The sequence below is a fragment of the Mesorhizobium sp. BR1-1-6 genome (genome assembly GCF_020165355.1).
GTDB lineage: Bacteria > Pseudomonadota > Alphaproteobacteria > Rhizobiales > Rhizobiaceae > Mesorhizobium.
This window is the reverse complement of sequence record NZ_JAIUHZ010000005.1, coordinates 1-56,143: the sequence shown is the minus strand read 5'-3', so window position 1 is coordinate 56,143 and position 56,143 is coordinate 1. Positions and strand designations below refer to the sequence as shown.

Sequence of the window (56,143 nt, the reverse complement as noted above, 5' to 3'; positions counted from 1 at the left end):
TCCGATGGAGACACCGGCGGCGCGTGCGACATCCGCTATGGTCGGGCGCTTGCGTTGCAATGGCTGGCTCCAATTGAAGCGTTTCAAACGGTATCAACGGAAATGCCGCCCCTCAACGGAATTATCTTCTAAAAGACGGGGAATTTGCAGGGAAATTTGGAAACCTGTGACGAGATGACCTGAATTTCGGGCCATTCGTTCCAGAATTGAACGATTTTCAAATTCTTGAGCCGAAAGACCGCGCCGGCGATTGCCTGCTTTCGTTCGGGTGGCTTCGCCGAGCCGATGATCTAGATCAGCAGCAACCCCTTCATACTGGAATAGCCCTTGCGACCGATGATGATGTGGTCATGCACGGAAATGCCCAGCCGCTTGGCAGCGTCGATGATCTCCTTGGTCATCTCGATATCGGCACGCGATGGCGTCGGATCGCCCGACGGGTGGTTGTGCACCAGGATGATTGCCGTCGCCGACAGTTCGAGCGCGCGCTTGACCACCTCACGCGGATAGACGGGCGTGTGGTCAACGGTGCCGGTCTGCTGCACCTCGTCGGCAATCAGCGTGTTCTTCTTGTCGAGGAACAGGACGCGGAACTGCTCGCGCGCCTCGAAGGCCATGGCTGACCGGCAATAGTCGAGAAGCTGCTGCCAAGAGGAGAGGATTTCGCGGCCATGGACCTCGCTGCGCGCCATGCGCTGGGCCGTCGCCGCAATGACCTTCAGGTCGAGCGCTACCACCGGGCCCACGCCCTTGACCTCCTGGAGGAGGCCGACGGGCGCGCCAAGCACCTCGGCCAGGGTACCGAAGCGGGAGAGCAGCGCCTTGGCGACCGGCTTGGTGTCGGCGCGCGGGATCAGGCGGAAGAGCAGGAGTTCCAGAAGCTCATAGTCGGGCAGGGCGTCGGGACCTGCCGAGGCGAAGCGTTCGCGCAAACGGTCGCGATGGCCGAGATAATGCGGCTTCTCCTCGATCCCCTTGGTCTTCGCGGCAGGCCCGGCTGTCCCAGGAGAGTGCATGGTCGCGGAAAGCTGCGCAGGCTTTTCTGCAAAGAAACTGCGCTCGTCGTCGTCACCTGACATCTCGTCTGCCCCCCAGCTCCCCGACCGCGAGCGCCGGGAGAACGAAACATTAGGCCGGCAGGCCGGGGCGGTCGAGCTTTTTGGGGGAGAGCGTGAAGATCTCGCAGCCGGTGTCAGTCACGCCGATCGTGTGTTCGTATTGCGCCGACAGCGAGCGGTCGCGTGTCACCGCGGTCCAGCCGTCCGACAGAATTTTCACATGCGGCCGGCCGAGGTTGATCATCGGCTCGACGGTGAAGATCATGCCGGGCCGCATCTCGACGCCCTCATTGGCGCTGCCATAATGCAGGATGTTGGGCGCGTCGTGGAACAACTGGCCGACGCCGTGGCCGCAGAAGTCGCGCACCACCGAGCAGCGCTCGCCCTCGGCATAGCTCTGGATGGCCGCGCCAATGACGCCGGTGCGGGCGCCAGGCCTGATCGCGGCAATGCCGCGCATCAGGCATTCGTGGGTGACTTCGAGCAGGCGTTCCGCCGCGCGTTTTATGGTGCCGACGGGGTACATGCGCGAGGAATCGCCGTGCCAGCCGTCGAGGATGTAGGTGACGTCGATGTTGACGATGTCGCCATCCTTCAGCGGCTTGTTGTCGGGGATGCCATGGCAGACGACATGATTGATCGAGGTGCAGGAAGACTTGGTGTAGCCGCGGTAGTTGAGCGTCGCCGGCAGCGCGCCATGATCCATGCCGAACTCGAAAACGAAACGATCTATGGTGTCGGTGGTGACGCCGGGCGCAACCATCGGCACCAGTTCGTCGAGGCAGCGCGCCGTGAGGTCGCATGCCTTGCGCATGCCGGCAAAACCTTCCTCGCCATAGAGGCGGATCTGGCCGGTGTTTCTGAGCGGTGCCGTGGCGGCGTCGAGATAAGTGACCATTGGTGTCCGTCTTGCCGGTGTGGCTCTGCAAGGGAGCCGGCGTGAAAATCTCCCCAGATTTGGCACTTGAGGGCAAAAGGTTCAAGGAAGAACTGCCCGGACACCACCAAGCGGCAGGGATATTCGGCGCGCCCCGATGTCCTTGACGCCCTTGTTCCTTCCCTTTCAGTCGACCGTGCGGTAGGGCGAGGGAGGTTTTTGGAGATTTCATGAGCGTCGAGCACGCCAGATTGCCTGAAGCGCCGTTGAAGGCGGCCTGCTCATTGCTGATGAGCCTTGTGCTGCTGGCGATGCTGTCGCTTGGCCGGGCGGAGGTGCCCGTCTTTGCCGGAGCAGCCTCCGGTGTCGCCAGCGCCGGCGTGGAGCGGTCCGGCGAAGCGGCGGCGCTGCTGCGCATCACCGGCAAGGCGCAGGCGCTGGAAGTTCGTTCCGGCCGGCCGGCCCTGGTTAAGTTCGCCGGCGGCCATCCGGCCCTGCCGGCTCGGGACACCGTCTTTTCCTGGTTTGTTTCGGTTCCGCCGGCAGAGGTCGTCGCCGCCGACGGGGACGCCCGCACACCGTGGGCGACTGCCAATCAGCCGCGCGCGCCGCCATCGGTCCCGGCCTGAGCGGTTTCAACCGCTCCTTCACTCTAACCACTTCCTGTTCGCGCCTCGATCCGCGCGGCGGCTTCGGTCGCGCAGCGGTGCGTAGCGCGTCATTTCCGGATTGTTTCCATGCAAAGTATCAAGACACTCAAGAGCCTTTCGCGCGCGGCCTGCGCCGCCATTTTCCTTTCCGTCCAGGCGCTCATCTGTATCGGAAGCGTCTACTGGGCGCTGACGGAGACGCTCGGCCTTTCGGCGACAGGGGCACTTGTCCTTGGCGGGATTTTCGCTGTGCCGTCTGCTCTCGTGCTGCTTACGGCGGTGCGCATGGCCTTCGATGCGGAGACCGATCCCGCCAACCAGTAGCCGGGCCGCCAAGGCGCCCGCGTTCGACAAGGCCGGGCGCCTTGGCGCTTGCTTGCGGCGGCTGCGGCAAAACGTCCATGACCGCGGAGACGCCACATTCCTGCGGTAGCGACCGGCCAGAGCAACTTTTTACGACGGATGGCGTTGCCGCTGGTGACGACAGTTCGGGAGGTGGCGGATGGACAGACTGCAATTTGAGGTGCCGGTGCGTATCGCGCCCGGACCCGGCCTGCCTGTCGAGGAGATCTACAGCGTCGAACAGGCTCTTGATTTTCTCCAGGCCTGGCCGCTGCGCCGGCAAGGCCCGATTTACCAGAAGGCCTTCAACGCCTGCTTCGGCGCCACCGTGGACGTGGTCAAGACCGAGGATGCCTGCCGGGCGTTCATGGCGTTCTGCCGGGTGACCGGACTGATGGCCCGGGACATGATGGCGCCGCGCAAGCGCGGTGGCCAGGCGAGAGGGCTGCAAGCCTGAGGTACGCTGCGCTCTTCGTTCTCCTGGCCGAACGAAGCATCGATGCCGATGCCATTAAGCTTCCGTTTCCACTTTCGCGGCTACGCCATGCTTGTTCGGCAATGGTTGATTCGTTGCGTCAGTCTCGTGGTTCGGAAGATGTCCCCAGAAAAAATCCGTGCATTCCCGATCGACCGTCAGGCATTCCTGGTTCGGGAGGTGGCTGCCAGGCTCGACAGTTTGCATGGCGACAGCGCCACCTCGTTCTGGAGGGCCAAGGCGACGGAGTTGTTCGATCTCGTCGTCAGGTCAGGCAGGGACAGGGCGGCGGCCAGCGACGAGGTGCGCAGGTTCTTCTTCGCCGTGCAAAAAGAGATATCGGCCGGCGCGGCCACTGAGCCGATGCCAATTCTTTCCGCCTGAAGTGCTCCGCAAGGCGTCCCACAGCCGGTCCATGCCACCGCTAGCGGAACAGATATTTTGAAACTTCGGGGTTGCCGCGTCGCCACATGACGTTGTCAAGGAAGTAGTGGTGCACGTTGATGAAGATCAGCACTATGAAGAAGAACAGCGACGAACCCAGGACTTCCTTGTCGTAAGGGATCAAGGCAGTCAGTGCCGCCGGGATCAGCCAGAAACCGAGACCGCCGAGGACCCCGCCGGCGACGACGAACCCCAGGACTCGCGTCCTGTAGATCGGACCAAGAACGGACAGGATTCTGGAGTCCGGAACCTTTTGTGCATCGGGACCGTCACGCTCGACATTGCTTTGATAGCGCCAGACCACGGCCAGGTACTGCAGCGAATGGAGAGCCGGCACCACGAGCAGCCACAGCGGGTTTATTCTCACGACCAGGATCCAAAGATATAGGGACGCGATATAAGCGACGACGCCGTTATACGGCAGGCTGCCGCCATTTTTACTCCAGCGATTGATCAGCATCACGACGGTGGCGGCCGTGGAAGCGGCCGCGGCCGACAGCGCAATCGTGTTGAGCCACGCAGGCGTGGCAAACGTATAATATTCCAAGCCGTAATATTTTGCTTGGCTGACCGCCGTGTTCGTCTGAAGCCATGCGAACAGCCATACGGCATAGCTGTTGACCAGCAAGATTTTCTTGTCCGGATTGGTGAAGAACCTGCGCTTCAACACGGCGTCCACCATCAACATGCCGTAGCCTTGCTTGACGTAGTGCCAGCCCACGAAAAAGAACATCGCGTTGGCTGCGTTTCCGAGCAGCCGGGCGTTCGCCGTTATCGAGCCGTAAGCAAAAAACCCGACCATGAGCAGGGGAACGACAATGCCGGCGAAAATGTAGCGGATCTGGAGGCCCCTGTCGTATCCCTCGCCGCGCACCTTGCTTCCAAAATTGCGATAGAAGAGTTGGTAAGAGTGGGCGAAATGCGGATAGTTTATCAAGTAGGCCAGGAAAAACATCGCCGCCGCAACAAGGCTGTCGTATTTGGTAGGCAAGAAGAACAGGGCCGGCAAAATCAGGAATGCGCTGCCGCCAAGCATGAGGAAGTCGGCCAGCGGGCCAAAGAGATATCTTTGTGGCGGCGTCGCCGCAGGAGCTCGAGCATCCGCCGAAAGGTGAACTGCCATATTAGCATCCCCCTGGGAAAGCCGATTTAACCATCGAGCCTTGCCCTCGACAAGGTCGAGGCGGCGGAATGGTCAACACGTAAAATGACGTTTCGGAAGGGGGTGTTACCCTGTCCGGCGCAATAGCTCTTGACGCCGAAAGGAGCGGAGGGGACATCGAGTGAAGCTGGTACGCCCAAGGGGAATCGAACCCCTGTTACCGCCGTGAAAGGGCGGTGTCCTGACCGCTAGACGATGGGCGCGCTCAGATGAAAGCGGCTTATACTGGCGTTGTGCGCAACCGGCAACCCGTCAGGTGCCGGCTTGGACAACTTTTTTCCCGCCTGCCGAAGCGAGTGATTCACGCAGCGCCAGCGGCAATTTTTCTGGCGGCCGTCACCAGCCGCCGCGTGGATTTCCGGGCACTTTTCAGACGATTGCGGAAGCGGCCCGATGAAATGCATGTCGCTCAACAGTGACATCGGTTTGTTCACCAGACATCGTGTTTCGTAAAGCGCTTGTATTTGCCGCCATTCACCGGGGATCCGTTTCTGGTTATGTATACCGTCTCCGCGCGATCATAGACGAAGAGCTTCTTGCCCTGCGGGGAATAGGCAACCGTCTGTTTGACCAAAGGTCCATCTCGTTCAACAACGAACTTGATAACGAAACGCCCGTTCGCATTCAGGTGCGACACCGCCAGTCGGCCCTCGGCATCGTACGCGTTCTCCCAGACAAGCTGGTCTCCGCTTTTGAGTTTCGCCTCTTCGTGTGCCAGATGGCCGTGGTCGTATTTTCCGAAATTTGTCACCGTGTCGCACGTGTCGACAATGCATGTAGACCTGCGGGACAGGGTATTCCCGAACTCGTCATATTCGTACTTCGTTGTCTCGAATTTCAGGTCACCGTCATACTTGTCGTGCACCGGATAAAGGCCCGTTTTCGGATCGTAGTGATAGTCATACCAAAACCTCGGATAGTACCAGTATGCTCGGGCAAGGGCTCCGCTGTCATCGAACCATTCACGTGCATGCCATAGTGATGCGCCGCTTTTCACCTCCGTAATGTTCAGATCGACGAAGTCATCGCGATAGCTGAAGAGGCCGACCTTTTCGGCTACGCCATCTGCATTCAGGACCTCGATTCTTGCGGGCCGCATCTTTGCATTGCGCGCAATCACGCTGGTATCGAGCACATTTCCGTCCGGACCTTTCGCGACTTGCCGCGCCACATGGTTCGACTGACCGTCGTATTCCACGGCCGTCAGACCGGTCTTCTTGCCAAACTCGTAGCGGGTAAAGATCGAGGGCCTCCCAGCCGCATCGCATTCCACGTCGTACCAGGAGGCAGCGTCACCCTTTGCCTCGAGCATTTGTCGATCCACCTTCGGGCCGAGCAGAGGATCGTACAGGAACGTGACCAATTGCACGAAGACATATGAGCCGCCGCAATTCTCTGTGGTCGAAGGTGCGGTGTCCGTCCCTATCTGGCCGCCGGTGACGCGCGACGTCGCCGCATGTTGGGCCTTTCGCCAAATCCAGCCCTGGTTTTCATAGTGGATCACGACATCGCAGCTGTCGCTGGACATGAATTTGGCGTTCGGAGGGGAACCACAATGCGGGTCGCCCGCATAGATTGTCGCTGAAATCGAACTCAGTTTTTTGTCCTCGCCGATGTCGAAGGTGTCGTCGTACAGATGCTCGTGGAAGATTTCCTTCCAACCGCCGTTCCCTTCGACCATGACCACCACATCGCACCCGCGATTGCTGCAATTCGCGCCCGGGTAATGGCCGGAGCATAAGGTTTCATTCTCGATGAGAAGGGCTGGCGAGCCGTCGACAAGCGAAATCGGTCGGACGCCCGACATCTTGTTGGCAGGGATGCCGCTCGCGTCATAGTCCTTGCAGCTGTTGCGGATATCCTCGACGTAGGTTTTGACCGCGGCGGGCAGGTGGTCATATTGCGGACCACTGTCTGTTGTGGTCGGTGATGCAGCGGCCGCAACCTTCACTTCTGCCGGTTTTTCGGGCGCAGCAGCTCGCGCGGTCTTGTCCCAGCTCTTATCGTCGAGCGACAAGGCCACACGGAAACCCATGACGTTGAAGCGTTCATCGGATCCTTCATCCCGGTTCCACATGCCGTCATCGGTATCGTCGGTGTATCCGAACAGCAACCGCTCTGACCCACGCATGGAGAACTGCGTCAACTCATAGTCGCCGCTGCGCGCCGCGAAGAGAACGCAGTCGGGCTCCGTCCAAGGCGAACCGTCAGCGGGCGCCCCTTGGTAGCTCTTGTGAAAGCAGTCCTCGACGGCTTCCTGGGCATTACCGCCCATGTCGTAAAGACCCCATGAGTTGGGCTTGTAGGAACCGACCTCGGCGGTCCAGTCAGGATGTATTTTCTCCGAACAGGAGGCAGCCATGCCTGCCTGATAGCCGGACTTGCGGTCTGCGAAGTTCGCGTAATCGCATGTCTGCTTGAAGTCATCGCCCCAATAATTGAACGAATCCGTTCCCGCCCGATAAGCGTATTCCCACTCCGCTTCTGTCGGCAGCCGGTAGTGTTTGTTCGCCTTCATGGAGAGCCAGTCGAGATAGTCTTTCATGTCGTTGCGGGAAACGCATACGGCCGGTTGTCGTCCTGTCACGGGTAATCCCGGCTGCGCGTAGGAGCCGTCGCTGATATAGATGGCGTATGGCGCGGATTCAGTCTTGTCGCCGCCGGGGACGGGTGTGCCGCTATATTTTGAATTTGTTCGGGCCGCTTTCGATCGTACGTATACCGCACTTGCCGCCGACCCCAGCACCGGTTTCCTTCACATAAGCGTCAAACTCATCAACGGTGACCTCGAAGCGACCGATGGCGAACGGATAGCCGATCGTTACCTCATGTTGAGGCGTCGCCCATTGCACATATCTGAGCCGCTTCATCTCCTTCTGGCTTGCGCCCATCATGAAGCTGCCCGGAGGCAGCGGGACCATTTCAGGGCAATGTTCGCAATCGCGAAATGGCGTTCCGGCCCGGGCGTCCGATGAAGCGGCAGCAGCCTGGGCGTCGAGCTCATAGCAGTTATCGACAGGCGCGAGGCCGCTCTGAACGGCCGTGTCCTTGTCTGGAAATCCGATTTCCGTGCAGCGTTGCTGAGCGAAGGATGGCGATATCGAACCCATGTCCGCCACCAACGCAAGCACAAGCACAGCAATCGCCGCGACGACCTTGTGCATTCCAATCCCCGAGCATGATTAACAAATCCTGAGTGGAAAGCTCCCCCTCAAGGATATCACTGTCAACCTGAAGAAAAGAGGTAAGCGGGAACGTGGGAAACCCGGCTTCTTGCTGCTGGGATCAAAAACTACCGCGCCATAATTAAGCCAAGTCTCAAGAAGGAGATGACTAAGCCTTAAGAACAGATTGCATGTGCCCGTGCCAAACCCAGAACTCACCTCGCTCTTTGCGAAGGAGAGCAATCGCGGAGGTTTGGACCACGGTATTAGCGCGTCCAGCCGAACCGGCCCTGGTCAGCCTTCGCCACCGCTGCGCCGGCGGCAGCGCCAGTTCCAGTCGCGCTCGGGGCCGACGTCGACGTGGACCGATTCGGTGTGGCAGTAGGTGCCGACGCCGCCGCGGCCGGGCATCGTCCTGACGTAGCTCGCCAGCTCCCATTTCGAGACGCCCGGCACCTGGATGTCGGCGGCGGCGCAATACATGTGCAGCGAATTCTTGGCGCCGTTGGCACGGCGGTTGCGGGCGGGGTCGCGATAGCCGGAGGTGACGACCATCTTGCGGCCGTAGTGGCCTTCGATCGTTTTGAGCACGCGCACCAGCGAGGGCTTGAGGCACGCCACGTCGACACTCTCGTTCTGCTTCAAGAGCCCGTTGGGCGCCAGGCGCGCCATGCCGGCGGCGGAAGCTACCTGGTAGAGGCCGCCCGAACCTTCATCCTCGTTGAGGTCGACGTCGCTTTCGTCGTCGAGGCCGGATTTGCGCTTGATCTCGAACAGCGCCGTCTGGCGGACGCCCGGCAGGGCATCGCTGCCGGTGATGTGACCTGAGTCGTCGCCGAGCGAAGCCAGCTGCACCGGTTTCGCCGTGGAATCGGCCGAGGCCAGTGTAATGATCGGCTTTGCCGCCGCCGGGGCGGGCTTGGCCTGCACAGCCGGCTGTTCGCCTGCGCGCGTGTTGACCAGTGGAGCGGGCTTCGCCGAAGCCGGCGTGGCGCCAAACATCGAGGCCAGGAAACCCCTTTTCTTCGGCGCCTCCGCTTGCTGCGCCTCGCCAGCGGTCACATAGACCGGATTGTTCATCGCCGGTGTGGCGGCCTGCTTCGGCGCCGTCACGGCCGCGTCGGCGGCGGCGATCTTCTGCGCCGCCGCATCGGTCTGCTGCGCCGTCTGCGGCTGCTGCTCCAGCGATTGCGGCGTGTTTCCGGCAATCGTTTCAGCTTCAGCCGGCGCGGTGAGCGGGAAGGCCGCCTGCGGCTTGGTAATCGGCACGTAGGCGACCGTCTCGGGCAGCGCTGTGTCGCCTTCCGCCATCACGGTGGTCTGCGTGGTCGCCGTCTGCGACGACGAATCGCCGGCCACGATCGGCTTGTTTGTCGAGGCTGCGTTGATGTCCGACGCGGAGGCATTGTAGCCGGGCATGCCAACCGACATTGTGGGGTCGCCGGCCGAGGTGCAGGAGGCCAGGAGCACGGAGCAGAGCGCCGCCGCAATGGTGCGGCGTTCTCCCTTCGCGAGGCTCCACCCTGCTGATTTCAAAGTCAAATTCCCCCTCGATATCCGATCGGTATATCCTTGGCGCGGCGTCCGAACGGCTGCGTCGAGGTGCCCCTTGTCTCCGATCCGGAAACGAGACCTGTGTCAAATCAGCAGCCTGGAAGTATTTTTGCGGCAATTGCCGAATTTAGGCGGCAAGATGGTTGACGACACCATTTCGCCCGCTTTTACGGGTCCGTCAACTCACCAGACATTACAGTCGGTTACACACGCACCTTGACATAGGTGCCGGGGGCATCACCAAAAGTTTTCATATGCTTGCCTGCTTTGCGGGCAGGCACGCGATTGTTGTCCTTAGCCTCTATCCAGCTCTGCCAGTGCGGCCACCAGGAGCCAGGATGGTCGGTGGCCCTTGCGATCCACTCGCCGAAGTCGCCCTCCGGCTTGCCGCCGGTCCAGTACTGGTACTTGCCCGATGCGGGCGGGTTGACGACGCCGGCGATATGACCGGAGCCCGCCATCACGTATTCGACCTCGCCACCGAAATATTTCGAGCCGAGGAAGACGGACAGCGCGGGAGCGATGTGGTCTTCCCTAGAGGCGAGGTTGTAGACGGGAATCTTGATGTCGGCGAGCGAAACGGTGCGTCCGGCAAGTTCCATCCTGCCGCGCGAGAGGTTGTTCTCGAGATAGCAGTTGCGCAAATAGAAGGAGTGGTTGGCCGCCGCCATGCGTGTCGAATCGGCATTCCAGTAAAGCAGGTCGAATGGCAGGGGATCCTTGCCGCGCATGTAGTTGTTGACGACATAGGGCCAGATCAGGTCGCCCGAGCGCAGCATGTTGAAGGCGGTCGCCATCTTGGTGCCGTCGAGATAGCCCTTTTCGTTCATCGCCTTTTCCACCGCCGCGACCTGTTCCTCGTCGACGAACACCTTGAGGTCGCCGGCATAGGTGAAATCGACCTGGGTGGTGAAGAAGGTCGCCGATTTGATGCGATCGTCACCCTCCTGCGCCAGCAGGGCAAGTGCCGCCGCCAGCAACGTGCCGCCGACGCAGTAGCCGATAGCGTTGACCTCTTTCTCGCCTGTGGCCTTCTCGATAGTGTCGAGGCCGTATTGCAGCCCCTCTCTTGTATAAGCCTCCCAGTTCTTCATGCCGTGGCGTTCATCAGGGTTGATCCAGGAGATGACGAACACGGTGTGGCCCTGTTCGATCGCCCAGCGGATGAAGGATTTCTGCGGGTTGAGGTCGAGTATGTAGAACTTGTTGATCCAGGGCGGGCAGATCAGCAGCGGCCGTTTCAGCACCGTCTCGGTGGCGGGATCGTATTGAATGATCTCGGCGACGTCGCTGCGGCCGACCACCTTGCCGGGGGTGGTGGCGATGTTGCGGCCGATCTCGAAGGGCGAGTAGTCGGCCTGACGCAGCTTCAGGTCGCCCTTGCCGGCGGCGATGTCCTCGGCCAGCATCTTCATGCCGCGCACAAGATTTTCGCCGTTCGAGGCGATGGTTTCGCGAAACAGTTCCGGATTGGTCAGGATGAAATTCGACGGCGAGATGGCGTTGGACACCTGCTTGACGTAGAAGCTCGCCTTGTGGCGGGTGTGGTCATCCAGGCCTTCGGCGTGCTCGACAAGATCAGCCGCCCAGCGCGAGGTGACGAGATAGGCCTGTTTCAAGAAATCGAAGAAGGCGTTGCGGCCCCATTCCGGATCCTGGAAACGCTTGTCGCCGCGCTCCGGCTTGACCGCGTCCTCGGTTCGCTCGGCATCGGGGCTGACGCGCTGGATGGCGTTCGCCCAAACCGTCATATAGCCGGCGAACAGCCGCGTCTGCGCTTCGAGCGCGCGTTGTGGGTCGGCAAGCCAGTATTCGCTGAGCTTGGAGAAGGTCTTCACCATGTCGACGACCGGTTCGGCGACATGGTCGCGCACTTCGCCCTTCTCGCGCGGCTCGGCCCAGGCGGAAGCCGCCTTGCCGGCCTGCTCGATCATGCGCGCCATGTTCAGGGCGAAGCGTTCCGGGTCCTTCACCAGATATTGCTCGACCATCGAAGGTCCGCCATCTTCCGCTTTGCCCGAATCGGGTGTTTTGGACATGGTGCGCGGGGTTCCTCCCGAAGCGTTTTCTTGACATATTACCATGGGACATCCGACTGGGTCCAACCTCGCTCTACCCCGGCTGCCAAGGAAACAATATGACGATTAACATTGGCGAGACTGTTTTTTTCGGCGCCGGTCGTTTTTGCCGCATCGGTGCGGCAATTGCCCTGCTGTGCCTTGGGGCCTGCTCGAGCACCAATACCAGCGGCCCGGTGCCCATCGCCACATCAGCGGGACCGAAGGATACCGGCACCTTTCCGAACCTGAACATCCCGCCGAAAGTAGCGGCCAAACAGTTCACCGATGCCGAGAGGAATGCCAGGCTCGCGGAATTGAAGGGGGACGAAAGCGCGCAGGCAGCCAATGGCGGCGCCCCCAACGTCACCAATCAGGCGGCGCTGACGGACCTGGCCAGCAAGCATGGCGCGCAGACGCTGAAGCAGATCGAAGGCAAATGCGACCCCACCCTCGACCCTACCTGCAAATAAGTATATAGCGCGCGCCCAAGGCACTTGCCGACACGGCGCGCCTTGCCAAACGCCAAGTGATGTCTGGAACTGCCATGGAAGAGTTTCACAAGGTCCGCCGGCTTCCGCCCTATGTCTTCGAGCAGGTCAACCGGCTCAAGGCCAGCGCCCGCTCGCGCGGCGCCGACATCATCGACCTCGGCATGGGCAATCCGGACCTGCCGACGCCCAAGGCAATCGTCGACAAGTTGTGCGAAGTGGTGCGCGATCCGCGCACCCATCGCTATTCCTCCTCGCGCGGCATTCCGGGCCTGCGCCGCGCCCAGGCCGCTTACTATCAGCGCCGCTTCGGCGTGAAGCTTGATCCCGATACGCAAGTGGTGGCAACGCTGGGTTCGAAAGAGGGCTTCGCCAACATGGCGCAGGCGATCACCGCCCCTGGCGACGTGATCCTGTGCCCGAATCCAACCTACCCGATCCATGCTTTCGGCTTCATCATGTCGGGCGGCGTCATCCGGTCGCTGCAGGTGGAACCCGATGACGGTTTCATCCCGGCGGTCGAGCGCGGCATCCGCCATTCGATTCCGAAGCCGCTGGCGCTGATCCTCAACTACCCGTCGAACCCGACGGCGCTGGTCGCCTCGCTCGATTTTTACAAGGACGTGGTGGCGTTCGCGAAGAAGAACGACATCATCATCCTGTCGGACCTTGCCTATTCGGAGATCTATTTCGACGGCAATCCGCCGCCTTCGGTGCTGCAGGTGCCGGGCGCGATCGACGTTTGCGTCGAGTTCACCTCCATGTCGAAGACCTTCTCCATGCCCGGCTGGCGCATGGGCTTTGCGGTTGGCAACGAGCGGCTTATCTCGGCGCTGACCCGGGTGAAATCCTATCTCGATTACGGTGCGTTCACCCCGATCCAGGTGGCGGCCGCACACGCCCTCAACGGCGATGGCGCCGACATCGCCGAAGTGCGCGACATCTACCACAAGCGGCGCGACGTGATGGTAGATGCCTTCGGCCGCGCGGGCTGGACCATTCCGGCTCCGGCTGCGTCCATGTTCGCCTGGGCGCCGATTCCCGAGCCGTTCCGCCATCTCGGCTCGCTCGAATTCTCCAAGCTGCTCATCGAACATGCCGACGTTGCGGTGGCGCCAGGCGTCGGCTTCGGCGAACACGGCGATGATTTCGTGCGTGTCGCGCTGGTCGAGAACGAGCACCGGATCCGGCAGGCGGCGCGCAACATCAAGCGCTTCCTGGCGACCAGTGCCAAGCAACCCAACAATGTCGTGCCGCTTTCCGCCCATCGGTAAGCTTTCCGCACACAATTTCGTTTGATCTTTCGGGGGACATCGCCGGCCATGGCTGAAGCTCTGCGTGTTGGAATTGCCGGCCTCGGCACGGTCGGCGCCTCGGTGGCGCGCGTGCTGCGCGACAAGGCGGCGGAGCTGACACGGCAGTGTGGGCGCGACATCGTCGTGTCGGCGGTTTCGGCGCGTGATCCCAAGCTCGACCGCGGCGTCGATCTCAATGCCGCGAAATGGTTCGACGATCCGGTCAAGATGGCGCAGGCCGCCGAGATCGACGTTTTCGTCGAGCTGATCGGCGGCGACGAGGGGCCGGCGTTCGCGGCGGTCAGGGCGGCGCTCGAAGCCGGCCGCCATGTCGTTACCGCGAACAAGGCGCTGCTGGCCAAACATGGTGTCGTACTGGCCGAGATCGCCGAGAAGAAGGGCGTGCTGCTCAACTACGAGGCCGCGGTGGCGGGCGGCATTCCGGTTATCAAGACGATGCGCGAGGCGATGGCCGGCAACTCGGTCACCCGCGTCTTCGGTATTCTCAACGGTACCTGCAACTATGTCCTGACCCGGATGGAGGCCGAAGGCATCTCGTTCGACGCCTGCCTCAAGGACGCGCAGCGGCTGGGCTATGCCGAGGCCGACCCGACCTTCGACATCGAAGGCCATGACACCGCGCACAAACTGTCGATCCTGACCAGCCTGGCCTTCGGCACCAAGATCGCCGCCAACGACATCTACATGGAAGGCATCTCGAACATCACCCAGGCCGATATCCGTGCGGCCGGCGATCTCGGCTACCGGATCAAGCTACTTGGCGTTGCCCAGCGCACCGAGAGCGGCATCGAGCAGCGCGTGCATCCGACCATGGTGCCGACGGCCTCGGTGATCGCGCAGGTCCACGGCGTCATCAATGCGGTGGCGATCGAGACCGACATCCTCGGCGAACTGCTGCTCTCCGGCCCCGGCGCCGGCGGCAATGCCACCGCCTCGGCCGTCATCGGCGACATCGCCGATATCGCAAAGAGCCGTCCCGGCTTCCAGCACGGCCCGGTATTCGGCAGGCCGGCGAGGGAATTGAAGCCTTACAAGAAGGCGCAGATGCGCAGCCATGCCGGCGGCTACTTCATCCGGCTGACCGTGCATGACCGCATCGGCGTGTTCGCGGCCATCGCCAAGCGCATGGCCGACAACGATATCTCGCTGGAATCGATCGTCCAGCACGCGATCAGCGGCGAAGCGGCGGCGCAAAAGACGGTGATCCTCGTCACCCACGAGACCACCGAAGCTGCGGTGCGCAAGGCCGTGGACGGTATCACCAAGGATGGTCACCTGACCGACAAGCCGCAGGTCATCCGGATCGAACGGGCAGGATAGATATTTCCTTCCGTCGCCTACCACGGGATTGCTGCGACGATACTGTTGCGGCCGATGCCGCTGCTTGGCTCGCCGGAACCAATCCCGGCCAGCGCCGTTCTCCCGAGGTGCAAACCGAGGGAATGCCAATGGCCGAAACATCGAAATCCGACACCCCCCAGATCGACGACATCCAAAAGACGCTCGAAAAGCAGATCGCCGATCTGCGCAAGGAGATCACCAGGATCAACAAGAGCCTTTCGGAGCGAGGTGCGGAATTGGTTGACGAGGCCTCGGCTCAGGCATCCGATGTCTACGACAGCGCGGCGAGCCGTGCGTCGCGAACGGCTCAGCAGTTGCGCAGCCAGGCGCAGGCGGTCTCGGAGGTCGCGCGGGAAAATCCGGGCACGACGACGGCTGTGGTCGGCGTCATCGGGCTGCTGGGTTTTCTGGCCGGCCTCGCCGTTGGCCAATCGATGAATGACACCCAGCGCCGCTGGTATTGATCCGGTAACGACCGAACCGGGTTTGCCGGCTTACCTGTCCATCGAGCAATTTCCAGGGGAGCACCATGGCTTCTTCCGTCCTGATCGGTATTCTGATCACGTTCCTCGTGATCATTCTGGTGCTTTATCTCATTCAGCGATTGCCGCTGGATGCCAGGATGCGGCAGATCGCGCAGATCATCGTCATCATCATCGGCATCGTTTCGCTATTGAAATATCTGGCCGTGTTTTAGATCTCGATACCTACTTTGAAAGCGGCCCAAGTTCGCCGGAATCGTGCTATCCATAGTTTAATCGATTGATATTGCAGGCTTTTCGAGAAAACCTTCGAGAGGTCTTGCCGTTGTCATGCTCGTTTGACACAAGAGGCGCGCCTCCGGCGGGAGGTGGCATGCGAACGAGGATCGACCTGATGAACGTGGCCCACAACATTATCGCCGGACTTGACCGGATACTCACCATGGAACTGGTGCGCGTCACCGAACGCGCCGCCGTCGCGGCCGCCAGGCTGCGCGGACGCGGTGACGAAAAGGCCGCCGACCAGGTCGCGGTGGACGCCATGCGCCAGGAGCTCAATCGCCTCGCCATCAAGGGCACGGTGGTGATCGGCGAAGGCGAGCGGGACGAGGCGCCGATGCTCTATATCGGAGAGGAGGTCGGCACCGGCAAAGGCCCGGCGGTCGACATTGCGCTCGACCCGCTGGAAGGCACCACGATCTGCGCGAAGAACCTGCCCAACGCGCTGGCCGTGATCGCCATCGCCGAGAAGGGCAGCCTGCTGTTCGCGCCCGACGTCTACATGGACAAGATCGCCATCGGCCCGGGCTATGCCGAGGGCGTCATCGACATCGATGCCTCGCCGGCCGAAAACATAGCCAGCCTGGCAAAGGCCAAGGGCGTCGCGGTGTCCGACGTTACCGCTTGCATCCTCGACCGTCCGCGCCATGGCAAGCTGATCGACGCCGTGCGCGCCACCGGGGCGGCAATCCGGCTGATCGGCGATGGCGACGTCGCCGGTGTCATCCACACCACCGATCCCGAGGAAACCGGCATCGACATCTATCTCGGCATTGGCGGCGCGCCGGAGGGCGTGCTGGCCGCGGCGGCGCTGCGCTGCACGGGTGGCCAGATGCAGGGCCGCTTGATCCTCGATACGCCCGAAAAGGTCGCCCGCGCCGGCAAGATGGGTATTGCCGACCCGAAGCGGGTCTACCGGGCCGAGGACATGGCGCGCGGCGATGTGTTGTTCGCGGCCACCGGCGTCACCGACGGCAACATGCTGGCAGGGGTCAAGTTCGGCCGCAACTACATCACAACGCACACGATCGTGCTGCGCTCGTCGTCGCGCACCGTGCGCGAGATCAAGGCCCGGCATCAGGACCTGGAAAAGTTTTGATGCATTCCTGACTGGCCGTCGCATATTGTGGGCAATGATCATCCGCAAACGTCGCCTCGCATGACGGGCGAGAGACGCCTTTTTCTCGATGTCCGACAGTCGGCCACCGGTGTTTCCTGGGAACATCGGCTGACCGAGCGGCAGGACATGGTCGCGCTTGCCATCGCACAGGGGCACGGCGTGCCCGATATCGTCGCGCGCGTGCTTGCCGGACGTGGCGTGACGGCGGAACAGGCGGAGCGCTTTCTCGACCCGACGATCCGCGACCTGCTGCCGGACCCGGCTTCGCTGACTGACATGGACAAGGCGGCCATTCGAATAGCCGCCGCGGTGATGGCCCGGGAGAAGGTGGCGATCTTCGGCGACTACGATGTCGATGGCGCCGCCTCGTCGGCCTTGCTCAAACGCTTCCTCGCGCATTTCTCGATATCGTCGGAAATCTACATTCCCGATCGTATCTTCGAGGGTTACGGTCCCAATCCCGAAGCCATGCGCGAGCTCGTCTCGCGCGGCGCGACGCTGATCGTCACCGTCGATTGCGGCACCAACAGCGCGGCTTCCATCGACGCGGCCAATGCCGCCGGTGCCGATGTCGTGGTGCTCGACCATCACCAGGTCGGCGGCGCCTTGCCGGCGGCACACGCGGTGGTCAACCCCAACCGCGACGACGACCTTTCCGGGCAGGGCCATCTCTGCGCCGCCGGAGTGGTTTTTCTCGCGCTGGTGCAGACGGCCAAGGTCCTGCGCGGCCGGCTGGCCGACGCCACGCCGCCGGACCTGCTCTCGCTGCTCGATCTCGTGGCGCTGGCCACGGTCTGCGATGTAGTGCCGCTCACCGGCGTCAACCGTGCCTTCGTCGTCAAGGGCTTGCAAGTGGCGCGCCAGCAGAAGAACGAGGGAATGTCTGCGCTGGCGCGGGTCTCGCGCGTCGGCGAGCCGCTCAGCACCTTCCATCTGGCCTACCTGATCGGACCGCGCATAAACGCCGGCGGGCGCATCGGCGACGCCGCCCTCGGCAGCCGGCTGCTTGCGACCGACGATCCGGTCGAGGCCCGCACCATCGCCGAGACGCTCGATCGGCTCAACCAGGAGCGGCAGCTGATGGAACACGAGATGCTGGCCGCGGCGCGTGCCGAGGCCGATGCCGAGCTTGCCGGCGGCAGCGGGCCGGCCATCGTCGTTACCGCTAGCACCAACTGGCATCCCGGCATCGTCGGCCTGCTTGCCTCCAGGCTCAAGGACCATGCCCGACGGCCGGCCTTCGCCATCGCCTTCAACGCCACCGGCACCGGCACCGGTTCAGGTCGCTCGGTGTCGGGCTTCGATCTCGGCCGGCTGGTGCGCGAAGCCGCAGATGCCGGGCTGATCGTCAAGGGCGGCGGCCATGGCATGGCAGCCGGCATTACCGTCGAGCGCACGCGGCTCGGCGAGCTCAGGGCATTTTTCGAGGAGCGCGCAGCAGCCGACGTGTTCCGATTGCAAGACGAGGAAAGCCTGGCGATCGACGGCGCGCTTGCCGCCGAGGGTGCGACGCTGGCCTTGCTGGATGCGCTGGAAAAGGCCGGCCCGTTCGGTGCAGGGCATGTCGCGCCTGTTTTCGCGCTGCCTCGCCATCGGCTGGCCGACGCCCGGCTGGTCGGCACCAACCACATCCGCGCCGACCTCCAGTCGGGCAGTGGCGGTCGCATCCAGGCGATCGCCTTTCGTGCCGTCGACACCGTGCTCGGCGACTTCCTGTTCAAGAACCGCGGTAAGACGATCCACGTCGCCGGCTCATTGTCGGGCAATTACTGGAACGGCAATCGCAGCGTGCAGTTCCGCATCGTCGACGCGGCACGCGCCTGATGCGTCTTTGATCAGGCGAGAACCGTCTGAAGCCGGGTCAGTTCGCCGATCTGTGCCATCGTTGCCCTATAGCCGATCTGGATCGCCTCATCGGCGCGGTGGAATTCGGTCAGACCGATGTGGCTGAGCTTGGGCTGCAGCGACATGTCCGGCGGATCGCCGGCAAGCCTGGCGCGCGAGATTCGGTCTTGGATGATGTTGAAGGCCTCGACCATGACGCCGGTGATGCCAAGCCGCGTCTGATGCGCCCGGTGCTCCGGGTCGAATTGGCCACTGCGCGGTGCATCGTTCTCGACGACCAGTTCGCCGGCGCTATGCTTGATGACGGCGGCACGGCCGAACAGGTCGTAATGAAGGTTGACCGCGACAACCAGCGGCTGCTCATAGGCACGGCAGACCGACACCGGCACCGGATTGACCAAAGCTCCGTCGACCAGCACGCGACCATTGCAAGTCACCGGCTCGAACACGCCGGGCAAGGCATAGGAAGCGCGCATGGCTGTTATCAGCGAACCGTTCGACAGCCAAATCTCATGGCCGGTGCGGATTTCGGAAGCGACCGCGACGAACGGCTTGGACAAATCCTCAAAGCGAATGCCGGCCACATGCTCACGCAGGCGAGCATCCAGCTTCATGCCGCCGAACAGACCGCTGCCGCGCAGGTTTAGATCGAGCAGGCCGAAGATGCGCCGCCTGGTTAGGCTGCGGGCGAACTCTTCCAACTCGTCCAGTTTTCCGGCGAGGTAACAGCCGCCGACCAGCGCGCCGATCGAGGTGCCGGCAATCATCGAAACCTCGATGCCGGCTTCATCGAGCGCGCGCAGCACGCCGATATGCGCCCAGCCTCTTGCGCAACCGCCGCCCAGTGCAAGCGAGATGCCAGTTTTCTTTGGTGATGTTGTTTCGGACGCGCCGCCGGACGAAGCGGGACCATTCGCCTCTCGTACGTCCGCTCTGTTACGCAATGACGCCCACTCGAGCATCATGATCTCCCTTGTCCCACAGCTAATATATAGGCGGGCCGTATCGAAATGGTGAATCTATGTGGTTGGCTGCGGGCAAAAGGTTCAAGCTGGTCATTCACGGGAGCTTCCGATACGTTTTTTCCGCATCGAACAAGGGCTCGCTGCCATCGTCGGCAAGCATCGCCTTGCCGTCGATCAGCCCCACCGTCCGATAGAAGCAGGAACGCCGGCCTGTGTGACAAGTTGCGTCGTGGCCTAGCACTTTGACGCGCAACCATATGGCGTCCTGGTCACAATCCGTGAGCACCTCGATGACATGCTGGAGATTGCCTGACGTTTCGCCCTTCTTCCACAGCGCATTGCGCGAACGCGACCAGTAGTGGGCGATACCTGTTTCAAGCGTCAACGCCAGAGCCTGCGCATTCATGTGCGCGACCATCAAAAGCACGCCGTCTGCCGCATCGGTGACGACGACGGTGACCAGGCCGGCGGCATCGAAGCGCGGTGAAAACACCGCGCCTTCTTCCAGCGCTTTCTTGTCTGAGGGAGCCTTCGGAAATTCCAGTGCCGACATCGCCGGGCTATCTTCCTGTTTGACCATAATTATCCGAAAACCGGTAGCCACTTTCGGAATCATGGTTCGGCGATGCCGGGCGAGGCGGCTTACACCCCACCGCCACGCACCATGGTGACGAAACGAACCTGTTCTTCGGGAGTATCCTTGAACACGCCGGTGAAGGTCGAGGTCAGCGTGGTGGAGCCCTGCTTGCGGATGCCGCGCATGGCCATGCACATGTGCTCGGCCTCGATCATCACGGCAACGCCGCGCGGATTGAGCACATCCTGAATGACGCCGGCGATCTGCGCGGTCATGGCTTCCTGGGTCTGCAGGCGATGGGCGAAGATATCGACCACGCGCGCGATCTTGGACAGGCCGACGACCTTGCCGTCCGGCAGATAGCCGACATGGGCTTTGCCGATGATCGGCACCATGTGATGTTCGCAATGCGAATGGAACTGGATGGCCTTGACGATGACAAGGTCGTCGTAACCAGCCACTTCCTCGAAGGTGCGGCCAAGCTCTTCGGCCGGGCACATGTCATAGCCGCCGAACATTTCCCGATAGGCCTTGGCCACCCGCTTGGGCGTGTCGACCAGCCCTTCGCGATCGGGGTTGTCGCCGGTCCAGCGCAAAAGCGTGCGTACCGCAGCCTCGACCTCGGCCTCGCTCGGCCGGTCGGTGACGGGCTTTTCCATGTAGGCCGACTGGGGCATGAACTTCTTGATAACGGCATCCATAAAGGCGTCTCCCGTAGTCCCTCTCTCAGGAGGAACGAGTTGAACGGACCACGACCTTTCGGCGTCGGAAACTCGCCCGGTTTCCAGCCCCGTAAGCGGCGTGAGCAAACTGCGGCAAAGACGTGGGCTTTTCGTCGCCTTGTCGATACCGGACTGCCACCATTATATATGGTCATGACGAGCGAAAGAAAGACGCGTCAGCGGCAAACGCTGTTCGCTTGGCGGCGACGGACTGGAAAATAATGATCAACGACGTCTACAATGCGAAAATTCTCGGTTTTGCCGGAAATATCACACGGATTGGCCGGCTCGATCATCCCGATGCCAGCGCGAGGGCACATTCCAAATTGTGCGGCTCTACCGTTACCGTCGATCTCAACATGGCGGACGGCGTGGTTACCGATTTCGCACATGACGTGAAGGCCTGCGCGCTCGGCCAGGCCTCGTCCTCCATCATGGCGCAGCATGTGGTTGGCGCTACGGCCGACGAATTGCGCGCGGTGCGCGAGACCATGCTGAAAATGCTGAAAGAGAACGGAGCGCCGCCGGAAGGCCGCTTCGCCGATCTCAAATATCTGGAACCGGTGCGCGACTACAAGGCGCGCCATGCCTCGACCATGTTGACCTTCGACGCGGTGGTCGACGCGATCGGTCAGATCGAGAAGAAGCGCGCCGAAGAAGCCGCCTGATAGCCCATTTGGCGGCCTATTGGAGCCGTCTGCTTTCGGCGAATTCGCTTCTCACCCAGTCGGCGAACGCGGCGGCTGGCTCGGGGAGATCGCGCAGGCTTCTGGCCACCAGCCAATAGGCGCCGGACGCGACGTCGATGTCGAATGGCTTGACCAGCGTGCCGGAGGCGAGCTCTTCACCGATCTGCAGAAGATCGCCCAGCGCCACCCCGTGTCCGAGCAGAGCGGCCTGCTTCGAAAGCGACGCATCCGCCAGCATAGGACCGCGCGCGAGCACCGCGTCGGCAGGCACACCGGCCGCCTCGAACCAGCGCGCCCAACCCTGTCGGTTTTCCTCATGCAACAGCGTATAGCGGCCAAGGTCGGCCGGCTTGTCGAGGGGAGGCCCCGCGGCAAGCAGCGCCGGCGACAGAACCGGTGAATCGACCGTCGAGGCAAGCTGCTCGGCCTCGCTGCGCGGCCACGAGGCAGCATGCGCACTGAAGCGTAACGCAAGTTCAGGCTGGTCGCCGCGAAACTCAATCAGCCTTGGATCGACTTCGAGCGCAACGTCGATGTCGGGCCGCAATTGGCGAAAACGGTTGAGCCGCGGCACCAGCCATACCGATGCCAGAGACGGCTCGACGCTGACGCGAACCACTGTCTGCGCGGGAGCCGCCACCAACTCGGAAAGCAGGGCGTCGATGGCGTCGAAACTCCTGACCAGCTGACTGAGCAGCCGGCGGCCCGCATCGGTCAGTTCGACGCGGCGATGGTGACGTTCGAACAGGGGCCGGCGCAGAAAGATCTCGAGCTCGCGGATCTGCCGGCTGATCGCTGCCTGCGAGACGAAAAGCTCCTCGGCCGCCCTGCTGAAACTCAGGTGCCGCCCGGCTGCTTCAAAGCTCCTCAAGGCCGTCAGCGGCAGTCGCCCACGCTTCATTCGCATAACCCAGGATTATCCGAAGTGGAAATTATACTCGTTTGAAGGCGAAGGCCAGCGGCGGTCTACTCGTCGTCAAGGAGATACGGCCATGGTCCAGTTGCTAGAGATTTTTGGCGATGTGATGCGGATTGCAACCTATCAGTGGCGTGACGAAAGGACCCGTCGGAAGCACCACGAAGAGCAGTCTAGCCCCCGCCGATGGGCACTGCCGGCTGATCGGCAGCCACTTCGCCGCTTCCGCCCGTGAAAGCTCAGCAAGCAGGGGCGGGATTGCGTTCTCCCGATGAAGCCCACATCTATCGTGTGGAAAGACGGAGATCGCAGTGGGCGACCAGCATGGGCATACACATACAGCCGGGCCGCCGCGGCAAGGCCGCAACTGGTCCGGCCCGTGGCGCAAGACCCCCGGCCGGGTGTTGGGCACGTCGCTGGTGCGCCTCTATCAACTGACGCTGTCCAGCTTCATCGGCAATTCCTGCCGTCACCTGCCGACCTGCTCGGAATACGCGCATGAGGCGATCGCCCGCCATGGCCTTTGGGCCGGCGGCTGGATGGGATTTTTCAGGGTTCTGCGCTGCGGACCATTCGGCACCCATGGCGTCGACCTTGTTCCGGAGGTTCTGGCGGATCGGTATGTCTGGTTTACGCCGTGGCGATATTGGCGGATCGGCGGCAACCACGACGAGGCGCGAAGCTGACTGCCGGTCAGTTCTTCAAGGCAACCGTTTACGATCTGGTAGGGTTAACGGCAGCCTGCACAATAACTGCGAATTTGAGACAAAATCGAGACAAGAGACCTCGCTAAGCCGCTCGCCGAACCCCCCTCTGGAGCGAGCATCCAATGCGCAATGTCGACCGTCTTCCCTTCATCCTTGCCGGAGTCCTGTTCCTGCTTGCCTGGCTTCTGGGATTTCCGATGCGCGCGCAGTCGGCGCCGCTCGGGGATGTGCAATGCACGCTGATCGCCGATGCGCAGAGCGGCAAGACGCTTTACCAAAACGGCGTCTGCGATCAGCGGTTCAGCCCGGCCTCGACGTTCAAGGTGCCGCTGTCGCTGATCGGTTACGATGCCGGCATACTAAGCGACGAGCACACGCCGAGCTGGGACTACAAACCTGAATTCAAGGCGGTCAAGCGGGACCACAAGACCGTCGATCCGATGATCTGGGAGCGGGACTCGGTGCTGTGGTATTCACGCGAGATCACCCGCCGGCTTGGACCGGAGAGCTTTGCCGGCTACGTCTCGAAGTTCGGCTATGGCAATGCGGACGTTTCCGGCGATCCCGGCAAGAATGACGGCCTGACTCATTCCTGGGTGAACTCCTCGCTCAAGATCACGCCGGTCGAGCAGGTCGATTTCCTGCGTAAGCTCCTCGCCGGCAAGATACCGGTCTCGGCCAAGGCTCACGACATGACGAAAGCCATCCTACCCAGCTTCAAGGCCGGCGACTGGACCGTCCAGGGCAAGACGGGCAGCACCAGGGGAGGCGAGGGCGGCAAGGACAGGCGTTCACTCGGCTGGTTCGTCGGCTGGGCGCAGAAAAACGGCCGCCAGATCGTGTTTGCCCGGCTCGTCGTCGATACGAAGCGGAGCGATATGCCGAAGGGGCTCGCGACGCGCGCGGCCTTCCTGAAGGACCTGCCGCTGCTGATTAAATAGCCGAGGCTTTACGGCGGCGGCATCTGCCCATAAAAGACTGCCGCCGCCGGACGCCTCCGGCTATCTGGCAGGCCGCAGCCTCGAACGGCTGACGACCTGCATTTCACCACCCGCGCTCGTTTGCGGGACTGGATAGGAGAATACCTGATGCTGAATGCCGTTTCCCTGACATTTCCCGATGGCTCCGTGCGCGACTACGATGCGGCGATGACCGGTGCAGGCCTTGCCGAATCGATCTCCAAGTCGCTGGCCAAGAAGGCCGTGGCCTATGCCATCGACGGTACCGTGCGCGATCTCTCCGATCCGCTCGGCAAGTCCGGCAAGATCGAGATCATCACCCGCGACGATCCGCGCGCGCTGGAACTCATCCGCCATGACGCGGCACATGTGCTGGCGGAGGCCGTGCAGGAGATATGGCCGGGAACGCAGGTGACCATCGGGCCGGTGATCGAGAACGGATTCTACTACGACTTCGCCCGCAACGAGCCGTTCACTCCGGACGACTTCCCGGTGATCGAGAAGAAGATGCGCGAGATCATTGCGCGCAACAAGCCGTTCACGAAGGAAGTCTGGTCGCGCGACAAGGCCAAAAAGGTCTTTGCCGACAAGGGCGAGCGCTACAAGCTGGAACTGATCGACGCCATTCCTGACGATCAGGATCTCAAGATCTACGCGCAAGGCGACTGGTTCGACCTTTGCCGCGGTCCGCATATGGCCTCGACCGGGCAGATCGGCAATGCCTTCAAGCTGATGAAGGTGGCGGGCGCCTATTGGCGCGGAGATTCGAACAACCCGATGCTGACGCGCATCTACGGCACGGCGTGGGCTGATCAGGCGCAGCTCGACGCCTACCAGACAATGCTGGAGGAAGCCGAAAAGCGCGACCACAGGAAGCTCGGCCGCGAGATGGATTTGTTCCATTTCCAGGAAGAGGGGCCCGGTGTCGTCTTCTGGCATGCCAAGGGCTGGAAGATGTTCCAGAACCTGGTCAACTACATGCGCCGCCGCCTCGACGAGCAGGGCTACCAGGAGGTCAACGCACCGCAGGTGCTCGACAAGAGCCTGTGGGAGACGTCGGGCCATTGGGGCTGGTACCGCGACGCCATGTTCAAGGTCACGGTTGCCGGCGACGACACCGATGACGACCGCGTGTTCGCGCTGAAGCCGATGAACTGTCCTGGCCATGTGCAGATATTCAAGCACGGGTTGAAATCCTATCGCGACCTGCCGGTAAAGCTTGCGGAATTCGGCAATGTGCATCGCTATGAGCCGTCGGGCGCGCTACACGGGCTGATGCGCGTGCGCGGTTTCACGCAGGATGACGCGCATATTTTCTGCACCGAGGAGCAACTGGCGTCGGAGTGCCTGCGTATCAACGATCTGATTCTGTCGACCTATGCCGATTTCGGCTTCGACGAAATCAGCGTGAAGCTGTCGACCCGGCCGGACAAGCGCGTCGGCACCGACGAAGCCTGGGATCACGCCGAAGCGATCATGAGCGGCGTGCTGGAGACGATCAGGACGCGATCGGGCAACCGCATCAAGACCTCGATCAATCCTGGCGAGGGCGCCTTCTACGGGCCGAAGTTCGAATATGTGCTGAAGGATGCCATCGGCCGCGAATGGCAATGCGGCACCACGCAGGTCGACTTCAACCTGCCGGAGCGTTTCGGTGCCTTCTACATCGGCTCGGATTCCGAGAAGAAACAGCCTGTCATGGTGCACCGTGCCATCTGCGGCTCGATGGAGCGCTTCCTCGGCATCCTGATCGAGAACTATTCCGGCCATTTCCCGCTGTGGTTCGCGCCGCTGCAGGTAGTGGTGGCGACGATCACTTCGGACGCCGACGGCTATGCGAACGAAGTGGTGGCGAAGCTGAAAGCCGCGGGCTTGTCCGCCGAGGCGGATCTGCGCAACGAGAAGATCAACTATAAGGTCCGTGAGCACAGCCTAGCCAAGGTTCCGGTCATCCTCGTCTGCGGCAAGCGCGAGGCGGAAGAGCAGACGGTCAACATGCGCCGCCTCGGATCGCGCGATCAGGAGTCGCTGGGTCTCGCCCAAGCGGTCGCGCAGCTGACCGAAGAAGCGGTCACGCCCGATCGCCGACGCAAACCTGCGGCCTGACCCGGTAGTATTTCAAGCGGAATGGCGGTGGAGCAGTCCGCCGCCATTTCCATATCGCACCGTCTTCACATCCCTCCATTTTCACATCCCTGTCACGGCAGTCTTGTAACAAGCCCTCATGCTCAAGCTGAAATTGCGTGAAAAACCGTTTCCCGAGCTTTCCTATGCTAATCCCCGACAGCCAGCGCTGACGCGGTGGGTCATCCATTCCATCGAAGGCCTGTCCGGACGCGACCGTTTTGCAGCGCTTTATGATTTTTGGCGCCGCCAGGTGGTCCCGTCCGGCGAGCGCGTGTTCAGCCGCATGCTCGAATTGATCGATGTGCGGGTGCGAACCCCCGACCAATGGCCGCCGCAGACCCTGCCTGACACGCCGCTGGTGATCGTCGCCAATCATCCCTTTGGCATCGGCGACGGGATTGCCGTGCTGTCGCTGGCCGAGCAGCTTGGGCGGCCGTTCCGGGTCATGATCCACAAGGATCTGCTCAAGATCAGCGAGATGGAGCCCTACTCGCTGCCGATCGACTTTTCCGAGACCAAGGACGCTCTGAAGAACAACATGGCGGTGCGTCACGAGGCTGTGCGGCTCTTGAAAGAACGTGTCACCATCGTGGTGTTTCCGGCCGGCGGCGTCGCCACCGCGCCGAAAGGTTTTGGCCAGGCACGCGATCTGCCATGGAAGATGTTTCCGGCCCGTCTCGTGCAGGATGCCAAGGCTTCCGTAGTGCCGATGCATTTCTCCGGCCAGAACGGCAGGCTGTTCCATCTGGTCAGCGGCCCCATGAACATGGCCGAGCGCGACGGGCGCGTGGCGAAGTTCGTCGGCAAGGCATCGCTGACGCTGCGCATTTCGCTGCTTATCCACGAGTTCGCCCGGCTTTCCGGCAAGTCGATCGACGTGCGTGTCGGCGATGTGCTGAACTGGAACGAACTGGAGCCCGTGCGCGACCGCAAGGCGCTGCTCGAGCGCCTCTATAGAGGCGTCTTCGATCTGGCGCCGCCGGTTCCTCGCCGCCGGATTCCATTCCTGCCGGCACGAGCCAAGCTGGCGGCGTAGGTCCATTTCGTGGAGATCCGAAGGGAAAGCGGCTCGAGGCTTTCCGGAATTGACTAATCCGCGCCTTCTTCCGGATCCATCGCGGCTGCTTCCGTCGCGAGAACCTCGATTTCCTGGTTCTGTCCGGCCACGACAGTGAAATCCTTCTGGTAGATCCGGTCGCGGTTCTTGGCGATGATCGTGTAGTCGCCTTCGGCCAGCACCATGGAGGCGAAGGCGCCGACGGTTTCCTTGATCGGATCGCCGGATTCGTTGAGCAGCGACCACGACGTGTCGGCGATCGCTTCGCCGCCCGCTTCACGCACCAGCTTCAAGGTAATCTCGGCGGCGTGATGCTCGACGGTGGCTTCGGTCAGCTTGCCGGCCTCGACGCGGATGTCGGAGCGGATGACGGCATTGACCGCGCCATAGGTCGAGACCACGTGGTAGATGCCGGCATTGAGACGCACGACGCTGTTGGGCTCGACGTCGGGAATGATCAGCGCGCGATCGCCATTGGGTTCGGCATTGCCCTCATAGATCGAAAAGCGCAACTTCTTTGGCGGGATGCGCGCCCCTCCGGAAAGGACGGCGTCGAGCTTCAGGCCGCCGGCATCGAGCACGAGGCTCTCGCGTTTGGCGTCCTTGCCGACAGTGATGCGCTTGGTGGCACCGGCCCGGCCGTAGGAAGCGTGAACCAGATAGCTGCCGGGTTCGAGCTGGAAGACCGCCGTGCCCCCATGGGCGGAAGCCACCATCGGCAATTTGCCGTTGACGGCCTCCGGCTTGAAGACGCGCCAGACGATACCGCGAGTGATATCGCCTCCCTTGTCGGTCAATTGCGCGGACAAGGTGATGGCGCCGCCGCCACCAAGCGCCAGCGATGTCTCGCCTTTCGGCGTCGCGTAGCTCGAAATTCCGGGAAGCTTCAGGTCGCTGACGCCATCCACGTTCTGTGCCACGGCAACGGAAACCGGCGCCATGAGCAGCAGGGTGCAGACCCAGATCAGGAAAAGACGCAAAGCCCCCTCAAACATGCCTTGCGTTGAAGCCCATGGCGGTGGCAATTTCAAGGCTTAAGAGTCCGACGGATACGACTCTCCAGCCTGGCGCGCCCGCGTCGATGCCCGAGCCGCCCCGCATTCCCATGGCGCGCTTCAGCTCAAAATCGAACTTAGGAGACTTGCGCCCATGGCGTCCCCGATCATCGACTTCCTGCTGACCCGCAATTCAGCGCCGATACCGGACTTGAAGGAGCCCGCGCCCGGCGACGCCGAGATCGCCACGATGATCGCCGCGGCCACGCGCGTGCCCGATCATGGCCGGCTCGAGCCCTGGCGCTTCATTCTTTATCGCGGTGATGCCCGCATCGAAATCGGCAGGGAGCTGGCGGCCCTTGCCGAACAGCGGGAGGGACCTTTACCGGATGGCCGCCGCAACCAGGAGCTGGCGCGCTTCTCGCGCGCGCCGCTGGTCATCGGCGTGGTGTCGGTGCCGAAGGAAAATCCAAAAATCCCGCAATGGGAGATGTTCCTGTCCGGCGGCATGGCGGCGATGAACCTGATGATTGCTGCCAACGCACTGGGCTATGGCACCAACATGATCAGCAACTGGTATTCAGACGTGCCGGAAGGCAGGGCGATCCTGGGGCTGGCGCCGCAAGAGCGCGTCATCGGCTTCGTCCATATCGGCTCCTATGGCGGCCCGGCGCCGGAGCGGCCGCGCCCCGATCCGGCAAAGCTTTATGCGGACTATGCCGGGCCCTGGGCGGGGTAAGTGTTCTACGAGCCGTCAAAGGGGCACGGACTGCCGCATGATCCGTCGAAGGCGATCGTGGCGCCGCGCCCGATCGGCTGGATCTCGACCCTTAACGGGGCCGGCGAGATCAACCTCGCGCCCTATTCCTTCTTCAATGCCGTTTCGACAAGGCCCTTCATCGTCTGGTTTTCCTCCGAGGGCGAGAAGGACAGTGCCTCCTTCGCTGAGGAGACCGGCGAGTTCGTCGCCAATCTGGTCGGCCGCGATCTCGCCGAGAAGATGAACCGGACGTCGGTCGACGCGCCGCGCGGCGTCAACGAGTTCGTTTATGCCGATCTCGCCATGGCGCCGTCGCGTCTTGTCGCGCCGCCGCGCGTGGCGGCCGCACCCGCCGCACTCGAATGCAAGGTGACCGAAGTGTTCCGGCCAAAGGCCCTGGACGGAACGCCGACCAGCGCCGTCGTCGTGGCCGGCGAAGTGATCGGCGTGCATATTGACGATGCCTACCTGAAAGACGGCCTGTTCGATATCAGCAAGGCCGGCAATGTCGCTCGCCTCGGCTACATGGATTATGCCAGCGTCAACGAAGTGTTTTCGATGCGCCGGCCGCGTTGGGGCAAGGATTAGCCCGCAAGGGGGCCCAGTCACTGTGCTTTCCTGAGGGCGAGCCGTCATCACGACGCGCCCTGAGCTTGATGACGCGGCATGACGAAACCTTCTGCACACCAGGACCGTTTCGTCCAGGCGCGGGATGGGCGATAGTCCGCTGAGGGTCGGCGGTAGTCTGTTGCTGGTAAATGCCGACGGCAAATATCATGGAAGGTTGATCATGGTCTCGAGATTGATCCTCCAGACGTTCGTGTGGTTCGGCGCCATGGGCGCGCTGCTTTTCCTGACAGCGGGTACGCTGACCTGGCCGGGAGCCTGGGTATATCTGGCGGTGATGACCGGGCTGAGCCTGACCCTTGGCGTGACGCTGGCCCGGCGCGATCCCGGGCTGATGAACGAACGGCTGAGCTCTCCCATCCAGAAGGACCAGACCGCGGCCGACAAGGTTCTGTTGAGCATACTCCTGCTCGGCATATTTGCCTGGCTGGCCTTCATGGGTTTCGACTACCGCTTCGGCTGGTCCGTCGTTCCGGTCTGGGTACAGGCGATCGGTGCGCTGGTTCTGCTGGTCGGACTATGGATCAGCTATCTGACGATGCTGGAGAATAGCTTCGCGGCGCCCGTCGTGAAGATCCAGGCGGAGCGCGGACAGCAAGTGATCACAACGGGTCCCTATAGCTATGTGCGCCATCCCATGTATGCCGGCGCCATCCTCTTCTTTGCCGGCACGGCTCTCCTGCTCGGCTCCTGGTGGGGGCTGGCACTGGTCGTCGTGTTCATCGTTCTCTTGGCCATCCGCACATTCATCGAGGAAAAAACGCTTCGCACCGGCCTGCGCGGCTATGACGACTATGCGGCCCATGTCCGCTACCGCCTGATCCCGTTGGTCTGGTAGCGGTCAGGCGGAGATTCCGGCTGCCCGGGCGCGTGCCAGAAGCCGCTCGGCCAGCCGCAGATGCGGCCGGTCATACATCTTGCCGTCGATGCCGACGACGCCGGGATTTCCCGCCGCCTGGAATGCCGCGACAATTGCCGCCGACTGTTGCACCGCTTCCACCGAGGGCGTGAAGGCGGCGTTTATGACCGGCACCTGATCAGGGTGGATCGCCATCTTGCCGGTGAAGCCGTCACGTTCGGCCTCCCTGCATTCGGCCTCGAAGGCCGCCATATCGCGGAAATTCGGGAAGACGGTGTCGATCGCCGCGACTTTCGCCGCGCCGGCGGCGAGAATGGTCATGGCGCGAGCGAAGCGGAATATTTCGGTGTAACGGCCATGTTGGTCGCGGGTGGTGCGCGCTCCGATCGCCGCCGACAGGTCTTCCGCGCCCCAGGTCAGCCCGGCAAGTCGCGCGCTTGCCCCGGCGTAGCTCGCCGCCGCCAGCACGGCCGCCGGTGTTTCGGTAATGATCGGCAGGATTTTTGTCGCGCCGTCGGCCAAGCCGTTCTCCGCTTCGCGCAGCCTGAGCTTTGCCGAGAGGTGCTGGACATCCTGGCCGCCAGCCGATTTGGGCAGCATGACGCCGTCGGGTTTTGCCGGGATAAGCGCCGCAAGATCGTCGTCCGTCAATCCCGTCGAAAGGTCGTTGACCCTGACGTAGATTGCCGACCTTGTTTTCGCCCTGTGGCTGGCGATGAAGCGCGCCGCGGTCATTCGCGCCGATGCCTTGTTTTGGGGCGCCACCGAATCCTCGAGGTCGACAATGACCACGTCTGCGCCGGCGCCAAAGCCCTTCTCCAGCTTCCTCTCGGAATCGCCGGGAACGAACAGCAGCGAACGCATCAGGCTACCTTCTTCAGCATCATGGCCTGTCTCGTGCATTTGGCGACGAGGTCGCCGTTCTGGTTATAGGCCCGATGTTCGAACTCGACGATGCCGCGATCGGGCTTCGACCTGGATTCGCGCACCGAGACGACAGTGGTCTCGACGCGGATGGTGTCGCCATGGAAGACCGGATGCGGAAACACCGTTTCCTTCATGCCGAGATTGGCGACCGTCGTACCGACGGTGATGTCGTTAACCGAAATGCCGATCATCAGGCCGAGCGTGAACAGCGAGTTGACCAGCGGCTTGCCCCATTCGCTCCTGGCGGCGAAATCGAAGTCGATATGCAGCGGCTGCGGGTTCAGCGTCATCACCGAGAACAGCATGTTGTCGCTTTCGGTGACAGTCTTGCGCAGCGTGTGCTGGAAGACATGGCCGACGACGAACTCCTCGAGATAAAGCCCAGCCATTTCATTCTCCTCCGCTGCTGGACGGTTGATAGGCGCTGCATCCAGCGCTCGCAAGCCAGTTAACGAACATGGTGAACGCTTCATAAACCAATTCGGCCTAACGTCCGGCACGGGGTCGGAAACCTTCCGGCAAGGGGCGTAAGCAGGCGGTATGGTTGTTGTCTCGCATTTCCTGAAATGGATCTACACGGCCAGGGTGTCGGAGCGCGCCGCGGCGGCAAGCGCGCTCGCCCGCGCCTATGTCGACGCGGAATTGCCGTTCGAGGATCGCTGCGCCGCCGAGGCGGCGCTGACCTTGCTGCTCGACGACGCATCGTCGAAGGTACGGCTGGCGATGGCCGAGGCGCTGTCCATGAGCCATCACGCACCGCCCCAGATCATCAGCGCGCTTGCTTCCGACCAGCCGGAAGTCGCCGGCGTCGTGCTGACGCGATCGCCACTGCTTACCGACGCAGACCTGATCGATCGCGTGGCTTCAGGTCCGAAGGCGACGCAAAAACTGATCGCCGATCGGCCATTGGTCTCGATGGCGCTGTCGGCGGCTATCGCAGAGATCGGCGAGGCGGAGGCCTGCGCCGTGCTTTTGGCCAACAGCGGGGCCGATGTCGCTTCGTTGAGTTTTCGCCGCATGGCCGAGCGCCACGGCCATCTGCCGCTGGTGCGCGAGGCGCTTATATCGGATTCACGCCTGCCCGCCGACTGCCGGCACATGCTGCTCGTCAAGCTCGGTGAGATGCTCAAGACCTCGCCGCTGGTCATGGCCTTGATGGGAGCCGCCCGGGCCGACCGCGTCATGCGCGACGCCTGCGTTAAGGCCTGCGTGACGCTGATCGAGAGCACGCGCCAGGAAGAGCATGCAGCACTGATCGAGCATCTCAGGCTACGCGGCGATCTCACCGCGAGCTTCCTCATCCGCACCATCGCGCATGGCAAGGTCGACTTCTTCGGCTCGGCGCTGGTCGCGCTCAGCCAGCAGTCCGCCCAAAGAGTGAGGGCGCTGCTGGCCGGCGGACACGACGTGGCCTTGCAGGCGCTGTTCCGCAGTGCCGGCCTGGCTGCCGCCACGCACGCGGTCATCTTGCGCGCGCTGAAAATCTGGCGAGAGGTCGCCAACGGCAAGCGCGTCGCCGGCGTGCAGGAAGTCAGCTGGCTGATGCTGAAGGAATTGGGCGGACAGTCCGCGGAAGGCGATCTCGCCGCGCTGATCAAGTCGATCCATCTCGCTGCGTTGCGTGAAAATGCGCGCGGCCATGCGCTGGCGATCGCAGCCGCTTAACTTAGCCTTTATCCCTGGCAAAAAAATCCGGAAAATCCTCCATCGCCGCCGCGACAATCCGTAGTGACGCCGCAATCTGGAGCATTTCACCAGTGGCGTTTCGCTGGGCGATGCCGGCGGCATACTGCCGGGCGACGGCAATGGTGGATGTCTGCGGATCGCCCGGGGCGCGGAAGAGCAGTTCGCGTGCCAGTCCACGCAGGAAGTTGGCGATCGAAAGCGTCGTCTCGGCCGGAACGGCGTGCGCCTGCTGTGCGCCACGCAGCCGCAGGACCTCCAGACCGACGGTGACGGCGGCGACACTGCCGCCCAGAACCGCTTCACCCTTCCTGCCGCTGGTCTGCACCAGCGGCATCAATTGGTTGATGCGGTCATAGGCGAGGCTCTCGAAGGCCGAACGCCTCGGCACGCGCTCGTGCAGGCAAAGCCGCGCCAGATCCTCGCGCATGGCCCGCACGATGCGGTGCGCCGCGAGCCATGGGTCGGCGGGCAGCACGATGATGAAGACGCCGATTGCCAAAAGGATGCCGACCAGGATCGAGGCCGAGCCGGCGAAGAACGGGCCCGGGTCGTAGGTCATCGCCTGGTGCGGGCTGAGGAAAGCAAGAAAATTGATGGCGAAGGCCGTCGCCACGCCGACATAGCGGGGATTGGCCATGGCGAGCGCCGCCGGCACCAGGATCGGTACGACGAACAGCATGAACCAGCCGAAACCAGGAAAAACGGGAAGCGCGATCTGGCCGACGAGAAAGGCAAAGGGCAGAGCCAACAGCGTTCCCTGGAAGAACCCCCAGGCTACCCGCACCGGATCGGGGCGGGCGGCAAACAAGCTCGACACGACGGCAACCAGAATGACCGTGCCGGCGGCTTCCGACCATCTCGTCGTCAGCCAGAAAGCGGCGACCAGCAGCGTTGCAAGCGCGGCGCGGACCGCGTTGCGGCTCGCCCCGTGATAGTCGCGATGTACAACCAGCGCCGGGGGGCTGCGTTCGCGTGAAGGCCGCGTGACGGGCGCACGCAAGGCATCGAGACCGCGCAGCGTCTGCTTCAGCGCTTCGGCGAAATCGGCGGCGATGGTGAGCCGGGTGACGGTGCCGACTCTGTCGCCGTCCTGGTCGGCCAAGGCGTCGGGCATCTGCGTCGCTTTGGCGCCGATCGCGTCGAGCCGTGCCAGCCAGGGCGCCGTGTCGTCGAGCGCGCCCGGCGTCGCCGCCATTTCAGTGACGAGGGCTTGCAACTCCGAGCGCACCGGAATGAGCGCCGCGTTCTTCGGTGCGGCGTGTGAATGCAGCGCGCGGGCCGCGGACAGCGCTGAAAGCAGTTGTCCGATGGTGCGCCGGACCGGATGGGCGCGCGGCGCGAAGCTCGGGGCCTCCAGCCTGGCATAGGCGCGCATCTCGGCGAGCGTCTGGGTGTCGGCGACCAGCTTCCGGTGCAGGCCGGAAAGCATTGCCGTGTCGCCGCCGGAAAAGGCGCCGCCGGCATAGGTGGCAAGGTCGAGAATGCTGCGCTTAAGCCGCGAGATGATGGCCTCGCTGGCTAATTTGGGCAGGATCAGCCGACTGGTCAGGCCGGCGCAGACAATGCCGAGTACGATCTCGGCACAGCGCGCGACCGCGAGGTCGACGACGAGATGCGGCTGGCCAAACGCCGGCAAGCCGATGATCATCGCGGTATAGCCGGCCAGCGCCGCCCCGTAGGCTTCCGGGTTACGCAGCAGCGACGAGACGAAGGTGCAGAGGCCGATCCATAGGGCAAGCACCGTCACCAGCACCCAGGGATTCGTGCCGAAGACAGTGGTGATGGCAATTGCGGCAACACCGCCCGCCAGCGTGCCGAGCAACCGATAAAAGCCTTTCGCCAACACCATGCCGGCGACCGGCTGGGCAACGATGAACACCGTCATCATCGCCCATTGCGGGTGATCGAGCTTGAGGGCGTAGGCGGCCATAAGCGCGATCAGGCCGGCCGAGACCGTGCGCAAGGCGAAGATCCAGTCCGACCGGGTCGGCTGTGTCAGCCCGGCAAGACCCGCTTCGAAATAGCCTTTCAGCCGTTGCCAGCTCACACGCGCGTCTCCGCAAGCCTTGATCGACCGGCCTGCGCTCAGATATCCAGCACTTCCGTTTCCGCGAATTCGGCGCGTTCCTGGATGAACCGGAAACGAGCCTCCGGCTTGGTGCCCATCAGCGCATCGACCGCGTCCTTGGTGGCGGCCTCGGCATCGATCACATCGACGCGGAGCAGCGTACGCTTCCTCGGATCCATGGTTGTCTCCTTGAGCTGCGCGGCCATCATTTCGCCCAGGCCCTTGAAGCGACCGATCTCGACCTTGCCGCGCCCGGTGAACTCGGTGCGCAGCAATTCGTCCTTGTGCGCGTCGTCACGCGCATAGGCGACCTTGCCGCCCTGCCGGATCGAATAGAGCGGCGGCACCGCCAGGTAGAGATGTCCGCCGCGAACCAGGTTCGGCATCTCCTGGTAGAAGAAGGTGATCAGCAGCGAGGCGATGTGAGCGCCGTCGACGTCGGCGTCGGTCATGATGATGACGCGGTCGTAGCGAAGATCCTCGTCGCGGTATTTCGACCGCGTGCCGCAACCAAGCGCCTGGATCAGATCGGAAATCTGCTGGTTGGCGGCCAGCTTGTCGTTGCCGGCGCTGGCGACGTTGAGAATCTTGCCGCGCAGCGGCAGCACCGCCTGGCTGGCGCGGTCACGAGCCTGCTTGGCCGAGCCGCCGGCCGAATCGCCTTCGACGATGAAGAGTTCGGCGCCGGCGGCCGCATTCTGCGTGCAGTCGGCAAGCTTGCCCGGCAGGCGCAGCTTGCGCACCGCGCTCTTGCGCGACACTTCCTTTTCCTGGCGTCGTCGTACCCGCTCGTCGGCGCGTGCGATCACCCATTCGAGCAGCTTCGAGGCTTCCTGCGGATTGTCGGCCAGCCAATGGTCGAACGGGTCGCGGATCGCGGTCTCGACGATGCGGATCGCCTCGATCGTCGCCAGCCTGTCCTTGGTCTGGCCGACGAACTCAGGCTCGCGGATGAACACCGACAGCATGCCCGCCGCCGAGATCATGACATCTTCCGACGTGACGATCGAGGCGCGCTTGTTGCCGACGAGGTCGGCATAGGCGCGCAGGCCGCGCGTCAAGACGTTGCGGAAGCCGGCCTCGTGGGTGCCGCCTTCGCCGGTCGGGATGGTGTTGCAGTAGGAGTTGATGAAGCCGTCGCCGCCGAACCAGGTCACCGCCCATTCCAGCGAGCCATGGCCGCCTTGCCTGTCGCTCTTGCCGGCGAAGATTTCGCGCGTTACCTGGAATTCGTCGCCGAGCGACGCTTTCAGATAGTCCTTGAGGCCGCCGGGAAAATGGAATTCGGCCTTGGCCGGAGTGGTGTCCTTTTCCTTGATCAGCGAAGGATCGCAGGTCCATCGGATTTCGACGCCGCCGAACAGATAGGCCTTCGAGCGTGTCATGCGGTAGAGCCGCGCTGGCTCGAACGCGGCACCCTTGCCGAAAATCTGCTCGTCGGGATGGAAGCGGGTCCTGGTGCCGCGCCGGTTGTGAACTTCGCCAAGGTGCTCGAGGCCGCTGACCGGGATGCCGCGCGAGAAGCGCTGCCGGTAAAGTTGCCGTCCGCGCGCGACTTCGACTTCGAGATGATCCGACAGTGCGTTGACCACGGAGACGCCGACGCCGTGCAGGCCGCCCGAGGTTTCATAGACCTTGCTATCGAACTTGCCGCCCGAATGCAGTGTCGTCATGATCACTTCGAGCGCCGGCTTCTTGAACTTCGGATGCGGATCGACGGGAATGCCGCGGCCATTGTCGGTGACGGTGAGAAAGCCGTCAGCCGAAAGCTCGACATCGATGAATGTGGCATGGCCGGCAACCGCCTCGTCCATCGAGTTGTCGATAACCTCGGCGAACAGATGGTGCATGGCCTTGTCGTCGGTGCCGCCAATATACATGCCCGGACGGCGCCGCACCGGCTCCAGGCCTTCGAGTACCTCGATATCGGCGGCGCTGTAGCCCTCTGAGCCGTCACGAGACGCGGCCGCCGGACGCTTGGCTGCCGCCTGCACCAGCGGATCGGCCGGACGCGCCGGTGTGCGAACCGGTTGCGGCTGCTTCTCCAGATTGCCGAAAAGATCGTTGTTGTCGTCCATGCCTGCCATAGAGCCCAAGCTGCGAATCACCCGCCGATACTGCCACGCTTTTCAGCGCCAAGCGACGGAGGTTCCTGTTACGTTCGGGGATTAACCCCCTCTTATCCTAAAACCATTCGATAACCAAGCCGGCGGAAATCGGGCGGATAGCCAGCGAGAAGATTCCTGATTCTTTAACAATGCCGCCTAGCGTGAGCCAACATAACAAGAAACTACGGGCATCAGGGGTTTGGGCGTGAGGGGCAAGGCCATAACGATGATCGGCATCGCCGCCGTTTTCGGCGCGATTTCGATCTTTGCCGCCGATTTCTGGGTCAAGCGCCAGGCCAGGGCCGACGCCGAGGAGAAAACCGCGTCGATCACCGCTCCGGCCGCACCCAGGGTTGAATTCAAGACAATCGTGGTGGCGAATGCACCGTTGCGGTACGGCATGGATCTCGACCGCACGAAACTCAACGAAATCCCCTGGCCGCAGGATTCGCTGCCGCAGGGCGCCTTCGCCACCATCGATGGACTGCTTGGGGACGGCAGCCGCGTGGTGCTGTCGCCGATCGAGGTCAATGAACCGGTGCTGCTTACCAAGCTATCCGGCCCGAATGGCCGCGCCACGCTCTCCAACATGCTGACGCCCGGCATGCGGGCCGTCACCATCCGCACCGACGAGATCGCGGGCGTCGGCGGCTTCGTCACGCCGGGCGACCGGGTGGATGTCGTGCTGACGCGCGATGCCGGTGAAATCCAGGAAGTGGCCAAGAATGCGCAAGGCGCCGCCGGCTCGACCATCACCTCCGAGATCGTCGTTGCCGACGCGAAGGTGCTGAGCGTCGGGCAGGGCGCCGACGAGCGCCAAACAACCCCGCAGGTGGCCAATTCCATAACCATCGAGGTGACCACCGAAGGCGCGCAGAAAGTGGCGCTGGCCCGCACTGTCGGCACGCTGTCGCTGTCGCTTCGCTCCGCCAGCGAGGGCGGCGACGGCAAGGACGGTGTCACCACCATCTCCTCCTTTGGCGGATCGGTGGCGGGCAAGGCGCAGGCCGCGGCCGGCTCGCTGTTCGACGCCATGGCAAAGGAGCCTGAGAAGCCGAAATTCAAGACGGTCATCGTGACGCGTGGAACGACGGCCGAGGAATATCAGGTTCCTGCGCGGGACCAGAAATAGGAATATCAGGTTCCTGAGTGGAACCAGAGCAGACCGGTGGGGACCGGACGGGACGGGAACAATGTTCAGGCAACTTCAATATCGAATGACAGGCCGGTTGCACGTCGCGCAGGCGATGGCGATGGCGGTGACGATGGCGGCGGCCGGCATCTTCGCCGGCCCGGCCAGGGCGGACAACGACATCGTCTATGTCTCGGCGACCAAGAACGCCTCGATCAAGGTCGCCAAGGGCAAGCCAAAGACGATCATGACGAGCGCGGCCTTCTACCAGATCGTCATCGGCGATCCGGAGATCGCCAACGTCAACCCGCTGACCGACAAATCCTTCTATGTGCTGGGCAATAATCTCGGCACCACCGGCATTGCCCTGTTCGACGAGAACAAGCAGCTCGTCGGCACCGTAGACATCGAAGTGACGCTCGATACCGACCAGTTGGCCGACACGATCCGCGCCAGCGTGCCCGACGCCAAGATCAAGGTCGGCTCCGCCAATGGCCGTGTCGTGCTGTCGGGCGAGGCGGATGACGCGGTCGCCGCCGAAAAGGCCAACAAGATCGCCACCCGCTTCTCCGGCAATGAGGAGGTGATCAATTCGGTCAACATCTCGTCCTCGCAGCAGGTCCAGCTCAATGTCCGCTTCGTCGAGATCAACCGTCAGGCCGGACAGGATCTCGGCGCCAAATACAGCGCCAATTTCGCTTATGGCATGGGCGGACGCGACGTTACGATTGCTCCCGGCACCATTGAGCCGGCGGGGACCGGCGAGATCATCGGCAAGCTGCTGTCGAACGGCGTTTCCATCGACATCGCCATCAAGACACTGGAAGAGCGCGGCCTGGCTCGTCGGCTGGCCGAGCCGAACCTGATCGCCCGGTCCGGCGAGACGGCGAGCTTCCTGGCCGGCGGCGAGTTTCCGATCCCGGTTTCCGAAGACAACGGCAAGATTTCCGTCAGCTACAAGAAGTACGGCGTCAGCCTGGATTTTACGCCCACCGTTCTGAAGGACGGGCTGGTCAGCCTCGACATCGCGCCGGAAGTCTCCTCGATCGACGCGTCGGCTTCCTACAATATCGGCAGCATCTCGGTGCCCGGCTTCATCGTGCGCCGCGCCAGGACGTCGGTCGACCTGAAGAACGGCCAGAGCTTCATGATCGCGGGGCTGCTGCAGTCGCAGAACGACATCACCACCTCGCGCATACCGGGCCTCGGCAAGATGCCTGTGCTCGGGGCCCTGTTCTCGTCGAAATCCTACCAGCGGCGCGAGACGGACCTGGTGATCATCGTCACGCCTTACCTGGTCAAGCCGGTGGATCCATCGAAGAAAATGGCCGAGCCGACCGATGGCACGCAGCCTGCCAGCAATGTCGACTATTTTCTCAACAACACCGAGGAGGTGAGGGCGTCGGATACCAATCGCGCGCTGGCGCTGGCTGACGGCAGCGCCGCGCGTGCCGCGCCCGCCACCAAAGTCGGGCATTTCCTCGACCTGCCGAAGGACTGAAGCCATGCGTCTGGTCTTGAGCTCGAGCGTCGCCTTGCTGCTTGCCGGCTTCACCGCCGGCTGCACGAGTGACGACTATGTGCGCAGCGAAGGCGTGACGAGCGGCGCCGGGGATGCCCAGGCCGCCAACACCGTCATGCAGATGGTTGATCCCTGGAAATACGGCGTCCAGAACACCAGGCTTCTCGTGCCTGCCCAGCGCGGCAGCACGGAACCCGCCACCGCCGAGCAGGCGGCCAGCGCCAAGGCATCGCAAGCCAGCGCCGACAATTGATCCGAGATCATAGGCTGACAAGTAATGGCAAACCGCATCAAGACCAGGAAAATCCTGCTCATATCGACGGACAGAACCTTCGCGCAGGACACCCGGACGGCGTTTGCCGCCTCGGAGATCATCCAGCTCTCGACGGTGGAAAAGAACATCACCGAACTTCGCGGCGAGGTCCAGGAGGCCGATCTCGGCGCGATCATCGTCGATATGGACGCAGCGAAGCTTGAGGAGATCGATGCGCTGCAACGCGTCATGCGTCGGCTGGAAGGCAAGGCGCCGGTCGTGGTCGTCACCCAGGAATTCAACGCCGCCGCCGCGCGCATCCTCGTGCAGCTCAAGGTCGCGGATTTCCTGGTCAAGCCGATCACCACGGCCGATCTCGTACGTTCGGTGGTGCGTGCGCTGCAAGGGCCGGGGCGCGAGGAAAACACCGAGTCGCAGATCTACACCTTCATGCCCGCGGCTGGCGGCGTTGGCACCACGACGCTGGCTTTGCAGACCGCGTTCCAGCTGCATCATTCAGTGACGCGCGGCGCCTCGACCTGCGTGGTGGACCTCAATTTCCAGCAGGGCGCCTGCGCCGAATATCTCGACCTGGAGCCGCGTTTCGACATCACCGAAATCGAGAACCAGCCGGAGCGTCTCGACAGGCAATTGCTCGACGTGATGCTGTCCAAGCATGCCAGCGGGCTTTGTGTTCTGGCCGCACCGACGCAGCCGGCGGAGATGCGCTCGTTCAAGACCGATGTCGTGGTGCGGATGCTGGACCTCGTCTCGGCCTATTTCGACAATGTCGTCATCGACATGCCGCGCACCTGGTTTCCGTGGACGGAGACGGTGCTGCTCGGCTCCAACAAGCTCTACATCGTCGCCGAAATGACGGTACCGTGCCTGCGCCACACGCAACGCCTGATCCAGGCGGTCTACGAGACCGCCGGCAAGGAAGTGAAGCCGAACGTCATCGTCAACCGTTTCGAGCAGAAGATGTTTGACAGCGGCATCAAGCAGGCGGACGTCCAGGAAATCCTCGGCGAGCATTTCGTAGGCGGCATCGCCAACAATTACCGGCTGGTGCGCGAGGCCGTCGATCGCGGCGTGCCGCTGCACGAGATCGATGCCAATGCCAACGTCGTCAACGACCTGAAGAGGATCATCCTTCCGGAGGAAGTGGCGGCGGCGCCGGGCAAATCGAAATCGCTGTTCGGCTTCGGCAAGAGCCTTTTGAAGAGGAAGGCCGGATGAGCAGCCGCTTTTCCACCTTGCAGAACCGCGATGCGCGTCCGCAGCGCTCCGCCGAGCCGACGGCGGTTGCGCACCGCGCGGTCGTCATCCCGACGAGCCGGAAGGTCTTGCCGGCGAAAGTCGAAGCCGTGCCGGGCAAGAGCGCCAACAAGGTGCTCGATGCGCGCGTGCGTATCCACCGGTTGCTGCTCGAGGAGATCAATCTTGTCGCGCTGGAGCGGCTGCCCAGGGACGAGATGCGCCGGCAGGTGCATGATTTCGTGTCGGAAAAGACGCGCGAAGAGCGGATGGCGATCAACACCGTCGAACTCGATGCCCTGGTCGACGACATCGTCGACGAGATGGTCGGGCTCGGCCCGCTCGAGCCGCTGCTCAAGGACCCCGATATCAACGATATCCTGATCAACGGCCATCAGAACTGCTTCGTCGAAAAGAAGGGCAAGCTGCAGCAGGTCCACATCCCGTTCAAGGATGAGGCGCATCTGCTTAGAATCATAAACAAAATCGTTGCCGCGGTCGGCCGCCGCGTCGATGAATCGCAGCCGATGGTCGACGCCCGCATGCTGGACGGCTCGCGTTTCAACGCCGCCATCCGCCCGGTCGCGGTCGACGGGCCGCTGGTGTCGATCCGCAAATTTTCCAAGAACAAGCTCGGCCTGCACCGGCTGGTCGAATTCGGCGCCATCACCCAGAACATGGCCGAAGTGCTTGCTGCGGCAGTACATGCCCGCAAGACGACGATCATTTCGGGCGGCACCGGCACCGGCAAGACGACCATGCTCAACGCGCTGTCGGCCTTCATTCCCGAGGACGAGCGGCTGATCACCATCGAGGACGCGGCGGAGCTTCAGTTGCAGCAGCCGCATGTCGCGCGCATGGAAACCCGGCCGGCCAACATCGAAGGCCATGGCGAGCTCAAGCAGCGCGACCTCGTCAAGAACGCGCTGCGCATGCGGCCTGATCGCGTCATCCTCGGCGAGTGCCGCGGCGAGGAGGCCTTCGACATGCTGCAGGCCATGAACACCGGCCATGAAGGGTCGATGGCCACCATTCACGCCAATACGCCGCGCGATGCCATTTCGCGGCTCGAGCAGATGTTGGGCATGACCGGCATGCCGATGACGGTGCAGTCGATCCGCAGCCAGATCGCCAGCGCCATCGACATCATCGTCCAGTTGACCCGGCTCTCCGACGGCAAGCGCAAGGTGACGAGCGTCGCCGAGGTGACGGGCATGGAAGGCGACGTCATCCAGATGCAGGAGATCTTCCGCTTCGTGCGCACCGGCATGGACGCCGATGGCACGATCCTCGGCCATTTCGAAGCGACCGGGATCCGGCCGCGCTTCCTGGAGGACCTGCGCGCCATGGGCATCGAGTTTCCCGGGCGCTATTTCGAACCCGGCCGGCCGCAGGAGTAACCAGGTGTTGGACGGATTCAGCGCGATCTATGTCGTCTATGCCGGGGCTGCATTGACCGGCATCATGATCGCCGAGGCCGTTTACCTGCTCTATGCCGGCCGCAGCGACAGGCGCACCGCCATCAACCGGCGCATGAAGCTGCAGGAAAACAGGATCAGTCAGGAACAGGTGCTGATCCAATTGCGTAAGGAGCGTGGTCTCGATGCGGGCACGTCGCTGTTCTCGCCTGACCGTTTTCGCGCCCTGCGCGCCCAGTCGGGCATGATCATGCCGCTGTCGAAGTTCCTGATAATCACTTCGGGGATGGCGCTGGCTGCGGCCCTTGCCGCCATCTGGTATGGCTTGCCGCTGCTGATGGGCGCCATTCTGTTTGTCGTCGTGTTGCCGGTGCTGCCGGTGATGGCGATGCGCTCCATGCGCAAGCGCAGGCTGAAGCGGTTCGGCATGCAGTTGCCGGAAGCGCTGGAACTGATTACGCGCGGCCTCAAGGCCGGCCATCCGGTACCGGTGGCCATCGCCATGGTGTCGCGCGAAATGCCCGACCCGATCGGCACCGAGTTCGGCGTGATTGCCGATGAGGTGACCTTCGGTTCGGATCTGGTTTCGGCGCTGAATTCGCTGTTCGACAGGGTCGGCCATGAGGATCTGCCGCTGTTCGTCACCGCCGTGTCGATCCAGACGAGTTCTGGCGGCAATCTGCGCGAAATCCTCGACGGACTGTCGACGACGATCCGCGAACGCGGCAAGCTGCGCCGCAAGGTGCGCGCCATTTCAACCGAAGGCCGTCTGTCGGCCTATATCCTGACGGCCGTGCCGGCGCTGCTGTTCACGACCATCATGGCATTCATGCCTGGATATTACAGCGACGTCTGGGGCGTGCCGAAGACGTGGTACATGGTTGGTGGCTCGGTCACCTGGCTGATGCTGGGCAATCTGATCATGTTCAAAATGTCGAACTTCAAATTCTGACATGCAGACGGTCGTTGAATTCCTCGCCTCGCTCGCGCCGACCTCGCTGATGCCGGTGGCTGTCCTGCTGCTGGCCGTGGGCGCTGCCGCTTTTGCCTGGCCGATGGTGGTGGCAAAGGGCGATCGCAACGAAGTCAGGCGGAGGCTCAAGGTCGACGACGGTCCGGTGGCCGCCAGGCCGGAACCGGTCCAGAAGAAGAATACCGGCGTCGTTCGCGAGAAGGCGGTGAAGAAGGCGCAGGAATTCTACGCCAAGAGCGATCCCGAAAACGTCGCCCGCCTGCGTTTGAAACTCATCCAGGCGGGCTACATGGAGCCGCGCGCCGTCGGCATGTTCTTCCTCATCCGTTTCACGGCGATGGTGGGCATCGCGCTCGCCGTCTTCGTGCTCAACCGCTGGATGGCCAGTCCCGACGCCACGGTGACCAGCCGCTGGGCCTTCGTCGTGTTGTCGGGCGTGGCCGGCTATTTCCTGCCAGGGCTGGTGCTGACCCAGAAGATACGGGAAAAGATGCGCGAATACCGCAACGGCTTCCCCGATTTCATGGACCTGATGATCGTCTGTTCGGATGCCGGCATGAGCATGGAAGCGGGCGTCGAGCGCGTCTCGAAGGAACTCGCAAAGACCTACCCGTCGCTCAGCCAGAACCTGCAGCTCGTGTCGCTGGAGCTGCGGGCCGGGCGCAGCCTCGACGATGCACTGAAGGCGCTCGCCGATCGCCTGAGCCTGGACGAGGTGCGCTCCTTCGCCACGCTGCTGCAACAGTCCAAGGAGCTTGGCACCAGCCTGTCGGGGGCGCTGCGCGTCTTTTCCGACGAGATGCGCCACAAGCGCATGTCGCTGGCCGAGGAAAAGGCGCATGCCTTGCCGGCCAAGATGTCGGTGCCGGTCGTGGTTTGCATCCTGCCGGTGGTGCTGATGATCGCGGTCATTCCGATCATCGTCAAAATGACCGGCCACTAGGATTTGCTGATATTCAGTGAAGCCGGCGATCTGCAAAGTCCGCAAATGAATGAGAAGTCCATGCGAATGCTGTTGCGCGCTTTTGTCCTCGGCCTTGCCGCGGCCAGTCTGTCGCCCGTCTGGGCTGCAGCCGATTGCGGCGATGCCGCTGCCCTGGTGCAGCAGGCTTATCCCAAGGCCCGCAAGAGCGCTGACGGTGCCTCGTTCACGCTCGAACCCCACACCAGCATCGCCCTGACGTCCGCATTTGGCGACCCGCCGGGGCTGGTCTGCAAGATCTGGCCCGCCCATGAGGCCCTGCTGTTGGTCGCGGTGCCGCTGATGGACAGTTCGCAACCCAGCGACTACGCGCATGCCGGCGATATCGAGCTTCTGGTCATCGACAGGAAAAGCCGGCAGGTGCGCCAGCGTCTGCTGCAGCCCGGGCTGATGAATGATGATGCCATCGCCATCCGCAAGTTCGAACTTGATACCGGCCGGTATGCGCTGGCGCCCGATGTCTCCGCCTTCGGCCTGCGCATCGAAATGGCGAACAATTCGCTGCCTAACCCTTTCAGTGAAACCGACCTGCGGCTCTATGCCGAGGACGGCGATGCCCTGCGGATGGTGCTCGATGGCCTGGTCGTGGCCGGCAATGGCGGCGAGGGCGATACCAATTGCGCCGGATCCTTCCATATCAGTCAGGTGAGCCTGGCGATGAGCCCGGCCAAACATCATGGCTACCACGACATCGCGGTGGTCGAACGGATGGATACCGACAATCCGTTGCCCGACAGCAATGGCGAGTGCCAGTCCCACCCCGGCAAGTCCGTGAGCCAAACCTACCGGCTGCGCTATGACGGCAGCCGGTATACGGTTCCGGCGGGACTCAAGGCCCTGGAACCGTGAGAACGCCGCTGGCCGTGATCGAGGCGTTGCGGCCTGGTGGTTAATAGCTGGTGTACCCAGGGCCTAATTTTGGCGGCGTTTCGGCACCTAAGTTTAATTGCTCTGGAATAGTGTGTTTCCTGAAGAACGACCCGGCAAAAAACCGGGCGATGGGGCAGGGGCATGCGTCACAGCAATTTAACGGCAATGGCCGCGATGGCGGCCGTCTTGATGATGTCTGGTTGTACGACGAGTGGCGTCGACACCACCAAAACCACCGCCATTCAACCGGCCGCGAAGGACGTCGGCACATCCGATCTGGCGGAAGGCAAGGCGCAGTTTCGCGACGCGAATTACGGCCTTGCCGAACAGCGTTTCCGCAAGGCCGTCGAGTTGAAGGCCGACAATGCGGAAGCCTGGATGGGGCTCGCCGCTTCCTATGACGAACTCGGCCGTTTCGACTTCGCCGATCGTGCCTACGACCAGTTGCTCAAGATCGCCGGGCGCAAGCCGCAGATCGTCAACAATATGGGCTATTCGCAATTGCTGCGCGGCAACAGGAAAAAGGCAAGGGCGCTGCTGCTCGAAGCCAAGGCCGGCATGGCCGACCCCACGGTCGTCGATGCCAATCTTGCCCTCCTGAACAAGGGCTGACGGCTGTCTGGTGGCCATGATGTCGCGAGGCCGATTTTGGGACACTCGGCGTCGACGCTTTGTAAACCCTATCCGAAGGTCTCAGCCGAAAGATCAGTTGAAAATCATGTCTGATGGCTGTCGCTGACCTAGAATGCAGCGGTAAGGCCGACGCTCAGGGAACCCCCGCCCAATATGCTGGATTTCAGTTCGCTCCTGCTCGCAGCCGCGCTGTCGGGCATCTGCCTCAGCATCACCATGTTCGCGATCTGGTTCGCCGCGCCCCGGGCCAGCTTCGTGCTGACGGTGGGGTGCGGCATTCTCGTGCTCGTTGTGCATGTCATCCTGTTCTGGCGATACACGAAGGAGCCTGATCCGCTGCTTTGCCAGGTCGCGCTTGCATTGCTCAGCCTCGGTTTCCTGGTCATCTGCCTCTCGGCCATGCAGTATCTCGGCGTGCCGGATTACCGGCGTGCCATTTTGCCGACATTGGCCGCCATGACGATCTGCGCGGCGGTGACTTCCCTCGGTCTCGACGGGGTAGGCTTCATCGTTACCTATGTAACGGTGACTGTGCTGCTCTCGGCGATCGGAACCATGTTCTGGCTCAACGGCAGTCATGATCGCAAAATCCTGCTGGTGGTTTCGTTCCTAGGCGGCACCTGTGCGGTGTCGTTTGCACTTTGCGCGGTCGTCCTGGTGGCCAAGGGGCAATGGACGCTCGGGGCAGCCCCCGATAACTGGACCGAACGCCTGAATTCGGTCGTGGCCGTGGCCTGCATGACCGGTCTCGGCGCATTGACGCTTTCCCTGCATCACCTGCAGGCGCAGATCGAGCTGAAGGCCGAGACGATGACCGATCCGTTGACCGGGCTGATGAACCGCCGGGGATTGATGTCGCTCCATGGCGAACGGGCCTTCGGTCCGTTCATGGCGGTCGTCATGTTCGACCTCGATCATTTCAAGAAGACGAACGACATCTATGGTCACCCGGTGGGGGATCAGGTTCTGTGCCGCTTCGCCGCAGTCATCAGAAAATATGCCAGAACGGGCGTCGACGCCTTTCGTCTCGGCGGCGAGGAATTCGCGATCGTCATGTCCCGGGTGACCGAAGAGAGGGCTTACGAGCTCGCAAGCAAGATCGGCGTCGCCTTCGGCACCGAGATCGTTGCGACCTCCCACGGTCCCTTGCGCAGCACTGTCAGCGGAGGCATCGGCTTTGGCGGCGCCAACGGCAACAGCCTCGGCGAGGTGCTGGCCGAGGCGGACGCAGCGCTCTATGCCGCCAAGCGCGCGGGCCGCAATTGCGTCGTCAGCCACAAAAGGATGGGCAAGGCCGAGCCGATCAAGCCGGCCTTGCGCTCAGCATAGTTTGCGAGACTATTCGGCCGCGCCCAAATAGTCCGACAGCGGCGGGCATGAACAGACCAGGTTGCGGTCGCCGGCGACATTGTCGATGCGCGATACCGGCGGCCAGTATTTCGCCGCCATGTCGGCGTCTCCGGCGGGGTAGGCCGCTTCCAGGCGCGAATAGGGATGGCTCCACTGGCCGGCCAACGCCTCCGCGGCGGTGTGCGGCGCATTGACCAGCGGATTGTCAGCCAGGGGCCACTCGCCCCTCGCAACCTTGGCCGCTTCACCCGCGATGGCGATCATCGCCTCGCAGAAGCGGTCGAGCTCGCGCTTGGGCTCGGATTCGGTCGGCTCCACCATCAGCGTGCCGGCGACCGGGAACGACATGGTCGGCGCATGGAAACCGTAGTCGATCAGGCGTTTGGCGATGTCCTCGACACTGATGCCGGCGCTCTCCTTGAGCACGCGGGTGTCGAGGATGCACTCATGGGCAACGCGGTCGCTCCTGCCCTTGTAAAGGAGCGGGAAGTGTGGGGCGAGCCGCGTCGCGACGTAGTTGGCCGAAACGATCGCCGTCTCGGTCGCCTGCTTCAGGCCGGAAGCGCCCATCATGCGGATGTACATCCAGGTGATGGGCAGGATGGAGGCACTCCCGAAAGGGGCGGCGGCCACGGCATGCGCGGAGCCTTCGGTGACATGGCCCGGCAGATAGGGCTTCAGATGCGCCCTGACGCCGATCGGGCCGACACCCGGGCCGCCGCCGCCATGGGGGATGCAGAAGGTCTTGTGCAGGTTCATGTGGCAGACGTCGGCGCCGATGTCGCCCGGGCGGGCGAGGCCGACCAGGGCGTTGAGGTTGGCGCCGTCGAAATAGACCTGGCCGCCATGCTCATGGATGAGGGCGCAGAGATGTCGCGCGCCCTCTTCATAGACGCCATGCGTCGAGGGATAGGTGAACATCAGCGCCGCGAGATTCCTGGAATGCTCGTTGGCCTTGGCCCTCATGTCGTCCATGTCGATATTGCCGTCCTCCAGGCAGCGGACGACGACCACGCTCATGCCGGCCATCGCCGCGCTCGCCGGATTGGTGCCGTGCGCGGAGGACGGGATCAGGCAGACCGTGCGATGGCCCTCGCCGCGCGAGCGGTGATAGGCGCGGATGGCCAGCAATCCGGCATATTCGCCCTGGCTGCCGGCGTTGGGCTGGAGGCTTACCGCATCGAATCCGGTAATCTCCGAAAGCCAGCCTTCCAGATCGTCGATCATGGCGCGGTAGCCTGCCGAGTGCGCGGCCGGCGCGAAGGGATGCATGTTGGCGATTTCAGGCCAACTCACAGGCATCATCTCGGCCGCGGCATTGAGCTTCATGGTGCAGGACCCCAGCGGGATCATCGCGCGGTCGAGGGCCAGGTCCTTGTCGGCCAGCCGGCGCAGGAAGCGCATCATCTCGGTTTCCGACTTGTTCTCGTGGAAGACGGGTTGGGTGAGAAACTCCTTGCCGCGTGGCTTGCCGGGCATGGCGGCGGCGGCCTCCGCGCTCGGCTTGGCCCCAAACAAGGCGGCAATGGCTTCCAGGTCGGCTTCGTCAGAGGTCTCGTCGAAGGCGATGCCGACACGGTCGGCGTCGATGACGCGCAGAAGCCGGCCGCCCTTTTCGGCGGCGGCGGCGATCTGCGCGGTCTTCCCCTTCGTCTCCACCGTCACCGTGTCGAAGCGGCTCGTGCCGATCACCGGCAAGCCTGCCGCCTTGAGCCCGGCTGCCAGGCGGCTGGCCAGCGCGTGGATGCGCCCGGCGATTGCCTGAAGGCCGGCGGGGCCGTGCCAGATCGCGTAGGCTGTCGCCATGTTGGCAAGCAGCGCCTGCGCGGTGCAGATGTTGGACGTCGCCTTGTCGCGGCGGATGTGCTGCTCGCGCGTCTGTAGGGCAAGCCTGTAGCCTGGACGGCCCTTGCTGTCGGTCGACTGGCCGACCAGGCGGCCGGGCATCAGCCGAGTCAATTTGTCGGCAACGGCGCAGTAGGCGGCATGCGGGCCTCCAAAGCCCATCGGCACGCCAAAGCGCTGCATTGGACCGACGGCAATGTCGGCGCCGAGCCTTGCCGGCGTGTCGGTCAGTGTCAGGCCGAGCGGGTCAGCGATGAAGACGACCAGAGCGCCGGCCGCGCGCGCCTTGTCGATGGCCGCCTTGTGATCACCATAGACGCCGAAAGTGTCCGGCCAGGAGACGAGCAGGGCGGCTGTGTTGTCGTCGATCGTCTCGCCGTCGATCTCGATGCCGAGCGGCTCGGCGCGGGTGCGCGCCACATCCAGCGTCTGCGGGTGCGGCGTGCCGGCGAGAGCCACCTTGGTGCGCTTGTCGCGGTGATGGCGCAATGCGATGCCGATCGCTTCGGCGACCGCTGTCGCTTCGTCGAGCAACGAAGCCGATGCCACAGGCAGGCCGGTCAGTTCCGCAACCAAAGTCTGGAAATTGAACAGCATTTCCAGGCGGCCCTGGCTGATCTCCGCCTGGTAGGGCGTATAGGCCGTGTACCAGGCCGGGTTCTCGAACAGGTTGCGCTGGATGACCGGCGGCACGTGCACGCCGTGATATCCGGCGCCGATGAAGCTCTTCAGAACCGTATTCCGGGCCATGGTCGCCGACAATTCGGCCAGCGCTTCGGCTTCGCTGGCCGGCGCGGGCAGGGACAGCGGCTGGTCGAGGCGGATCGATCTCGGCACAGCCTGGCTGATCAGCGTCTCGACCGAGGGCACGCCGATGACGGCCAGCATGGCTCTCACATCGGCAATGCCGGGTCCGATATGGCGGGCCGAGAAGGGGTAGGGTGCTGCGGTCATGTCAATGCGTCCTGATTTCAGCCGATATGGGCTTTGTAGGCGGCCTCATCCATGAGGCTGGCGAGCTGGCTTTCGTCGGCAAGCTTCATTTTCCACAGCCATCCGGCGCCGGTCGCCGCCGAATTGACCAGTGACGGGTCGGACGACAGCGTCGCGTTGGCCTCGGTGATCTCGCCGTCGACCGGCGCGTAGACGTCGGAGGCCGCCTTAACGGATTCGACCACGACGGCGGTGTCGCCCTTGGCGAGCTTCTTGCCTGTTTCCGGCAGTTCGACGAAGACGAGGTCGCCCAGCTGCTCCTGCGCGTAGTCGGTGATGCCGACGGTGGCGATGCCGCCCTCGACGCTGAGCCACTCGTGATCGGCGGTGAAATAGGTCTTTGCCATCTGAAAATTATCCTTTGCGGTAGCGATGCGGGAGGAAGGGCAGGGAAGAAACGTCGACGGGAATCTTCGTTCCGCGCACGTCGGCGAAAACCCGAGTTCCGGGTTTCGCCAAGGGCGTCGGGACATAACCCATGGCGACGGGATGGCCGGCAGACGGGCCGAAACCGCCCGAGGTTACGTGGCCGGCGGGATTGCCGTCGGCGTCAAAGAGCGTGGCGCCGGCGCGCACCGGCTGGCGGGCATCCGGCCTCAGGCCGACGCGCTTCTGAGCGGAGCCGCGCTCGACGGCGGCGCGCAGCGCGTCGGCGCCGATAAACGTGCCGTTGGCGCGGATATCCTTCGGGATGGCCCACATCAGCGCCGCGCTTGCCGGATCGGTTTGCGCGGTGATGTCCTGGCCGTGTAGGCACAGGCCGGCTTCCAGCCGCAGGCTGTCACGGGCGGCAAGGCCGATCCACAGCACGCGCTCGTCTTCGAGCAGCTTCGCCACGAGACCGCGCGCGTCTGCCTCAGGCAGGCCGATCTCAAACCCGTCCTCGCCGGTGTAGCCGGACCGGCTCATGAACCAGTTCTTTCGCGGTTCGATGCCATGCATGAACAGCAGCGACCCGGTCTCGATACCGGCGCGGGAAAGCGCCGCCCAGGCCTCGGGACCCTGGATGGCGAGGAAGACCCGGTCGAGCGGTTCGACCTTGACATCGAAGCCGGTCGCAAGCTCGCGCAAATGCTTCTCGTCGGCGATCGCGTTGCCGGCATTGGCGACGACCATGAAGTTGGTATCGCCCAGCCGGGTGACGATCAGATCGTCCAGGATGCCCGCGGCCTCGTTCAGGAAAAACGTCAGCTTCGACTGTGAAATTTCGAGCGCGCCCGCATCGAGCGGACAGGCACGGTTGAGCAGGGGAATCGCGCCCGGCCCGCTGACCCTGAACAGTTTCATGTGGGAGATGTCGAACAGGCCCGCATGTTCGCGGGTGTGAAGATGCTCCTTCATGACGCCGGCCGGGTAGGTCAGCGGCATCGACCAGCCGGCAAAGGCGCCAAAGCGCGCACCGGCAGCTGCGTGGACGTCTTCGAGAGGAAGGTGTTTGGTGTCGCCCGTCATGTGTTCTCCAGAGTCGCACGCAATCGGTCGCGAATGGCGACCAGTCCGTGCCCCTCTGTCTGAAGCCTGAGAGACTCGCGCCCCGTAACTCTGTCGGCAGCGCTTACACCTTCGGCGCGGGGGCAGGCCCCGACTTTCCAGAGTGTCTTTCCCGTCTACGGTTCTTTTGCCTGAGAGATTTCGGGCGATTTCCCCTTCGGCGGCAGCTCTCGCTGCTCTCTCCCGCAAACAGGTAGGGCTCGCAAAAGCCCTCGACTCGTCATCCATAGCCCGTCAACGACGGATTGTCACCTGCATGCGACGTGCAAAATAAAATGGCGGCATCGTGCCGATTGCGATCAGATCCCGCCATACCAGTCGTAGCCATTGTCTTCCCAATAACCGCCCCGTCCGCCTCCTAAGGCGGCGAAGCCGTCGACCAGCTCGATCTTGTAGAGATATTTCGGCATCTTGTAGCCGAGCTGGCGCTCGACCCGGACACGCAGCGGCGCGCCGTTCTCGACCGGCAGCGGCTTGCCGTTGACGCCGTAGGCCAGGATCGTCTGCGGGTGGCGGGCGTCGATGAGGTCGATGCTGCCGTAATATTTGATGTCGCCCGACAGGCTGCGGTCGATCGTGTCCAGGCAATGGAACATGACGTAGCGCGCCTCGGGTTTGACCACCGCCTGGTCGAGGACCAGCGACAGCGGCGTGCCGGTCCATTTGGCGATGCAGCTCCAGCCTTCGACACAATCATGGCGGGTGATCTGCGTTCGGCTCGGCATGTTCATGAGCTGCTCGCGGGTCAGCGACAGCGGCTTTTCGACCAGGCCCGAGACCTCCAGCCGCCAGTCGGCGAAGTTGTTGGCGAGCAGGGTCTTGTAGGTATCGTCGTCGGGTGACGTCACCCCGTTGGGGCGCATCGGCTGACGGATATCGGCTTCAGTAAATTCCGGCGCCAGCGAATCACGGCCCGCGAGCAGACGTTGCGCGCGGTGTGTGAGATCGTTGGCATTTTCGAGGAAGCTGCGCAGCCCGCCGCCCACGCCGAGTTGGCTGTCGAAGGCGTCGCAGCCTGAAAGCGCGATACCGGAAAGGCCAAGGCTGGCCGCGGTCAGGAATTTCCTGCGGTTGATCTCGAATTTTGCCATATCAGGCGCTCCTTTCGGAGGATTTTGCGTCATGATGCGCCGGCGGGTCGGTCCGATACCATCCGGTGACGATCGAGCGCAGTTCGTTGATCGGGCCGGCGGCGACGATCATCAGAATATGGATGATGAAGAAGCCCACGAGCAGCACCATGACGGTGAAATGGATGGTGCGCGCCGTCTGCCGGCCGCCGAGCAGGTCGTTGAGGAACGGCAGCACCGAATTCATGCTTGGCGACATTGCGAGCCCGGTGAGGATCATCAGCGGCAACAGCACGAACAGCACGCCGCCATAGGCCATTTTCTGCAGCGTGTTGTATTCGCGCGTGTGGTGGAACTTCAGCCTGGCGTGATTGACGATATCTTGCGGCAGGCGCCTGAGATCGTCCAGGCGAGGGGCGAGGTCACGTCTGATGTGGCCGTTGACCAGGCTGGCGACCAGCCACACAAGCAGCGTCGTCGTCAGCACCCAGGCGAAGAAGAAATGCACGACGCGTGCCGTGCCGAGGTCGTAGTATGATGGGATCGTCGCCCAGGACGGGAAGGCGCGGGGCGTCTCTTGTCCTGCCGGCCCAGACCAGCCGAGCACGCCGGTGGTGTCGAAGCGGTATCCGAGGATTTCGGTATAGCCGCGCGGCCCGGCATTCGTGTTCTCGGCGCCGATAGCGAAGACGGTGTTGTTGTAGTCGAAGCCGGACTGCTTGCCGAGATAGAGCTGCGGACGGGCGTTGAAGATCTGGAGGCCGGAAAGCAGCATGAAGAACAGCGAGATGGCCCACAGCCAGTGCGTCAGCCGCGTCCAGGCCGATTGCCGGTAGATCAATGTCGTGGCCTTCGTAGCGTCACTGTCCGCGCTGGCGGCGGGTTGGTTCATGGCAACCGATTCCATCTGGTCTCGCTTCCTGGCCGTTCCATCCGGCGCGGCCGCTGTCTGCATCATTCTCCTCCTGATACGTCGCCAGCCAAGCCGATGTTTCATCGATCACGAAAATATCAGATCGAAGCTCAAGGGCCGCCCAGGCTGACGGCGAGATTGACGGCGGCGGCGACGATGACCGTGTTGAAGAAGAACGACAGGATCGAATGAACAAGCACGACGCGGCGCATGTGGGTTGTCAAGATGTTGGTGTCGGCGGTCTGCGCCGTCATGCCGATGACCGTCGAGAAGTACAGAAAATCCCAGCCTTCCGGCCGTTTGTCGCCGGGGAACAGCAAGCCGCCGACCGGGATTTTCTTCTTGGTTCCGGCATCGACCAGGTCGCCGTCCATCCAGTACACATGCGCATAGTGCAATGCCGCCATGGCGTGGATGGTGAACCAGCCGAGGGGAATCGATAGCAGCGCGAAGCCGAGCTCCATCGCGTTCGAACTGCCTTTCTGGTTGATCAACTGGAACAGTGCTGTGATGGCAACGCCGACGACGACCAGCGTGACGGCGAAGATGACCAGCACAGGCTGGTCGGTGTCACGCGCATTCTTGCTGAGATAGATGCCGGTGAATTTGGGCATCTGCGCGACAACCAGCGTGACATAGGCGGCAAAAAAGGCGTTGGCGCCGATCGAATAAGCGAGCGGCGCGTGAAGCAGCAACGCCAGCAGAAGCGCAAAGACGCCGACACAAGCCGACACCGCGAACAGCATGTGCCGGTGCATGGGCGTCCTGGACGGGATTTCGGCGGCCATGATGGTTCCGAATGGCGCTGGGCTTCTACTGCGGTGTGGCGGATTTTAGAGCGCGCCGCAAGATGCGGTCGAGTTCGCCGAGAAACCGTGAGCGGTCTTGCGGTGCGAAGCTCGCATTGTAGCCCTTGCTTTCGCCGGTCTCGCGCAGATGCTGCTTCAAGTCGCGCATTGCCACCGCCATGCCGATCGTTTCCGGCGTGAATGGACGTCCGGTCGGCCCCAATACATGGGCCCCGAGCGCCACCGTGCGTGCGGCCAGTGGAATGTCCGCGGTCACCACGATGTCGTTGGGTTTTGCGTTTTCCACGATCCAGTCGTCGGCGGCGTCGGCACCCTTGGACACGACGACATTGCGGATCATGGGGTCGCGGGAGGGGCGCAGGCCGCCATTGGAAACATAGGTGACGACGACGCCGTGGCGCTCGGCAACTTTTTCGACTTCGGCTTTGACCGGGCAAGCGTCTGCGTCGACGAGGATGGCGGGTGCGGGCATTGTCTCTCCAAATGAGCATGGGGCCGGCAACCCGTCCGGCCCCATGCCTCAAATCTCATGGTCGTCAGGCCGGAAGCGCTCCCGACCTCTTGGCGGTCCAGGTGGCGATATAGTCCATCAGGCCGGGGTTGAGGCAGTCATAAGGTTCGAGGCCGATCGATTTCAGTTGGCCGCGAATGCTGTCCATGCGGCTCGGGTCGACACCGGATTCGATGATCGAAGAAACAAAGGCGGTAAAGCCCGGCGGCGACCAGCCATCCTCCTCGAAGCGCTCGGGATGGATGAAGGACAAGCCCTTGAACGGATGGTCGCGCTCGACGGGTCCATGCATGTGGACGCCGCAGCCGGTGCAGGCATGGCGCTGGATCAACGCGCTCGGGTCCACCACCTTCAGCTTGTCGCCGTTCTCGGTGACGGTGACGTCGCCGGTGCCGGCTACGGCCACCACCGAGAACACCGCCCCTTCGGGCTTCCAGCATTTGGTGCAGCCGCAGGCGTGGTTGTGGGCGATCTGGCCCTTGACCTTCACCTTGACCGGATTGCTGGTACAGGCGCAGACCAGCGTGCCGCCGATAAAGCTCGCACTCTCCCTGGGCAGACCATTGTCGATTTTCGGATGCAGTTTTTCCGCCATGCCTTTCTCCTCCCATTTTTGACCACAGAGGTCGCGGGCCCGTGCCCGCGGCGTGTGGCCGCCCTCAATAAACCACGACACTCCTGATCGACTTGCCCTCATGCATGAGGTCGAACCCCT

56 protein-coding genes, 1 tRNA gene and 1 riboswitch (1 of these 58 cut by a window edge) are annotated in these 56,143 nt (G+C 62.9%); of the genes, 30 read left to right on the top strand and 27 right to left on the bottom strand.

Translation table 11 applies throughout. From position 1 onward, the window contains the following. The 3 genes from LB545_RS12285 to map all read right to left on the bottom strand — a co-directional run. Positions 1–60, bottom strand: partial view of a carbohydrate kinase family protein gene (locus LB545_RS12285; RefSeq protein ID WP_224705135.1) — the start only. 1,122 nt of this gene lie to the left of the window's left edge; the window shows 60 of its 1,182 coding nt (coding positions 1–60); the start codon lies at positions 58–60; its stop codon lies beyond the left edge, outside the window. Between the two features lie 230 nt (positions 61–290). Next, positions 291–1,079, bottom strand: coding sequence for a RadC family protein (gene radC / locus LB545_RS12280; RefSeq protein ID WP_224705133.1), 789 nt, complete (start codon positions 1,077–1,079; stop codon positions 291–293). Between the two features lie 49 nt (positions 1,080–1,128). Beyond that, entirely contained in the window at positions 1,129–1,956 is an 828-nt protein-coding gene (gene map, locus LB545_RS12275; protein ID WP_224705130.1) for a type I methionyl aminopeptidase, read from the bottom strand. Between the two features lie 209 nt (positions 1,957–2,165). Between map and LB545_RS12270 the strand changes: the two genes are divergently transcribed. The 4 genes from LB545_RS12270 to LB545_RS12255 all read left to right on the top strand — a co-directional run bounded on the left by LB545_RS12270 (position 2,166) and on the right by LB545_RS12255 (position 3,786). Further along, a complete protein-coding gene (locus tag LB545_RS12270; protein ID WP_140564083.1) occupies positions 2,166–2,564 on the top strand; it encodes a hypothetical protein in 399 nt (132 codons plus the stop codon). A 108-nt stretch (positions 2,565–2,672) separates the two neighbouring features. Next, positions 2,673–2,909 (top strand): hypothetical protein, encoded by a 237-nt coding sequence (locus tag LB545_RS12265; protein WP_224705127.1) that lies wholly within the window; start codon positions 2,673–2,675, stop codon positions 2,907–2,909. Positions 2,910–3,087: 178 nt separating this feature from the next. Beyond that, positions 3,088–3,384 carry a DUF982 domain-containing protein gene (locus LB545_RS12260; RefSeq protein WP_140517077.1) on the top strand — a complete coding sequence of 99 codons (297 nt, stop codon included), beginning with the start codon at positions 3,088–3,090 and terminating at the stop codon, positions 3,382–3,384. Positions 3,385–3,471: 87 nt separating this feature from the next. Beyond that, positions 3,472–3,786, top strand: coding sequence for a DUF6074 family protein (locus tag LB545_RS12255; RefSeq protein ID WP_224705125.1), 315 nt, complete (start codon positions 3,472–3,474; stop codon positions 3,784–3,786). Between the two features lie 40 nt (positions 3,787–3,826). On the opposite strand, the gene LB545_RS12250 is transcribed toward LB545_RS12255, so the two are convergent. The 7 genes from LB545_RS12250 to phaC form a co-directional block, all read right to left on the bottom strand. Next, positions 3,827–4,969 (bottom strand): hypothetical protein, encoded by a 1,143-nt coding sequence (locus LB545_RS12250; RefSeq protein ID WP_224705123.1) that lies wholly within the window; start codon positions 4,967–4,969, stop codon positions 3,827–3,829. 167 nt (positions 4,970–5,136) lie between these two features. Then, positions 5,137–5,211 (bottom strand) — tRNA-Glu (locus LB545_RS12245). Continuing rightward, entirely contained in the window at positions 5,197–5,442 is a 246-nt protein-coding gene (locus LB545_RS12240; RefSeq protein ID WP_224705121.1) for a hypothetical protein, read from the bottom strand. The genes LB545_RS12245 and LB545_RS12240 overlap by 15 nt, the downstream gene beginning before the upstream one ends. Further along, the gene (locus tag LB545_RS12235; protein WP_411971082.1) at positions 5,439–7,754 is read right to left on the bottom strand and encodes a formylglycine-generating enzyme family protein; all 2,316 of its coding nucleotides are present in this window, start codon (positions 7,752–7,754) and stop codon (positions 5,439–5,441) included. Before LB545_RS12235 ends, LB545_RS12240 begins: the two co-directional genes overlap by 4 nt. Next, positions 7,687–8,172 carry a formylglycine-generating enzyme family protein gene (locus LB545_RS30840; protein ID WP_263493885.1) on the bottom strand — a complete coding sequence of 162 codons (486 nt, stop codon included), beginning with the start codon at positions 8,170–8,172 and terminating at the stop codon, positions 7,687–7,689. Before LB545_RS30840 ends, LB545_RS12235 begins: the two co-directional genes overlap by 68 nt. Positions 8,173–8,466: 294 nt before the next feature. Beyond that, entirely contained in the window at positions 8,467–9,714 is a 1,248-nt protein-coding gene (locus LB545_RS12230) for a YcbK family protein (RefSeq protein ID WP_140495817.1), read from the bottom strand. 215 nt (positions 9,715–9,929) lie between these two features. Then, positions 9,930–11,765 carry a class I poly(R)-hydroxyalkanoic acid synthase gene (gene phaC, locus LB545_RS12225; RefSeq protein ID WP_224705119.1) on the bottom strand — a complete coding sequence of 612 codons (1,836 nt, stop codon included), beginning with the start codon at positions 11,763–11,765 and terminating at the stop codon, positions 9,930–9,932. 98 nt (positions 11,766–11,863) lie between these two features. On the opposite strand from phaC, the gene LB545_RS12220 reads away from it, so the two are divergent. From LB545_RS12220 to recJ, 7 genes are all read left to right on the top strand, one after another. Beyond that, positions 11,864–12,256, top strand: a complete 393-nt coding sequence (locus LB545_RS12220; protein WP_140495819.1) for a hypothetical protein — start codon at positions 11,864–11,866, stop codon at positions 12,254–12,256. A gap of 74 nt (positions 12,257–12,330) precedes the next feature. Beyond that, a complete protein-coding gene (locus tag LB545_RS12215; protein ID WP_140495820.1) occupies positions 12,331–13,548 on the top strand; it encodes an LL-diaminopimelate aminotransferase in 1,218 nt (405 codons plus the stop codon). Between the two features lie 48 nt (positions 13,549–13,596). Further along, positions 13,597–14,910, top strand: a complete 1,314-nt coding sequence (locus LB545_RS12210; protein WP_224705117.1) for a homoserine dehydrogenase — start codon at positions 13,597–13,599, stop codon at positions 14,908–14,910. A 128-nt stretch (positions 14,911–15,038) separates the two neighbouring features. Next, positions 15,039–15,395, top strand: a complete 357-nt coding sequence (locus LB545_RS12205; protein WP_140517065.1) for a hypothetical protein — start codon at positions 15,039–15,041, stop codon at positions 15,393–15,395. A 65-nt stretch (positions 15,396–15,460) separates the two neighbouring features. Next, entirely contained in the window at positions 15,461–15,628 is a 168-nt protein-coding gene (locus tag LB545_RS12200; protein WP_140495823.1) for a Thivi_2564 family membrane protein, read from the top strand. 179 nt (positions 15,629–15,807) lie between these two features. Beyond that, complete coding sequence (gene glpX, locus LB545_RS12195; RefSeq protein WP_140495884.1) at positions 15,808–16,791, top strand: class II fructose-bisphosphatase; 984 nt, start codon at positions 15,808–15,810, stop codon at positions 16,789–16,791. A gap of 60 nt (positions 16,792–16,851) precedes the next feature. Then, positions 16,852–18,636 (top strand): single-stranded-DNA-specific exonuclease RecJ, encoded by a 1,785-nt coding sequence (recJ, locus tag LB545_RS12190; protein ID WP_140517061.1) that lies wholly within the window; start codon positions 16,852–16,854, stop codon positions 18,634–18,636. An 11-nt stretch (positions 18,637–18,647) separates the two neighbouring features. Here the strand turns inward: recJ and LB545_RS12185 are convergent, their stop codons facing one another. The 3 genes from LB545_RS12185 to folE all read right to left on the bottom strand — a co-directional run bounded on the left by LB545_RS12185 (position 18,648) and on the right by folE (position 20,900). Next, the gene (locus tag LB545_RS12185; protein WP_140517059.1) at positions 18,648–19,619 is read right to left on the bottom strand and encodes a patatin family protein; all 972 of its coding nucleotides are present in this window, start codon (positions 19,617–19,619) and stop codon (positions 18,648–18,650) included. Positions 19,620–19,716: 97 nt separating this feature from the next. Continuing rightward, positions 19,717–20,175, bottom strand: a complete 459-nt coding sequence (gene hisI / locus LB545_RS12180; protein ID WP_140517282.1) for a phosphoribosyl-AMP cyclohydrolase — start codon at positions 20,173–20,175, stop codon at positions 19,717–19,719. 89 nt (positions 20,176–20,264) lie between these two features. Continuing rightward, positions 20,265–20,900 (bottom strand): GTP cyclohydrolase I FolE, encoded by a 636-nt coding sequence (folE, locus tag LB545_RS12175; RefSeq protein WP_224705115.1) that lies wholly within the window; start codon positions 20,898–20,900, stop codon positions 20,265–20,267. Between the two features lie 242 nt (positions 20,901–21,142). Here folE and LB545_RS12170 point away from each other — a divergent pair, with 242 nt between their 5' ends. Further along, positions 21,143–21,589 (top strand): iron-sulfur cluster assembly scaffold protein, encoded by a 447-nt coding sequence (locus LB545_RS12170; RefSeq protein WP_140495827.1) that lies wholly within the window; start codon positions 21,143–21,145, stop codon positions 21,587–21,589. 16 nt (positions 21,590–21,605) lie between these two features. Here LB545_RS12170 and LB545_RS12165 read toward each other — a convergent pair whose 3' ends face one another. Further along, positions 21,606–22,511 (bottom strand): LysR substrate-binding domain-containing protein, encoded by a 906-nt coding sequence (locus LB545_RS12165; RefSeq protein WP_140517055.1) that lies wholly within the window; start codon positions 22,509–22,511, stop codon positions 21,606–21,608. Positions 22,512–22,837: 326 nt separating this feature from the next. Between LB545_RS12165 and yidD the strand changes: the two genes are divergently transcribed. The 4 genes from yidD (at position 22,838) to LB545_RS12145 (ending at position 27,355) form a co-directional block, all read left to right on the top strand. Further along, entirely contained in the window at positions 22,838–23,212 is a 375-nt protein-coding gene (gene yidD, locus LB545_RS12160; protein WP_140495829.1) for a membrane protein insertion efficiency factor YidD, read from the top strand. A gap of 143 nt (positions 23,213–23,355) precedes the next feature. Continuing rightward, on the top strand, positions 23,356–24,174 hold the full coding sequence (gene blaOXA / locus LB545_RS12155) for a class D beta-lactamase (RefSeq protein WP_140517053.1): 819 nt from the start codon (positions 23,356–23,358) through the stop codon (positions 24,172–24,174). A gap of 147 nt (positions 24,175–24,321) precedes the next feature. Then, positions 24,322–26,298 (top strand): threonine--tRNA ligase, encoded by a 1,977-nt coding sequence (thrS, locus tag LB545_RS12150; protein ID WP_140517051.1) that lies wholly within the window; start codon positions 24,322–24,324, stop codon positions 26,296–26,298. A gap of 118 nt (positions 26,299–26,416) precedes the next feature. Beyond that, positions 26,417–27,355, top strand: a complete 939-nt coding sequence (locus LB545_RS12145; protein ID WP_140517049.1) for a lysophospholipid acyltransferase family protein — start codon at positions 26,417–26,419, stop codon at positions 27,353–27,355. 53 nt (positions 27,356–27,408) lie between these two features. Here LB545_RS12145 and LB545_RS12140 read toward each other — a convergent pair whose 3' ends face one another. Beyond that, complete coding sequence (locus LB545_RS12140; protein WP_140517047.1) at positions 27,409–28,371, bottom strand: hypothetical protein; 963 nt, start codon at positions 28,369–28,371, stop codon at positions 27,409–27,411. A gap of 154 nt (positions 28,372–28,525) precedes the next feature. On the opposite strand from LB545_RS12140, the gene LB545_RS12135 reads away from it, so the two are divergent. The 3 genes from LB545_RS12135 (at position 28,526) to LB545_RS12125 (ending at position 30,596) form a co-directional block, all read left to right on the top strand. Continuing rightward, the gene (locus LB545_RS12135; RefSeq protein ID WP_224705113.1) at positions 28,526–29,110 is read left to right on the top strand and encodes a nitroreductase; all 585 of its coding nucleotides are present in this window, start codon (positions 28,526–28,528) and stop codon (positions 29,108–29,110) included. Continuing rightward, complete coding sequence (locus tag LB545_RS12130; protein WP_140495835.1) at positions 29,111–29,719, top strand: flavin reductase family protein; 609 nt, start codon at positions 29,111–29,113, stop codon at positions 29,717–29,719. A 202-nt stretch (positions 29,720–29,921) separates the two neighbouring features. Then, positions 29,922–30,596: a methyltransferase family protein gene (locus LB545_RS12125; RefSeq protein WP_140495836.1), complete on the top strand. Its 675-nt coding sequence runs from the start codon at positions 29,922–29,924 to the stop codon at positions 30,594–30,596. Between the two features lie 3 nt (positions 30,597–30,599). Here LB545_RS12125 and LB545_RS12120 read toward each other — a convergent pair whose 3' ends face one another. Both LB545_RS12120 and LB545_RS12115 read right to left on the bottom strand, forming a co-directional pair. Next, positions 30,600–31,481: an HpcH/HpaI aldolase/citrate lyase family protein gene (locus LB545_RS12120; RefSeq protein WP_140517045.1), complete on the bottom strand. Its 882-nt coding sequence runs from the start codon at positions 31,479–31,481 to the stop codon at positions 30,600–30,602. After that, complete coding sequence (locus tag LB545_RS12115) at positions 31,481–31,933, bottom strand: MaoC family dehydratase (RefSeq protein WP_140495838.1); 453 nt, start codon at positions 31,931–31,933, stop codon at positions 31,481–31,483. The genes LB545_RS12120 and LB545_RS12115 overlap by 1 nt, the downstream gene beginning before the upstream one ends. Before the next feature lie 151 nt (positions 31,934–32,084). On the opposite strand from LB545_RS12115, the gene LB545_RS12110 reads away from it, so the two are divergent. Then, on the top strand, positions 32,085–33,209 hold the full coding sequence (locus LB545_RS12110; RefSeq protein ID WP_140520995.1) for a DUF2336 domain-containing protein: 1,125 nt from the start codon (positions 32,085–32,087) through the stop codon (positions 33,207–33,209). 1 nt (position 33,210) lies between these two features. Here LB545_RS12110 and LB545_RS12105 read toward each other — a convergent pair whose 3' ends face one another. Continuing rightward, a complete protein-coding gene (locus tag LB545_RS12105; protein WP_224705111.1) occupies positions 33,211–35,277 on the bottom strand; it encodes an FUSC family protein in 2,067 nt (688 codons plus the stop codon). A 38-nt stretch (positions 35,278–35,315) separates the two neighbouring features. After that, positions 35,316–37,376, bottom strand: a complete 2,061-nt coding sequence (parE, locus tag LB545_RS12100; RefSeq protein WP_140495843.1) for a DNA topoisomerase IV subunit B — start codon at positions 37,374–37,376, stop codon at positions 35,316–35,318. A gap of 235 nt (positions 37,377–37,611) precedes the next feature. On the opposite strand from parE, the gene cpaB reads away from it, so the two are divergent. The 10 genes from cpaB (at position 37,612) to LB545_RS12050 (ending at position 47,775) form a co-directional block, all read left to right on the top strand. After that, positions 37,612–38,538 (top strand): Flp pilus assembly protein CpaB, encoded by a 927-nt coding sequence (gene cpaB, locus LB545_RS12095; RefSeq protein ID WP_246679266.1) that lies wholly within the window; start codon positions 37,612–37,614, stop codon positions 38,536–38,538. Positions 38,539–38,623: 85 nt separating this feature from the next. Then, the gene (locus tag LB545_RS12090; RefSeq protein WP_411971081.1) at positions 38,624–40,039 is read left to right on the top strand and encodes a type II and III secretion system protein family protein; all 1,416 of its coding nucleotides are present in this window, start codon (positions 38,624–38,626) and stop codon (positions 40,037–40,039) included. Between the two features lie 4 nt (positions 40,040–40,043). Next, positions 40,044–40,313, top strand: a complete 270-nt coding sequence (locus LB545_RS12085) for a hypothetical protein (RefSeq protein ID WP_140555357.1) — start codon at positions 40,044–40,046, stop codon at positions 40,311–40,313. Between the two features lie 24 nt (positions 40,314–40,337). After that, entirely contained in the window at positions 40,338–41,552 is a 1,215-nt protein-coding gene (locus LB545_RS12080) for a CpaE family protein (RefSeq protein ID WP_140555359.1), read from the top strand. Beyond that, on the top strand, positions 41,549–42,970 hold the full coding sequence (locus LB545_RS12075) for a CpaF family protein (RefSeq protein WP_224705109.1): 1,422 nt from the start codon (positions 41,549–41,551) through the stop codon (positions 42,968–42,970). Before LB545_RS12080 ends, LB545_RS12075 begins: the two co-directional genes overlap by 4 nt. Before the next feature lie 4 nt (positions 42,971–42,974). Beyond that, on the top strand, positions 42,975–43,940 hold the full coding sequence (locus LB545_RS12070; RefSeq protein WP_140517027.1) for a type II secretion system F family protein: 966 nt from the start codon (positions 42,975–42,977) through the stop codon (positions 43,938–43,940). A gap of 1 nt (position 43,941) precedes the next feature. Further along, positions 43,942–44,904 carry a type II secretion system F family protein gene (locus LB545_RS12065; protein WP_224705107.1) on the top strand — a complete coding sequence of 321 codons (963 nt, stop codon included), beginning with the start codon at positions 43,942–43,944 and terminating at the stop codon, positions 44,902–44,904. 156 nt (positions 44,905–45,060) lie between these two features. After that, entirely contained in the window at positions 45,061–45,792 is a 732-nt protein-coding gene (locus LB545_RS12060) for a hypothetical protein (protein ID WP_224705105.1), read from the top strand. 162 nt (positions 45,793–45,954) lie between these two features. Then, complete coding sequence (locus tag LB545_RS12055; RefSeq protein WP_140495850.1) at positions 45,955–46,425, top strand: hypothetical protein; 471 nt, start codon at positions 45,955–45,957, stop codon at positions 46,423–46,425. 174 nt (positions 46,426–46,599) lie between these two features. Then, on the top strand, positions 46,600–47,775 hold the full coding sequence (locus LB545_RS12050; RefSeq protein ID WP_224705103.1) for a GGDEF domain-containing protein: 1,176 nt from the start codon (positions 46,600–46,602) through the stop codon (positions 47,773–47,775). Positions 47,776–47,784: 9 nt separating this feature from the next. Here LB545_RS12050 and gcvP read toward each other — a convergent pair whose 3' ends face one another. The 8 genes from gcvP to gfa all read right to left on the bottom strand — a co-directional run bounded on the left by gcvP (position 47,785) and on the right by gfa (position 56,023). Then, positions 47,785–50,595, bottom strand: a complete 2,811-nt coding sequence (gene gcvP / locus LB545_RS12045; RefSeq protein ID WP_224705100.1) for an aminomethyl-transferring glycine dehydrogenase — start codon at positions 50,593–50,595, stop codon at positions 47,785–47,787. 17 nt (positions 50,596–50,612) lie between these two features. Then, positions 50,613–50,981, bottom strand: coding sequence for a glycine cleavage system protein GcvH (gcvH, locus tag LB545_RS12040; RefSeq protein ID WP_140495853.1), 369 nt, complete (start codon positions 50,979–50,981; stop codon positions 50,613–50,615). 7 nt (positions 50,982–50,988) lie between these two features. Then, the gene (gene gcvT / locus LB545_RS12035; RefSeq protein ID WP_224705098.1) at positions 50,989–52,086 is read right to left on the bottom strand and encodes a glycine cleavage system aminomethyltransferase GcvT; all 1,098 of its coding nucleotides are present in this window, start codon (positions 52,084–52,086) and stop codon (positions 50,989–50,991) included. Between the two features lie 148 nt (positions 52,087–52,234). Next, positions 52,235–52,321, bottom strand: a riboswitch (glycine riboswitch). A gap of 103 nt (positions 52,322–52,424) precedes the next feature. Beyond that, a complete protein-coding gene (locus tag LB545_RS12030) occupies positions 52,425–53,216 on the bottom strand; it encodes a molybdopterin-binding protein (protein ID WP_140579705.1) in 792 nt (263 codons plus the stop codon). Position 53,217: 1 nt separating this feature from the next. After that, entirely contained in the window at positions 53,218–54,102 is an 885-nt protein-coding gene (locus LB545_RS12025) for a cytochrome b/b6 domain-containing protein (RefSeq protein WP_224705260.1), read from the bottom strand. A gap of 116 nt (positions 54,103–54,218) precedes the next feature. Continuing rightward, entirely contained in the window at positions 54,219–54,896 is a 678-nt protein-coding gene (locus tag LB545_RS12020; RefSeq protein ID WP_224705096.1) for a DUF1345 domain-containing protein, read from the bottom strand. Between the two features lie 25 nt (positions 54,897–54,921). After that, positions 54,922–55,389, bottom strand: a complete 468-nt coding sequence (locus tag LB545_RS12015) for a YaiI/YqxD family protein (protein ID WP_140495857.1) — start codon at positions 55,387–55,389, stop codon at positions 54,922–54,924. Between the two features lie 64 nt (positions 55,390–55,453). Further along, positions 55,454–56,023 (bottom strand): S-(hydroxymethyl)glutathione synthase, encoded by a 570-nt coding sequence (gene gfa / locus LB545_RS12010; RefSeq protein ID WP_140495858.1) that lies wholly within the window; start codon positions 56,021–56,023, stop codon positions 55,454–55,456. Positions 56,024–56,143: the final 120 nt, after the last annotated feature.

Excerpts from the sequence above, each read along its gene's own strand:
- radC (WP_224705133.1), bottom strand. The coding sequence starts at position 1,079 with ATGTCAGGTGACGACGACGAGCGCAGTTTCTTTGCAGAAAAGCCTGCG.
- map (WP_224705130.1), bottom strand. The coding sequence starts at position 1,956 with ATGGTCACTTATCTCGACGCCGCCACGGCACCGCTCAGAAACACCGGC.
- LB545_RS12270 (WP_140564083.1), top strand. The coding sequence starts at position 2,166 with ATGAGCGTCGAGCACGCCAGATTGCCTGAAGCGCCGTTGAAGGCGGCC.
- LB545_RS12265 (WP_224705127.1), top strand. The coding sequence starts at position 2,673 with ATGCAAAGTATCAAGACACTCAAGAGCCTTTCGCGCGCGGCCTGCGCC.
- LB545_RS12260 (WP_140517077.1), top strand. The coding sequence starts at position 3,088 with ATGGACAGACTGCAATTTGAGGTGCCGGTGCGTATCGCGCCCGGACCC.
- LB545_RS12255 (WP_224705125.1), top strand. The coding sequence starts at position 3,472 with ATGCTTGTTCGGCAATGGTTGATTCGTTGCGTCAGTCTCGTGGTTCGG.
- LB545_RS12250 (WP_224705123.1), bottom strand. The coding sequence starts at position 4,969 with ATGGCAGTTCACCTTTCGGCGGATGCTCGAGCTCCTGCGGCGACGCCG.
- LB545_RS30840 (WP_263493885.1), bottom strand. The coding sequence starts at position 8,172 with ATGCACAAGGTCGTCGCGGCGATTGCTGTGCTTGTGCTTGCGTTGGTG.
- phaC (WP_224705119.1), bottom strand. The coding sequence starts at position 11,765 with ATGTCCAAAACACCCGATTCGGGCAAAGCGGAAGATGGCGGACCTTCG.
- LB545_RS12220 (WP_140495819.1), top strand. The coding sequence starts at position 11,864 with ATGACGATTAACATTGGCGAGACTGTTTTTTTCGGCGCCGGTCGTTTT.
- LB545_RS12215 (WP_140495820.1), top strand. The coding sequence starts at position 12,331 with ATGGAAGAGTTTCACAAGGTCCGCCGGCTTCCGCCCTATGTCTTCGAG.
- LB545_RS12210 (WP_224705117.1), top strand. The coding sequence starts at position 13,597 with ATGGCTGAAGCTCTGCGTGTTGGAATTGCCGGCCTCGGCACGGTCGGC.
- LB545_RS12205 (WP_140517065.1), top strand. The coding sequence starts at position 15,039 with ATGGCCGAAACATCGAAATCCGACACCCCCCAGATCGACGACATCCAA.
- LB545_RS12200 (WP_140495823.1), top strand. The coding sequence starts at position 15,461 with ATGGCTTCTTCCGTCCTGATCGGTATTCTGATCACGTTCCTCGTGATC.
- glpX (WP_140495884.1), top strand. The coding sequence starts at position 15,808 with ATGAACGTGGCCCACAACATTATCGCCGGACTTGACCGGATACTCACC.
- recJ (WP_140517061.1), top strand. The coding sequence starts at position 16,852 with ATGACGGGCGAGAGACGCCTTTTTCTCGATGTCCGACAGTCGGCCACC.
- LB545_RS12185 (WP_140517059.1), bottom strand. The coding sequence starts at position 19,619 with ATGCTCGAGTGGGCGTCATTGCGTAACAGAGCGGACGTACGAGAGGCG.
- hisI (WP_140517282.1), bottom strand. The coding sequence starts at position 20,175 with ATGTCGGCACTGGAATTTCCGAAGGCTCCCTCAGACAAGAAAGCGCTG.
- folE (WP_224705115.1), bottom strand. The coding sequence starts at position 20,900 with ATGGATGCCGTTATCAAGAAGTTCATGCCCCAGTCGGCCTACATGGAA.
- LB545_RS12170 (WP_140495827.1), top strand. The coding sequence starts at position 21,143 with ATGATCAACGACGTCTACAATGCGAAAATTCTCGGTTTTGCCGGAAAT.
- LB545_RS12165 (WP_140517055.1), bottom strand. The coding sequence starts at position 22,511 with ATGAAGCGTGGGCGACTGCCGCTGACGGCCTTGAGGAGCTTTGAAGCA.
- blaOXA (WP_140517053.1), top strand. The coding sequence starts at position 23,356 with ATGCGCAATGTCGACCGTCTTCCCTTCATCCTTGCCGGAGTCCTGTTC.
- thrS (WP_140517051.1), top strand. The coding sequence starts at position 24,322 with ATGCTGAATGCCGTTTCCCTGACATTTCCCGATGGCTCCGTGCGCGAC.
- LB545_RS12145 (WP_140517049.1), top strand. The coding sequence starts at position 26,417 with ATGCTCAAGCTGAAATTGCGTGAAAAACCGTTTCCCGAGCTTTCCTAT.
- LB545_RS12140 (WP_140517047.1), bottom strand. The coding sequence starts at position 28,371 with ATGTTTGAGGGGGCTTTGCGTCTTTTCCTGATCTGGGTCTGCACCCTG.
- LB545_RS12135 (WP_224705113.1), top strand. The coding sequence starts at position 28,526 with ATGGCGTCCCCGATCATCGACTTCCTGCTGACCCGCAATTCAGCGCCG.
- LB545_RS12125 (WP_140495836.1), top strand. The coding sequence starts at position 29,922 with ATGGTCTCGAGATTGATCCTCCAGACGTTCGTGTGGTTCGGCGCCATG.
- LB545_RS12120 (WP_140517045.1), bottom strand. The coding sequence starts at position 31,481 with ATGCGTTCGCTGCTGTTCGTTCCCGGCGATTCCGAGAGGAAGCTGGAG.
- LB545_RS12115 (WP_140495838.1), bottom strand. The coding sequence starts at position 31,933 with ATGGCTGGGCTTTATCTCGAGGAGTTCGTCGTCGGCCATGTCTTCCAG.
- LB545_RS12110 (WP_140520995.1), top strand. The coding sequence starts at position 32,085 with ATGGTTGTTGTCTCGCATTTCCTGAAATGGATCTACACGGCCAGGGTG.
- parE (WP_140495843.1), bottom strand. The coding sequence starts at position 37,376 with ATGGACGACAACAACGATCTTTTCGGCAATCTGGAGAAGCAGCCGCAA.
- LB545_RS12090 (WP_411971081.1), top strand. The coding sequence starts at position 38,624 with ATGACAGGCCGGTTGCACGTCGCGCAGGCGATGGCGATGGCGGTGACG.
- LB545_RS12085 (WP_140555357.1), top strand. The coding sequence starts at position 40,044 with ATGCGTCTGGTCTTGAGCTCGAGCGTCGCCTTGCTGCTTGCCGGCTTC.
- LB545_RS12080 (WP_140555359.1), top strand. The coding sequence starts at position 40,338 with ATGGCAAACCGCATCAAGACCAGGAAAATCCTGCTCATATCGACGGAC.
- LB545_RS12075 (WP_224705109.1), top strand. The coding sequence starts at position 41,549 with ATGAGCAGCCGCTTTTCCACCTTGCAGAACCGCGATGCGCGTCCGCAG.
- LB545_RS12065 (WP_224705107.1), top strand. The coding sequence starts at position 43,942 with ATGCAGACGGTCGTTGAATTCCTCGCCTCGCTCGCGCCGACCTCGCTG.
- LB545_RS12055 (WP_140495850.1), top strand. The coding sequence starts at position 45,955 with ATGCGTCACAGCAATTTAACGGCAATGGCCGCGATGGCGGCCGTCTTG.
- LB545_RS12050 (WP_224705103.1), top strand. The coding sequence starts at position 46,600 with ATGCTGGATTTCAGTTCGCTCCTGCTCGCAGCCGCGCTGTCGGGCATC.
- gcvP (WP_224705100.1), bottom strand. The coding sequence starts at position 50,595 with ATGACCGCAGCACCCTACCCCTTCTCGGCCCGCCATATCGGACCCGGC.
- gcvH (WP_140495853.1), bottom strand. The coding sequence starts at position 50,981 with ATGGCAAAGACCTATTTCACCGCCGATCACGAGTGGCTCAGCGTCGAG.
- gcvT (WP_224705098.1), bottom strand. The coding sequence starts at position 52,086 with ATGACGGGCGACACCAAACACCTTCCTCTCGAAGACGTCCACGCAGCT.
- LB545_RS12030 (WP_140579705.1), bottom strand. The coding sequence starts at position 53,216 with ATGGCAAAATTCGAGATCAACCGCAGGAAATTCCTGACCGCGGCCAGC.
- LB545_RS12025 (WP_224705260.1), bottom strand. The coding sequence starts at position 54,102 with ATGGAATCGGTTGCCATGAACCAACCCGCCGCCAGCGCGGACAGTGAC.
- LB545_RS12020 (WP_224705096.1), bottom strand. The coding sequence starts at position 54,896 with ATGGCCGCCGAAATCCCGTCCAGGACGCCCATGCACCGGCACATGCTG.
- LB545_RS12015 (WP_140495857.1), bottom strand. The coding sequence starts at position 55,389 with ATGCCCGCACCCGCCATCCTCGTCGACGCAGACGCTTGCCCGGTCAAA.
- gfa (WP_140495858.1), bottom strand. The coding sequence starts at position 56,023 with ATGGCGGAAAAACTGCATCCGAAAATCGACAATGGTCTGCCCAGGGAG.